This window comes from Hydrogenophaga sp. L99 (assembly GCF_058731905.1).
Map to the genome: position 1 here is coordinate 1,109,534 of NZ_CM178972.1, position 56,391 is coordinate 1,165,924.

Consider the following 56,391-nt stretch of genomic DNA (forward strand, 5'->3'; position numbering starts at 1 on the left):
ACGGCGCCCTGGCGCTGGTGCTGGCGGTGGTGGCCAAGGTGGCGTTGCTGGTGTTGCTGGCGCAGGCCGGCGGTGCCTGGCTGGCGGCGGTGGCGCTGTTTGCTGCGCACGTCACGTCGCGGCTCATGCCGCTGTTCGTCATTCGCACGCTGGCGCATGTGGGGGACACGCCGCAGTCCAAGTCCAAACCGCTGGCTGAGAGCATGGCCGTGGCCGGTTTGCTGGCGGGGTTGCTGTGGTGGGCACTGGCGATGGCGCTGGCTGGGTGGCTGCTGCCGGGCGCACCGTGGGCGTTGGCGGTGGTGGGCGCGCTCATGGGCATGGGATGGATGTGGCGCCTGCTGCACCGCCGCTTGCAGGGCTTCACCGGCGACGGCCTGGGCGCCACGCAGCAGGTGAGCGAAGTGTGCTTTTACCTGGCCATGGCGTTGGCGTTGGCGCTGTGAAGCTCTGGCTGCTGCGCCACGCCCAGGTGGGCCTGACCGCCGGGCTCTGCTACGGCGCCAGTGACGTGCCGGCCCACGAAGCGCTCACCCGCGAAGCCGCGCAAGCCGCTGCTGAACTGCTGCCGCCAAGCCTGCCGGTGTGGGTGTCGGCCCTGGGCCGCGCGCAGGCACTGGCGCACACACTGCGGCGGCTGCGGCCCGACCTGGGCGCGCCCATCACCGACACGCGCCTGAATGAAATGGACTTTGGCCACTGGGAGCTGCAGCCCTGGGACGCCGTGCCCCGCAGCGCTTTTGACGACTGGATGGCCGATTTCGCCCACCACCGTTTTGGTGGCGCCGAGAGCACGCAGCAGGTGATCGACCGCGTGGCCGGCGCCCTGCACGATTTGCGCGCGTCACAGGCCCGCGAGGCGGTGTGGGTCACGCACGCGGGCGTGATCCGGGCGGTGCAGTTTGTGGCGGCCCATGGCGCGGTGCCTACACCCGTGGCGATTGGCAGCGTAGACCAGTGGCCCCGGGACGCGCCTGCGCCCGGTGGCCACCTGTGCCTCGACTGGTGAGCAAGTACCCGCGATGCAGGCACACTGGAGCCCATGAACCCAACAAACCCCGGCGCCCCCCTCAGCCTGGCTCGCATGAAAATGCTGGCGGTGGGCTTGCTCGTGCTGGCGGGTGTGGTGTACGCGGCGGCCACCCTGCTGGAGCCGCGCCACTCCGCCTGGGGTTATGTGGCGGCAGCCGCCGAAGCCGCCATGATCGGTGCGCTGGCCGACTGGTTTGCCGTGGTGGCGCTGTTTCGCCACCCGCTGGGCCTGCCCATACCGCACACCGCCATCATCGTGGCCAACAAGGACCGGCTGGGCGCGCAGTTGGCGCGCTTTCTGGACGAACATTTTCTGGCCGCCGAACACGTGCAGCCCACGCTGGCCCGCTGGGACATGGCGGCTGCGCTGGGCCAGTGGCTGGCCCGGCCTGATGCGGCCCGCCGCGTGGGCCAGTGGCTGCAGCAGGCCACGCCTGCCCTGCTGGGCGCGCTGGACCAGACCCCCGCACGCCAGTGGGTGGCGCAACTGGCGCAGCGCCTGTTGCGCGAGGTGGACCTGGCCACCCTGGGCGGCCAGGCACTGGCCGCGCTCACCGCGCACGGCCACCACCAGCAGTGGCTCAACGGGCTGTTGCAGCAGCTTTCGGGCTGGGCCGGGCAAGAGGCGGTGCAAGAAAAGCTCACCGACGCCATTGCCCGCGAACTCAAGGAACTCAAATACGTGGGGCTGGACCAGATGGCTGCGCGCCTGGCCACCCGCAAACTGGTGGCCGCGCTCACCCGCACCCTGGCCGACGTGGCGGCCGACCCCGACCACGAACTGCGCCACCGTTTTGACGGCTGGATGACCGAGTCCATCAACCGCTTGCAGACCGACCCCGACTGGCAGGCCCGCGTGGCCCTGTGGCGCGACGCCTGGCTTGCCCAACCGCAGTGGAAGACGCCCATTGAAGCCTGGTGGCACGAGCTCATGGGCACGCTGCGGGCCGACGCGGTGAAACCCGAAAGCGCCCTGGGTGAGCGCATCGCCAGCGTGGTGCAAGCCGCCGGCCAACAGCTGCAGGCCGACGCCACGCTGCGCGCCTGGCTCAACACACAGGCCCAACAGGTGCTGCTGAGCCTGCTGGACAGCAGCCGTGAAACCATCGTGGGCTTTGTGGCCCAGCGCGTGCAGGCCTGGGACGCGCACGACATGAGCCGCACCCTGGAAAACAACATTGGCCGCGACCTGCAGTTCATCCGCATCAACGGCACCCTGGTGGGTGCGCTGGTGGGGCTCCTGCTGCACGCGCTCACGCAGGCGGTGCTGGCGCTGCCTGCGGTGCAGGCCTGGATGGGATGACCCGCGCCGTTGTGGTGCTGGACTCGTGTTGATGTGTTCAGGGCGACGCCACCCTGAAATCATCAGCCCTGCGTTTTCGGCTTGTAGTCGCAATACGCGGCCACCGTGCACTGGTGGCACAGCGGCTTGCGCGCCTGGCACACATAGCGGCCGAGCAAGATCAGCCAGTGGTGAGAATCTACCGCGTAGGCGGCGGGCACGCGTTTCAACAGCAGCTGCTCCACCGCCAGTGGCGTCTTGCCCGGCGCCAGGCCGGTGCGGTTGCTGACGCGAAAAATGTGGGTGTCCACCGCCATGGTGGGCTGACCAAACGCCACATTCAGCACCACATTGGCCGTTTTCCGGCCCACGCCGGGCAAGGCTTCCAGCGCTTCACGGGTGCCCGGCACCTCGCCGCCGTGCTGCGCCACCAGGATGCGGCAGGTTTCCATCAGGTGGCGGGCCTTGCTGCGGTACAGGCCAATCGTTTTGATGTAATTCTCAAGACCCTCCAGCCCCAGGGCCAGCATCTTCTGCGGCGTGTTGGCCACCGGGAACAGCTTGCGGGTGGCCTTATTCACGCCCACATCGGTAGCCTGGGCCGACAGCAACACCGCCGCCAGCAGCTCGAAGACGCTGGTGTACTCCAGCTCGGTCTGGGGCGTCGGGTTGCCCGCTTTCAAGGTGGCAAAAAAGGCTTCGATCTGGGCGGGTTTCATGGTGCCCGAGTTTATCTGTGCGCACCCGGCCTTCAGTCGTTGGGGTCGTACACGCCAGCGGCGGGTTGCACCGCTGGCAGCGCTCCGTCGGGCGGCAGGGGAGCGGCGAGCAGGGCTGCCGCGTTGATGATGCCGCTGCCGTATTCGGTGGTGTCCCATTGCGCGGGGCGCACCGCCGTCTGGCGCAGCAGATACTTGAAAACGCGCGGAATCTGCCACAAGCCGCCTGCGGCATAGCGGCTGTGCAGGTTGGGCACGCCGTGGTACGCGAGCCAGAGCGCGGCCACGCCCGAGCACAGCGCCGTGCCATAAGAGGTGCCGTCACCGTCCATTTTGGGCTCGATGCCGGTGGCGGCAGTGCCCGGCGGCAACGGTTGCGCCCTGACGCGGCGTATCACGTCGGACGGTGCACACAGGTCCACATACTGGCCCAGCGCGCTGCCCGACCACGGCCGCATGCCTGGCCCCACGCCGCCCATGGTGATGCAGCGGTTGTAGCGCCCGGGGTAAATGACCTCGCCCCAGACATTGCCCGCCGCGCAGGCCACGATGACACCGCGTTCGTAAGCGTAGTCCAGTGCATTGGACAGGTGCTGGCTGCCAAACAGTGCGCCCAGCGAAATGTTGATGACGCCGCAGCCTCCGTCTACCGCTTGGCGTATGGCCGCGCCCACTTTGTCCTTCACGTGGTCGATGATCACCGAGTCGGTCACGCGGTAAGGCACGATGGCGGCGCCCGGTGCTGCGCCATAAAAGGGCGGCTCCACCCCGTCCACCAGAAAGCCCGCTATGGTGCAGCTGGTGCGGGTGCCATGGCCGGGAAAACCGGGCAGCCATTCGTCGCGCGGGTCGGGGTGGTGGGGTCCGTCCCAGAAGTCGTAGCCGTCGCTCACCTTCACCGTGCTGCTGTGACCGCCGCTCCAGGCCAGCGCGCTGTGTTCGGTGTAGCCGGTGTCGATGTGGCCTACGCGTATGTCAGCCCAGGGCAGGGCGCCCTGAAACTGCGGGTTGCTCGCAAACAGCTCCCAGGCATTCACCACGTTGGCGCCACGCTCGTCCAAATGCCAGTCAAACGGGCCGCGAAACAGCGGCGCAAGCGCGCTAGCGGCGTGCAGCGTGTGCGCCCGGGGCGCCTGGCCAGTTTTTGAGAGTTTGGCAGCGGCTTGCGGGGTGGCTGCCCCCACGCTGCCACGCTGCGTCATGGCAAACAGCAAGTTGCGGCTCAGGCGGGTGACGGACCGAGCGCCCCATTGGCGCAGTTGCTCGTCCCAGGCTGCGTCAGACGCCAGCGCCCCGGCCTGGCGGGCCTGCTGCTCGGCGGCTTGTGGAATCACAAATACCTGGCTGCTGGGGCCGGGGGTCAGGCAGGCCAGCGTGCGCGTGTTGCCGAGTGCGGTTTGCAACTGCCTTAAAAAGCGCTTTTGTGCCCGCTCACCTGCAGGAAGTTGCACGCTGGTGATCCACGCGTCGCCCACTTCCTGGTGGCGATCGTTGGCCGGCGGGGGTTTGGGCATGGCGTCCTCCTGTGCGTGGAAGCTTACGGCGGTGTTGCGCCGGGCAAGCGTATTTCGCCACAGGAGGGGCTGCGTTGACCATCCTCAACAAGGGGGGAAAGGTCCGTTCGGTTGGGCGCTTTTGCGGAGGGAAACACCGGGGCCCCCCGCAGCCACTGCGCTGGCCGGGCTGTCTCCAGCGCCCTTGAACGGGTTGCTTGGCAGGAAACGGATTCCTGCTCAATGCAGGCGCGAGGCGTCTACATAGCGCTGGGCCTGTGGCAAGCGCTCACTGATCCAGATCGGGTCCAGGTTCAAAGCGGTCAATACATCGACAGGGAGACCGTCCACGGCGCTCGGGGTGGGCGCTGCGGCCAGCAACTCGGCCACGTGCAGCACGGCGCCCAGGCGCGAAAACGGCTGGGCAGCCATGGGGTCGGCTGCAGCGTCCAGCGCCCGGACCATGTTGTCGGGAAAATTCCAGCAGCGCGCCAGCTCGGCGCTCACCTGTCCTTCGGTCAAGCCCAGCAGCGCGTTTTGACGCTGCCAACGCTCACCCGGCGCCTGCGGCTGACGCTCGAACTCCGCCACGCACGACGGCGATTTCATGCCCATGATCAGCTCGCCCAGGCGCACCATAAAACCCGTGAGCCAGGCTTGTTCGCTGTCCGACCCCATGCTGCTCGCCAGCCACTGGCTCATACCGCCATAGGTTTGGCTGGCACGCCAAAAGGCCTCCCGGTCAATACCGTGCGCGACCGGAAAGGCGTCGTTGAAGCACGAAGCCAGCGCCAACGCGCGCACCTGGTTCACGCCCACGCGGGCAATCGCTTCGTCCAGCGTGCTCACTTTCTCTCGGTTGCCGTAGTGGGCGCTGTTGGCCAGTCGCAGCAATTGCACGGCCAGGGCGGGGTCGCGGGCAATGGCCTCACGCAATTCGGCCAGGGGCACATCGTCTTCGTTCAGCGATCGGATCAGATCGCTGGCTACCTCGGGCATCGTGGGCAAGGTCAGGTCTTTGAAGAAAGCGGCGGCGGTGGTCATCAAGGGGTTCTCCGAAACTGACTCGTGTTCATCAGGTAAATTTATGCGCATTCGCCACGCAGCCAAGGCCGGAAAACGGCTGGAAACCACAGCCATTTGGTTGGCGTGGTCTGTCGTACCGAACGGCACGAGCCCCACGACCCAGGGGCGCTAACATCAAGCCCACCGCTTTTCACCCCGTTGCAAAACACCGCCATGCCCTTCAATACGCCCTTTGCCGACCGCCTCAACAACGTTGAAACCTCCGCCATCCGCGAACTCTTCAAGCTGCTGGGCAAGCCCGGCATCATCAGTTTTGCGGGAGGCTTTCCTGACAGCGCCATGTTTGACGTGGACGGCATCCGCGAAGCCGTGAACGCCGCGCTGACCGAAGAGGCCGGCGCCGCCCTGCAATACGGCGCCACCGAGGGCTACAACCCGCTGCGCGAGCAGCTGGCCGACTTCATGACCAGCAAGGGCAACACCGGCGTGAAGCCCGAAGACCTGATCGTCACCACCGGCAGCCAGCAAGCGCTGGATTTGCTGGGCAAAACCCTCATTTCCCCCGGCGACAAGGTCATCGTTGAAGGGCCCACCTTTTTGGCCACCATCCAGTGCTTTCGCCTGTATGGCGCCGAGCTCATCACCGCGCCGGTGGACGGCCATGGCGTGAAGACCGACGAGCTGGAGCAGTTGATCGAACAGCACAAGCCCAAATTCGTCTACCTCATCCCCACCTTTGGCAACCCCAGCGGGGCCATGCTCAGCCTGGAGCGCCGCCAGCGTGTGCTGGAAATGGCGGTGAAGCACAACACACTGATCGTGGAAGACGACCCCTACGGCGACCTCTACTTTGGCGAAGCCCCACCGCCCAGCCTATTGGCCTTGAGCGCCAGCGTGCCTGGCAGCCGCGACCTGCTGGTGCACTGCGGCAGCTTGAGCAAGGTGCTCAGCCCTGGCCTGCGCGTGGGCTGGATGGTCGGCCCCGCCGAGCTGCTGGGCAAAGCCACCATGTGCAAACAGTTCAGCGACGCCCACACCAGCACCTTTGCCCAGGCCACGGCGGCGCAGTACCTGAAAGCTGGTCGCATGCCCGCCACGCTGGCCGAGGTGCGCGCCGTGTACGCCGAGCGCGCCAGCACCATGGGCAATGCCCTGCGGCGCGAGCTGGGCGATGCCATTGAATTTGTGCAACCGCAAGGCGGTTTGTTCGTGTGGGCCCGCCTTACCGGCGCGGGCGGCCAAGTGGCCGACGGCGGTGAGCTGGCTAAACGCGCGATTGAAAAAGGCGTGGCCTTCGTGCCCGGCGCGCCGTTCTATGCCAACAACCCCGACCACGCCACCCTGCGCCTGAGCTTTGCGACGGTGGGGGTGGAGAAGATTGAAGAGGGTGTGGGGCGCTTGGCTCAGGCCATCTGACGTGTTGCAGCCTGGCGCCGTGGAGGCGCTGGGCTCCCAGGCGCCCTCAGGCGATGTCGATGGCGTGAAAGCCGAACTGCCCGCGCTGGCGGTCGGCAAAGTAGTGTTCCAGGGTTTCCTTGACGGTGCGAAACGCGATCTCGTCCCAGGGAATCTCGGCTTCGGTGAACAGGCGGGCCTCGATGGTTTCCACGCCGGGGTTGAACTGGTCGCTCAGCAGGCGGGCGCGGTAGTACATGTGCACCTGGCCCACGCGGGCCACGTTCATCAGGGTGAAGATGTCGCCCATCTCAAACTGCGCACCAGCTTCTTCCACCGTTTCACGGGCCGCGCCCTGGGCGGTGGTTTCGTTCAGCTCCATGAAGCCGGCGGGCAAGGTCCATTTGCCAAAGCGGGGCTCGATGTTGCGTTTGCAGAGCAACACGTATTCACCCGAGGCGCCCCACACCGGGACGGTGCCCACCACGTTGAGCGGGTTTTCGTAGTGGATGGTGTGGCAAACGGTGCAAACGGCGCGGGGTTTGGTGTCGCCGTCATCGGGGATGCGGTAGGCGACGGGGGAACCACATTGTCTGCAGTGTTGTATGGGGCTGCGGTGCATGTGCAAAGTGTAGGGGGAAACAAAAAGGGCTCCTTGCGGAGCCCTTGGAGTCACGGTGCGGGTGCGGGGTATTGACCGCACCGGCGCGTGGATTGGGATCAGGCCTTTTTGGCGCCGGTGGTCTTGCCGTGCTTTTCGATCAGCGCCTTGGCGGTGTCCAGCAGCTGCTTGCCGTTGAAGCCGCGCTTGTCCATGTCCTGCATCCATTCCACTTCCACCAGGCGGGCTTTGCGCTTGAATTCCTGCGCTTCGGCGGCCGGGATGGTGTAGATCGAGTTGCCTTGCTTCACGGCCGATTCGCGGCCTGGCACGTCGCCACCCTGCTGGACCTTGCCCAGCCAGGCCGAGGTTTCCATGCCGGAGTTCTTGTCGATGACGGCCTTCAGGTCGGGCGGCAACGAGGCGTACTTGGCCTTGTTCATGGCCATGATGAAGGTGGTGGTGTACAGGGCGCCGCCAGCGGGGTCAAACTCGCTGTGGAACTTGGTCAGCTCGTGCACCTTGACGGACGGCACCACTTCCCAAGGAATCACGCAACCGTCGATCACGCCTTTGGACAGCGCATCCGGAATTTGCGGCAGCGGCATGCCCACGGGCGAGGCGCCCAGGTAAGACAGCATCTTGGTGATCTGGCGGGTGGGGCCGCGCACCTTGGAGCCGCGCAGGTCTTCAGCGGTCTTGATCTGCTTGCTGCGCATGTGGAACATGCCGGGGCCGTGCACCTGCAGGGCAATCGGCTGCACTTCGCGGAACTCGTCTTTGGCCACGGTTTGCACGTATTCCCAGAAGGCTTTGGACGTGGCTTCGGCGTTGTTCATCATGAACGGCAGCTCGAACGCTTCGATGCGCGGGAAGCGGCCTGGTGTGTTGCCGGGCAAGGTCCAGACAATGTCGACCACGCCGTCTTTGGCCTGGTCGTACAGCTGCACCGGTGAGCCACCGAGCTGCATGGCGGGATAGCCTTCGAACTTGATGCGGCCGCCCGAGTCTTTGGTGACCTTGTCCATCCAGGCTTTGTGCATGTTGAGCCACACATTGGACTGTGGCGACATGAAGGTGTGGAACTTGAGCGTGACGCTTTGCTGGGCAAAGCCCACCAGGGCGGGGGCGCCGAGGGCCACGGCGGCACCGGATTGGAGCAGGGTTCTGCGCTGGATCATGGGGATGTTCTCCTGGAGGACGGGCTGGAAAGAATGCTTGGAAAAGACCACGCAAGGGTACGGGTTTTGGACGGTCGTTGGCTACAGGTCAAACCCGCAAAACCTGGGCTGATGAAGTCAATTGAAATTTAACTAGGTGAAATTAATTTCACTAAAAGAAATTATAAAGAACCCGTTCACAGGGTAAACCCGTGGGTTTAGGCCACCTTGATGCTGATGGGTGTCAGGCCATCCACACCGCCGGTCATGGTGTCGCCCTGCACCACAGCGCCAACGCCTTCGGGCGTGCCGGTGTAGATCAGATCGCCAGCCTGCAGTTCCCAGGCTTTGGACAGGTGCTCAATGGTTTCGGCCACGCTCCAGATGAGTTTGGCCACGTTGCTGCGCTGGCGGTCGACTCCGTTCACCTGCACCCAGATGGCCGCGTGGTGGATGTCGCCAGCCTGCGCGGCAGGGGTGATGGGTCCGATGGGTGCCGAGTGGTCGTAGGCCTTGCCGATGCACCAGGGGCGGCCCTGTTTTTTCATGTCGTTTTGCAGGTCGCGGCGGGTCATGTCCAGGCCCACGGCGTAGCCGTAAATGTGGCGCGCGGCGTCTTGGGCGCGGATGTTGCGCCCGCCCTGGCCAATGGCCACCACCAGCTCGATTTCATGGTGCAGGTTGCTGGTGAGGCTGGGGTAGGGAATGGTGGCGGTCTGGCCCGCGTCGGCCACCACGAGGGTGTCGGCCGGCTTGAGAAAAAAGAACGGCGGTTCGCGCCCGGTGAAACCCATTTCTTTGGCGTGTTCTTCGTAGTTGCGGCCCACGCAGTAAATGCGGTGCACCGGGAAGCGCTCGGCGGTGCCGAGCACCGGCACGGACACAACAGCGGGAGGCGTGAAGACGAAGCTCATGGGGTTTCCTTGGCGGTTGTCGGTGAACGATCTTATCGGTGCCGCTGGGGTGTGTTGCGTTCAGTGCTGCGCGGCTGGCAGGCGCACCACCAGGCCGTCCAGTTCGGGGGTGAGCTGGATCTGGCAGCACAGGCGGCTGTCGGGCTCCACCGGGCTGGCGGCAAAGTCGAGCATGTCGGTTTCGTCGGCCACGGGCGGCGGCAGTTGTTTGGCCCACACGGGGTCGACGATGACATGGCAGGTGGCGCAGGTCAGGGTGCCACCGCAGTCGCCTTCAATGCCGCGGATGTTGGCTTCGGTGGCGGCCCTCATGAGGCTTTGGCCGGGCGCAGCCTGGAGGTCTTGCACAGTGTGGTCGGCAGAGATGAAGCGGATGTGGATCATGGTCGGTCGTGGTGAAGGTGTCGGGTTCAGAGGCGGGCAAAGTATTCGCGGCGCTCGAAGTCGGATTTGTCTTTGGCGTCGGCGTGGCGTTCTATTTCGTGTTGCTTGATGCGGCAGAAATAGCGCACGAAGTCTTCGCCCAGTCCGGTGCGCAGCGCCTCGTCTGCCTGCAGCGCGGCCAGCGCCTCGCCCAGCGAGGTGGGTATTTTCTCGCCGGTTTCGGCGTAGGGCGTTTCGCAGGCGGGGGGCGGTTGCAGGCGCTGCGCCAGGCCATCGAGCCCGGCGTGTATTTGCGAGGCCATGTACAGGTAGGGGTTGGCGCCGGGCTCGCCCAGGCGGTTTTCAATGCGGGTGGCGGGGTCGCCCGCGCCACCCACCACGCGCAGCATCGCGCCCCGGTTGTCTTGCCCCCAGATGACCGACTGCGGTGCCAGCGCGTTGGGCCGAAAGCGGGCAAAGCCGTTGATGGTGGGGGTGCAGAGTGCGCTCATACCGCGGGCGTGGGCCAGCAGGCCGGCGAGCCAGTGGCTGGCGGTGTCCGACAGGGTGTGCTGCGCGTCCAGCGGTGTGGTGCTGGGCGCGGGGCTGTTGCGCATGCAGGCGTTGTGGCCTTCTCCCAGGCTCACCAGCGACTGATGCAGGTGCCAGCCGCTGGACATGATGTGTGGAAACGGGGGGCGGCACATGAAGGTGGCGTGGTAGCCGGCGCGGCGCAGCGCCTGGCGCACGCCGTTGCGAAACAGCACCATCTGGTCGGCGGCGGTCAGTGCGTCGGTGGCGTCAAACACCGCTTCCACCTGGCTGGGGCCGAGCTCAATTTCCAGCGATTGCAGGGGCAAGCCCAGCGCCTGCGCGGTGCGCATGACGATACCCAGCGGCTCGTCGGCCATGTCGATCATGGCTTCGGCCTGCAGGTTGTAGCCGGGGTGGATCATTTCCACGCTGGGTGGCAGGCCGGGCCAGCCGGCGAGCTCGGGGTCGAGCTGTGGTGATGCGTCGGTGATGCGGTAGATGTGAAATTCCACCTCCAGCCCGGTCTTGAGCCCGTAGCCGGCCTGGGCCAGCCGCGCCAGCGCTTGCTGCAGCACATGGCGCGTGTCCAGCGCCACCGGCGTGCCGTCGGCAAACCAGGGCTGGCAGCGCAACCAGCCGGTGTGGGCTTGCCAGGGCAGGGGGGTGAAGCTGGTCGGGTCGGGCAGCAGCATCAGGTTGGCGGCGCCGGCAAAGCCCGGCAGGTCGGCCGTGCCGCCGGGCTCAAACACCTTCCAGGCGGTGCGGTCAGCGGTGTCTTTCAGCATCATGGTGCCCACCATGCCCGAGCCATCGCGCAGCGCCTTGATGGCGGCATGGGCCATGAGTGTTTTGCCGCGCAGCATGCCGTGCGCGTCGCACCAGCCCAGGCGCACGCGCTCGATGCCGCTGGCTTCCATGAGCTTGGCGGTTTGCAGGCAGGCGGCTTCGCGGGCGGCGTTATGCACACCGCAGCGGTGGGCAAAGTGGCTCATGCCGCGCCCGCCGTGTCGTTGGCCGGGGCTTCGGCGGGTGCAGCCGGGTTGCGCCACGGGGCCGCTGCGCGTTTGGCTTGCACCGCAGCTTGCCACCAGGCTTGCCAGTCTTGCGCGGGCGCAATGCCGTCCACCGTGTCGGGCCCGCTGATCTGGTCGTGCAACCGGGCATCGGCCACGCCCGGCGGTATGCCGCCTTGCTCCACCGTGTCCAGGGCTTGCAGCAGCATGCGCCGGTTGGCCAGGATCACCTTGTCGGTGGTGCCCAGGTGCTCGCGGGTGCGGTCTTGTATGGCGCCCATGCTTTCGCAGGCCCATTGGTCGTGCACGTTGATGTCGTCTTCGCCCATGCCCAGGTAGGTGCGGTTGTGCTGTTCTTCGGCGTTGAAACCCCAGTGGTTGTGGCGGCCCGACTTGGGCACGTAGTCGGGCAGCGTCACCGTGGCCAGGCGCTGGTTGCGCATGGTGGTTTTGTCCACCGGGCCGTCGAAGCTGGTGAAAAAGGCGTACCAGTAGTTGTGCGTGTCGTCCACCGGCACATGCATTTGTGTGATGGTCATGGTTTCGGACAACGGGATCACAAAGGTCTGCGGAAACACCGCGTTGGTCACGCGCACATGGGTCAGCGCGTCGGTCATCTTGCGCAGCGCGGTCAGGCGCAGACCGTAGGGCATGGCCTCAAACGAAATCTCGGGCTGGCCAAACTCGCGCATTACCCGCGTCATGGGCCAGCGCTCGCCGCCCACCTCGCCCGCGCTGGCGCCGCGAAACTGCTTGCCGTAGCTGTCTTCCATCGAACCGTCGTTGAAAAAGCGGTGCAGGTACGAGGCGTGTGCCGGGTCAATGCCCACTTCCAGCGACTGCAGCCAGTTGCAGTGCCACAGGCCTTTGAAGGCAAAGCTGTGGCTGGCCGGGGCTTCAAAGCAGTCGAGCGCGGGGAAAGGCGGCGGCGTGCTGCCCTCGGGACCGAGCCAGGCAAACAAGGTACCCGCTTTTTCCAGCAGCGGGTAACTGCGCTGGCGGATGCGGCTGCACAGCTTGCTGCCCGCGGGTTCGCCCGGTGTTTCGGTGCACTGGCCGCTCACGTCAAATTTCCAGCCATGAAACGGGCAGCGCAGGCCATCACCCTCATTGCGGCCGTAAGCCAGGTCGGCGCCGCGGTGCGGGCAATCGCGGTCCAGCAGGCCATAGCCGCCCTCGGCATTGCGAAACAGCACCAGGTCTTGCCCCAGCACGCGCACCGCCTTCACCGGGCGCACCGCCATGGCCGGGTCCAGCGCTGGGTCAAACTCGTCGAGCAGGGCCACCGGTTGCCAGTAGTGGCGCAGCAGCGCGCCCCCGGGTGTGCCGGGGCCTACCCGGGTGATGCGTTCGTTGTGTTCGGCTTTCATGGCGTCTCCGGCGGCGGTTGGGTGTGAAATGGCTAAACGGTATACCGTTTTGTTGTTTTAGTGTACAGTTTGTGCCATGAGCCTGCAAGACACCGTATTGATGCAACTGCGCGACCTGATCCTGAGCGGTGAGTTCGCACCCGGGCAGCGCCTGGCCGAGCAGCAACTGGCCGAGCGGCTGGGGGCTTCGCGCACCCCGGTGCGCGGCGCCCTGGTGACGCTGGAGCAGGAGGGACTGGTGGAGGCCAACGACACCGGCAAGTACCTGGTGCGCCAGTTCACCGCGCAAGAGGTGGCCGACGCCATTGCCGTTCGCGGGCATCTGGAAGGCATGGCCGCGCGCCTGGTGGCCGAACACGGCGTGCCGCGCCAGTTGCAGGGCGAGCTGCAGGCCTGCCTGGACGAGGGCGACCGCCTGCTGGCCGAGCACCCGCTGACGATGGAAAGCTACGCCGCTTATGCCCTCATGAACGACCGCTTCCACGCGCTGCTGCTGGAAGCCTGCGGCAACCGCGCCTTGCAGCGCGCTGTGGCGCTGAACGACAAGCTGCCGTTTGCTCCGGCTTCGGCCATGCTGCCCATGCAGGGCACGGTGGCGCTGGACCGCGACTGGATGCTCTACGCCCACCGGCAGCACCACATGCTGTTTGACGCGCTCAAGCGCGGCGAGGGCGCGCGCGCACAGGCGCTGGCGGCCGAACACACCGAGGTGGCGCAAATGAACATGCGCCTGGCGCTGGAGCGGCGGGCCGAGTCCGAGCAGGTGATGCCGGTGATGCGGCTGGTGGTGGGCTGATCTGTTTTTGCCCGGTTCAAGCCGGTGTATCGTGGCGGCATGGAGACACACAAAGACCCCCCAGCCAGCCTCACGCTCAAACGCGTGGCCATCGACACCTACCACGAGAACGTAGCCTATCTGCACCGCGACTGCGCGGTCTACCGCGCTGAAGGTTTTCAGGCCCTGTCCAAGGTGGAAATTCGGGCCAACGGCAAGCGCATTTTGGCGTCGCTCAATGTGGTGGACGACGCCAGCATCGTCGGCTGCAACGAGCTCGGTGTGTCGGAAGACGCGTTTGCCCGGCTCGAAGTGGCCGACGGACACCCCGCTTCGGTGTCGCAGGCCGAGCCGCCGGAGTCCATTCCGGCGCTGTTTCGCAAAATCAACGGCGAGCGCCTCACGCGCGAAGACTTCCACGCCATCGTGCGCGACATCGCCGAGCTGCGCTATTCCAAGATCGAGCTGACCGCCTTTGTGGTGGCCAGCAACCGCAGCGAGCTGGACCGCGAAGAGGTGTACTTTTTGTCCGAAGCCATGGTGGCCAGTGGCCGCCGCCTGGACTGGCGCGAACCGCTGGTGGTGGACAAGCACTGCATTGGCGGCATCCCGGGCAACCGCACATCCATGCTGGTGGTGCCCATCGTGGCGGCTTACGGGCTGGTGTTTCCCAAAACCTCGTCGCGCGCCATCACCTCGCCCGCCGGCACCGCCGACACCATGGAGGTGCTGGCCAATGTGGAGCTGCCGTTTGACCAGCTCACCGAAATTGTGCGCGAGCACAAGGGCTGCCTGGCCTGGGGCGGCACGGCCGACCTGTCGCCCGCCGACGACGTGCTGATCTCGGTGGAGCGCCCGCTGTCCATTGACTCGCCGGGGCAGATGGTGGCGTCCATCCTGTCGAAAAAAATCGCCGCAGGCGCCACGCACCTGGTGCTGGACATTCCCATTGGCCCCACCGCCAAGGTGCGGTCCATGCCCGAAGCGCAGCGCCTGCGCCGGTTGTTTGAATACGTGGCGCAGCGCATGCATTTGTCGCTGGACGTGGTGATCACCGATGGCCGCCAGCCCGTGGGCCGGGGCGTGGGCCCGGTGCTGGAAGCGCGCGACGTGATGCAGGTGCTGGAAAACGACCCGCAAGCGCCCGACGACCTGCGCCAAAAGTCGCTGCGGCTGGCTGGGCGCATCATCGAATGCAGCCCCGACGTGCGCGGTGGCGATGGTTTCAAGATCGCCAGGGACATCCTCGACTCGGGCCGCGCGCTGGCGCACATGCGCGCCATCATCGCCGCGCAGGGCGGGCGGGATTTTGACCACCACCACCCGGCGCTGGGTGCGCTCACGCTCGACGTGTTGGCCGCTGAGTCCGGCGTGGTGACCGGCATCGATAACCTGCAAATTGCCCAAATTGCCCGCCTGGCTGGGGCGCCCAAGGTGAAGGGTGCCGGGGTGGACCTGATGCGCAAACTGGGCGAGCCGGTGGCCGTGCGCGATGTGCTCTACCGCGTGTACGCCAGCTACCCCGCCGACCTGGAATTTGCCCGCCAGGCCAGCGCCCGTTCCCACGGCTTCAGCATCGGCAGCGCCGAGCAGGTGCCCCATGTTTTTGTGGAGTTTTGATGACCGAAACCTTGGCCGACACCGCAGGTTGCCTGCTGTGTTTTGAAGACGAACAAGCCCCCGCCCAAGCCGCCGCCAGCGCCACCGGGCTGGCACTGGCCGTGGTGGTGCGCCACCGCTTTCCCGACGGCGAGGTGCGCCTGCGTCTGCCGGCCAGCCTGCCCGCGCGGGTGGTGGTGTGGCGCGGCCTGCACCAGCCCAACGAAAAGCTGGTCGAACTGCTGCTGGTGGCCCAAACCGCGCGCACCCTGGGTGCCCGGCACCTCACGCTGGTGGCGCCTTACCTGGCGTATATGCGGCAAGACATCGCCTTCAACCCCGGCGAGGCCATCAGCCAGCGGGTGGTGGGCGCTTTTCTGGCCACGCTGTTTGACGCCGTGATCACCGTCGACCCGCACCTGCACCGCGTGGCCACCCTGGAAGAGGCCGTGCCCGTGCCCGACGCGGTGGTGCTCAGCGGCGCGCCGCTGCTGGCCGACCACATTGCCGCCCAGCGTGGCGACGTGGTGCTGGTCGGCCCCGACGAAGAAGCCCTGCAATGGGTGGCGGTGGCCGCCCAGCGCCACGGCTGGGCGTACGCCGTGTGCCGCAAAACCCGCCATGGCGACCGGCAGGTGGACATTGAGCTGCCCGCCTTGCCGGTGGCCGGGCGCGCGGTGGTGCTGATCGACGATGTGGCCAGCTCCGGCCACACCCTGGCGCGCGCCGCTGAGTTGCTGAGCGCAGCCGGCGCTGCGTCGGTGGACGTGGCGGTGACCCACGCGCTGTTTGCCCCCGGCGCCGAGCAGCTGGTGCGCCACGCTGGCGTGGGCGCCATCTGGAGCACCGACTGCATTGCCCACCCCAGCAATGCGGTGAGCATCGTGCCGGCGGTGGCGGCTGCGCTGCGGGCTCTGCCGGGTTTTCCCAAAGTTTGACCACCTTTTCTTTTCCGCGTCGCCACGGCATCGGTATCACGGGCCGTTGATGCGACGCAATGGCCGCGGCCCCTCGCCCACGTAGATTGAAAGCCTGCGGGTTTTCATCAACGGTTGAGGAGATTGCCATGCGAGATGTCGCGGTTTGGGGTGTTGCGTTGCTGGCCAGCGCCGTTTTGACGGGTTGTTACGTGGTGCCCGAGCGCACGCCAGACGGCGGCGTGATCTACCAGCACTACCCGTTGCCTCCGGTGGGCACTGTGGCACCGCCCGCCGCCGTTGGGCGCGTGGCGCCAGCCACCTTGCCGGTGCGCCTGTACCCGTCCAACGACGTGGCCACCCGCACCGGCGTGATCACGGGTTCCGTCACCAACATGATGACCGGCAAAGGCGTGTTCAACGTGTCTTACCAAGGGGAGGTCTTGACCGGCGAGGCCACCCGCGTGTCCAACGAAGAGCGCCGTGGTGTGGCCAGCGCGTTCAGCCCGCAAGGTCTGTTCATGTCGTGCGAATACCAGATGAACACCCCGTACCAAGGCGCGGGCACCTGCACCTTTTCCAACGGCGCGGCCTACCAGATGCACATCGGCGGCAACCAGTAGCGGTTTGCGCCGGCATTGCACGCGGGCGCTGGGGTGTCTTTTGCATGGGTGACTGCGCAAGTGCCGTTGATGTTCAATACTCACGGCCTTCCTGTTCTTCCCGTACAACGCATGTCTGACAACGCCCTGTTTTCCCCGTTCACCGCCGGCAGCCTGCAGCTGGCCAACCGCATCGTCATGGCGCCGCTCACGCGCAACCGCGCCCCGGGCGCTGTGCCCACGCCGCTCATGGCCACTTACTACAGCCAGCGCGCCACGGCAGGCTTGCTCATCACCGAGGCCACACCCGTCAGCCACCAGGGCCAGGGTTATGCCGATGTGCCGGGGCTGTATGCCCCCGAGCAGGTGGCCGGCTGGCGGCAGGTGACCGACGCGGTGCACGCCGCAGGCGGCAAGATCGTGACGCAGCTCTGGCATGTGGGCCGGGTGTCGCACACCAGTTTGCAGCCCCTCCAGGGCGCGCCCGTGGCGCCCTCGGCCATTCGCGCGAACACCAAAACCGTGCTCATCGTGGACGGTGTGCCCACCTTTGTGGACACCTCAGAGCCGCGCGCGCTGGCGCTGGACGAGCTGCCCGGCATCGTGGACGACTACCGCCGCGCTGCGCTGGCCGCCATCGAAGCCGGGTTTGACGGCGTCGAAATACACGCCGCCAACGGCTATTTGCTGGACCAGTTTTTGAAGACCGGCAGCAACCAGCGCACCGACGCCTATGGCGGCAGCGTTGAAAACCGAGCACGCCTGTTGCTGGAAGTGGTGCAGGCCGTGGCGGGTGCCATTGGCGGTGGCCGCACCGGCATCCGCCTGTCGCCGGTGACACCCGCCAACGACGTGGTGGATGCCGATCCGCAGCCGCTGTTTGACCATGTGGTGCGCCAGTTGGCTCCTTTGGGCCTGGCGTATTTGCACCTGATTGAAGGCGCCACGGGCGGCCCGCGTGAGTTGGCAGACCGCCCCTTTGACTACGCGGCCTTGCGCGCAACCTACCGCAGCGCGGGCGGGCAGGGCGCCTGGATGGTGAACAACGGCTACGACCTGGCCCTGGCCCAGCAAGCCCTGGCCGACGGCGCCGACCTGGTGGCCTTTGGCAAACCCTTCATTGCCAACCCGGACCTGGTGGCCCGCTTGCGTCAGGGTGGCCCGTTCAACACGCCCGACCGCGCCACCTTTTACGGCGGCGGTGCAGCCGGCTACACCGACTACCCGGCGCTGACCGCTTGAGCGCCTGAGCGCTTGAGCGCCTAAGCAGGCAACCCTTGCAGCGGCGGGCTTCACGGCCCGCCGCTTTTTTTTCGTGTCTGCGCTTGTGCATTTAGCGCTTTCGCTTGAGCCCACTCAAGCCCGATCCCACCGCACCCGGCCAACATGCCCGTTCAAGGTGGCGCAGGTGCCAGCCCGCAGGCTGGTGTGGTGCGCTTCCCAGCTGGAGGGTGCGATGCCGTGGAACCGTGGCGGGCTTGGTGGGGTTGATGGGCTGACCGGCTTCGGGCCCGTTGCGCTCCCGGAGCGGGCGCGCAATGGCGCTGCAGGCGGCGCGTTGTGGTCCGCTTATTGGGCCGCCTGGCTGCTCGCGGTGGGTCTGCTGGTGGTGGGCTGGGGTGCGCGTGCTGCCCCAGCGACTGGCCCTGCGGCACCGGTGGTGGTGCTCACCGTGCACGATGCCATTGGCCCTGCCAGCGCCGACTATGTGTTGCGCGGCCTGCAGCGCGTACACCGGCAAGGCGCCCCGCTGGTGGTGCTGGAGCTGGACACGCCGGGCGGTCTGGACACGGCCATGCGCCAGCTCGTGCAGGCGATTTTGGCCTCGCCCGTGCCGGTGGCCACGTATGTCAGCCCGTCGGGCGCGCGCGCGGCCAGCGCAGGCACTTACCTGCTGTATGCCAGTCACATTGCGGCCATGGCACCGGCCACCACGCTGGGCGCCGCCACGCCGGTGGCCATGGGCTTGCCCGGGCTGCCGCAGCCACCCCAAGGTGCACCCAGCTCTGCGCCCAGCGGTGAGCCCACCACGCCGCCCGCAGCCCCGGTGAACGCCATGGCGGCCAAGCAGGTGAACGACGCAGCGGCCTTCATTCGCGGGCTGGCCGAGCGCCACGGCCGCAATGCGGTGTGGGCAGAGCGTGCGGTGCGCGAGGCCGTGAGCCTCACAGCAGCCGAGGCTTTGAGCGAGCGGGTGGTGGACGTGGTGGCCCGCGACGTGCCCGACCTGCTGGCGCAAATTGATGGCCGCACGGTGCGCACCGCCCAGGGTGAACTGCGCCTGGGCACGCACGGCCTGGCGTTTGAGGTGCAACCGCCCGACGGGCGCCACCGCTTGCTCAGCGTCATCGCCAACCCGAGTTTTGCGCTGATCTTGCTGATGGTGGGGGTGTACGGCCTGATGTTCGAATTTTCGTCCCCCGGCTTTGGCGTGCCCGGCACCGTGGGCGCCATTTGTTTGCTGCTGGCGCTGTTTGCGTTGCAACTGCTGCCGGTGAATTACGCCGCGCTGGCGCTGATTGTGTTGGGCTTTGCGCTGCTGGCCGCCGAGTTGCTCACCCCAGCTTTTGGTGTGCTGGGCGTGGGCGGTGTGGTGGCTTTTGTGGCTGGCGGCCTGCTGCTGTTTGACCGCGATGTGCCCGGCATGGGGGTGCCCTTGCCGCTCATTTTTGGTGTGGCGCTCAGTGCGGCGGCTGCCGTGCTGCTGGGCGGTGGCATGGCGCTGCGTGCGCGGCGTGCGCCGGTGGTGAGCGGTGCCGAGGACTTGGTGGGCGCCCAGGGCGAGGTGCTGGAGGTGGCGCATGGGCAGGCCTGGGCAAGGGTGCATGGGGAGCGCTGGCAGGTGCGGTCTGACGCGCGCCTGCACACCGGCCAGCGGGTGCGTGTGCTGGCGCTCAAGGGTCTGGTGCTGGACGTGCAACCTGTGGGGCGCAAGGGCGATGCCGATCAACAAACGATGAAGGAGACCTTGTGATGTTCTTTGATCTCAATCTCGGCCTGGGCGTGTTTTTGCTGCCGCTGGCCATCGCGCTGCTGGCCTCGTCGTTTCGCGTGCTGCGCGAATACCAGCGCGGCGTGGTGTTTCAGCTGGGCCGGTTCTGGAAGGTCAAGGGGCCGGGGCTGGTGATCGTCATTCCCGGGCTGCAGCAAATGGTGCGGGTGGACCTGCGGGTGGTGACCATGGACGTGGAGCCGCAAGACGTGATTTCGCGCGACAACGTGTCGGTCAAGGTCAACGCGGTGGTGTTCTTTCGCGTGATGGACCCGGCCAAGGCCATCATTCAGGTGGAGGACTACCTGCAGGCCACTAGCCAGCTGGCCCAGACCACCTTGCGGGTGGTGCTGGGCAAGCACGAGCTGGACGAAATGCTGTCCGAGCGCGAGCGGCTCAACCTGGACGTGCAGCAGATTCTGGACGCCCAGACCGATGCCTGGGGCATCAAGGTGACCAACGTGGAGATCAAGCACATCGACTTGAATGAGTCGATGGTGCGCGCTATTGCCCGCCAGGCCGAGGCCGAGCGTGAACGGCGCGCCAAAGTGATCCACGCCGAGGGCGAAAAACAGGCGGCGGTGTCGTTGTTGGAAGCGGCCCAGATGCTGGCCCGCCAGCCCGAGGCCATGCAGCTGCGCTACCTGCAGACCATGACGCAGGTGGCCGGCGACCGCGCTTCGACCATCGTGTTTCCGCTGCCCATGGACCTGCTGGGGCGGCTGCTGGACAAGGGCGCAGCTACCGCGCAGGCGCCAGGCGCTGCGCCCGCAGAACGCGAATGAGCGCATCAGGCCACTCACCGGCTCTATCCATCTGAACATCCGACACGGCCCCAGACCATGGAATACACCCGCATTCAAAAAGCCGCGCCAAGCCACCCGCCACCCCACATGCTGGACTATGACGCCACGGTGGCGCAGTTCAGCTGGGTGCAAGCGGCTGCCCTGCTGGGCGGGCTGCCCGATGGGGCCGGGCTGAACATGGCCTACGAAGCGGTGGACCGGCATGTGATGCACGGTCGAGGCCACAAAACAGCCATTCGCTGGCTGGGAAAAAACGGCGAGCGCCTGTCGCTGAACTACACCGAGCTGGCCCGCGCCAGCAACCAGTTTGCCAACGCGCTGGAAGGCCTGGGTGTGAAACCCGGCGAGCGGGTGTTTGTGCTCATGGGCCGCTTGCCTGAGCTGTATGTGGCGGTGCTGGGTGCGCTCAAGGCACGCTGCGTGGTCTCGCCGCTGTTTTCGGCTTTTGGCCCGGAGCCCATTGCCACCCGCGCTCACATGGGCGACGCGCGGGTGCTGGTGACCACGCCCGAGCTGTACCAGCGCAAGGTGCGCGACCTGCGCGAGCGCCTGCCCGGCCTGCGGCATGTGGTGGTGGTGGGAGCGGTGCCGGCCGATGAGCCGGGTGTGCACCCCTGGGGCGCGCTGGTGGCGTCGGCCTCCACCCGCTACACCATCGCGCCCACCGACCCCGAGTCCACCGCCTTGCTGCATTTCACCAGCGGCACCACCGGGCGGCCCAAGGGGGTGGAACACGCTCACGCGGCGGTGCTGGCGCACGCGGTCACAGGGCGCTATGCGCTGGACCTGCACGACGACGATGTGTTCTGGTGCACCGCCGACCCGGGCTGGGTCACGGGAACGAGCTACGGCATTTTGGCGCCGCTGGTGTGTGGCGTGACCAACGTGGTGGTGGAAGCCGAGTTCGACGCCCAGACCTGGTACGGCGTGTTGCAGAGTGAGCGCGTCACCGTCTGGTACACCGCGCCCACGGCCATCCGCATGATGATGAAGCTGGGTGCCGAGGCCTTGAAGGGGTTTGACCTGTCGGCGCTGCGCTTCATGGCCAGCGTGGGCGAGCCACTCAACCCCGAGGCCGTGGTCTGGGGTCAGGAGGCGTTTGGCCTCCCGTTTCACGACAACTGGTGGCAGACCGAAACCGGCGGCATCATGGTGTCGAACTACGCGGCCATGGACATCAAGCCCGGCTCCATGGGCAAGCCCTTGCCCGGCATCACCGCCGCGGTGGTACGCCGTCTGGAGGGCGGTCACTTGGAGCCCATTGAAGAACCCGATGTGGACGGCGAGCTGGTGCTCAAGACGCCCTGGCCGTCCATGATGCGCGGCTACCTGCACGAGGACGAGCGCTACCGCAAGTGCTTCGTCGATGGCTGGTACCTGACCGGTGACCTGGCGCACCGCGACGCCGACGGTTATTACTGGTTTGTGGGCCGGGCTGACGACGTGATCAAGTCGTCCGGGCACCTGATCGGGCCGTTCGAGGTGGAAAGCGCGCTGATGGAGCACCCGGCGGTGGCCGAAGCCGGCGTCATTGGCCTGCCCGACCCGATGGCCGGCGAGGTGGTGAAGGCCTTTGTGGCGCTCAAGCCGGGCTATGAAGCCGGTGAGCCCCTGCGCCGCGAGCTGCTGGGCCATGCGCGCAAGCGCCTGGGCGCTGCGGTGGCACCCAAGCAGATCGACTTTCGCGACAACCTGCCCAAAACCCGCAGCGGCAAGATCATGCGCCGCCTGCTCAAGGCGCGTGAGCTGGGCTTGCCCGAGGGCGATTTGTCTACGCTGGAAAGCGATGAAAAATGAGAGTCCCCACGCTCCGCCGCTCCGCGGGTCGCTGCCCCCCTGGGGGGCTGGTCCTGCCTGGGGTCGGCCCGGCGGCAAGCCCGCTGATGACTGAGGCCACGCCATGACCGACAAGCTCCACCTTGACCGTGCGCACCTGCACCACCTGCTCCGCGCGATGCTGCGCATCCGCCGCTTTGAGGCCAAGTGCGTCGAGCTATATCAGGCGCAAAAAATTCGCGGCTTCCTGCACCTGTACGACGGCGAAGAGTCGATCGCGGTCGGCGTGATGGACGCGCTGGAGCCACGCGACGCGGTGCTGGCCACCTACCGCGAACACGGCCATGCGTTGGCGCGCGGTGTGCCCATGGCGCCGCTCTTGGCCGAGATGCTGGGCAAGGTGGAAGGCTGTTGCCGCGGACGTGGTGGCTCCATGCACCTGTTCAGCCGCGAGCACCGTTTTTACGGCGGCAATGCCATTGTGGGCGGCGGTCTGCCGCTGGCCGTGGGCATCGCCATGGCCGACAAACGGCTGCGCCCCGGCGCGGTGACGGCCTGTTTTTTTGGTGAAGGCGCGGTGGCCGAAGGAGCCTTTCACGAGAGCATGAACCTGGCGGCCATCTGGAAACTGCCGGTGCTGTTCGTCTGCGAAAACAACCGCTACGCCATGGGCGTGCCGCTGGCCGATTCGGAGTCGCAAACCGAGATCTACCGCAAAGCCGACGCCTACCGCATGGCCGCAGCCCAGGTGGATGCGATGGACCCGGTGCAGATGGCCGCGGCCGCGCGCCGTGCCGTTGAGCATGTGCGCACCGGCCTGGGCCCGTATTTTCTGGAATGCCGCACCTACCGCTTCCGCGCGCACTCGATGTTCGACACCCAGGCCTACCGCACCCGCGAGGAGGTGGACGACTGGAAACAACGCGACCCCATCACCCGCCTGCGCGACTGGATGACCGACAACCACCTGCTCAGCGCCGACGCGTCTGGGGCGATGGATGCCGAGGTCCAGGCCGAGATTCACGCTGCGGTGGCCTTTGCCGAGGCCGGTACGCTGGAGCCGGTGGACCAGCTGGAGCGCTTCGTGCTCATGGATTCGGTGGTGCAGGAGACGACACCATGAGCAGCCCACCGATCCGCATGACCTACCGCGAAGCTTGTAAGCAGGCGGTTCGCGACGCGTTGCTGGCCGACCCGCGCTGCTTTGTGATGGGTGAGGACGTGGGCAAATACGGCGGCTGTTACGCCGTGACCAAGGGCTTGCTGGAGGAATTCGGCCCCGAACGCATCGTGGACACACCGCTGGCCGAAGTGGGCTTTGTGGGCGCCGGCGTGGGCGCTGCGCTGGCCGGGCTGCGGCCCATCGTCGAGATCATGACCTGCAATTTCAGCCTGCTGGCACTGGACCAGATCATGAACAACGCCGCCACCCTTGCGCACATGTCGGGCGGGCAGTTTGCGGTGCCGCTGGTGATCCGCATGGCCACGGGTGCCGGGCGGCAGCTGGCGGCGCAGCATTCGCACAGCCTGGAGGGCTGGTACGCCCACATCCCCGGGCTCAAGGTGCTGGTACCCGCCACGGTGCAAGACGCACGCCACATGCTGGCCGCCGCGCTGGCCGACCCCAACCCGGTGCTGATCTTTGAACACATCGTGCTCTACAACGCCGAGGGCGAACTGGACCCGGCCGTCACGTCAGTGGACATTGAACATGCGTGCGTGCGACGCGCGGGCAAGGATGTGAGCCTGGTGACCTATGGCAACAGCCTGCCCAAATGCCTGGCGGCGGCGGCCAGCCTGGCAACCAAAGGCATCGATGCCGAGGTGATCGACCTGCGGTTGCTGCGCCCGCTGGATAGGGCCACCGTTCTCGAATCCGTCGGCCGCACGCACCGCTGCGTGGTCGTGGACGAGGGCTGGAAGAGCGGTTCCATTTCGGCCGAAATTGCCGCCCGGATCGCTGAAGACGCGCTCTACGAACTGGACGCGCCGGTGCGCCGCGTGTGCGCCCGCGAGGTGCCGGTGCCTTACGCCGAACACATGGAAGCCGCCAGCCTGCCGCAGGTGGCCGACATCGTCGCCGCGGCGCGCAGCCTGGTGAAAGTGGGGTAGGGCACGTGGCCGACTTTCTGATGCCCGCACTGGGTGCCGACATGGAAACCGGCACCGTGGTGCAGTGGCTGGTGCCCCCCGGTGCGCGCGTGAAGCCGGGCGATGTGGTGGCGGTGGTCGAGACGCACAAGGGCGCTATTGATGTGGAGTGTTTCCTGGACGGGGTGATCGGCGACCTGGCGCCGCTGGGCGTGAGCCTGCCGGTGGGTGCGGTGCTGGCGCGGGTGGCGGTGGCCGGTGAAGCCGGTGCGGCTGCGGTCGCACCGGTCGCGCCAACTGAAATGGTAGCGCCGGTGTCACCACCGGCCGTTGCAGCTCCGGCGCTCACCATGCAGGCCGGGCCCTTGGCCGCGCCACGGCGCGCGCTGGTCAGCCCCGCCGCGCGCCGCCGTGCGCAGGCGCTGGGCCTGCAGCCGGACGCTTTGCGCGGCACCGGTACCGATGGTGCGGTCACGCTGGCTGATGTGGAACGTGCTGCGTCCGCGCCGCAGCCCGCGGCCCCGCCGCGGCTGAAGCCCAGTGGCTTCGACGCTGCCCAGATGCGACAGGCGATCGCGGCGGCGATGGGCCGGTCCAAGCGCGAGATTCCGCACTACTACCTGGCCGAAACCCTGGACTTCGCCGAGGCGCAGACCTGGCTCGACGGCTGGAACCGCGACCGCCTGCCGCAGGACCGGCTGCTCAGCGCGGTGCTGCTGCTCAAGGCCACGGCGCTGGCTTTGCGCGAGGTGCCCCAGCTCAACGGTTTCTTTGAGAACGGGCAGTTTCGGCCCGGCGAGGGCATCCACGTGGGCTGGGCGATCGCGCTGCGCGGTGGTGGTCTGGTGGCGCCGGCCATTCACCACGCGGATCGAAAAACCCTGCCTGAGCTCATGGTTGCGCTGCGCGATCTGGTGCAGCGCGCGCGGGCCGGCGGGCTGCGCAGCTCTGAGCTCACCGACCCGACCATCACCATCTCCAGCCTGGGTGACCGAGGTGCCGAAAGCGTGTGGGGTGTCATTTACCCGCCGCAGGTGGCCATCGTCGGTTTCGGGCGCGTGCTGTCCAAACCCTGGGTGGTGGGCGGGCAAGTGCAGCCCCGCCTGCTGGTCAGCGCCAGCCTGGCGGCCGACCACCGCGCAAGCGACGGCCACCTGGGCGGTCAGTTGTTGATCGCGATCCACCGGGCCTTGCAATCTCCACAAAGCCTTTGACCTCCGGAAGAACGATCCATGCACGCCTCCGACATCCCAGCACTGGCGGCCAACGTGTTGGCCGGTATCGCCCCCGAAGCGGATTTGTCCAGCGTAGGTGAGCACGAAGACTTGCGGGAAGCGCTGGACCTGGACTCCATGGATTTCCTGAATTTCATCATCGGCCTGAGCCAGGGCAGTGGGGTCAACATTCCCGAGAGCGACTATCCGAAGCTGTTCACCCTGGCCGGCATACAGGGTTACCTGAGCGGGCCAGGCACCTCAGCCTGAAAAAGGACCCGCTCAGGTTCTACACTGGCGCCCGGGTGCACGCCGTGCACGTTGATGGACCCCGTCATGCCCCTGTTCCTCCAGAGCGCCCTCAAACCTGGCGTGCGCAAGCGCGAAGTGTTTGGCTGGGCCATGTACGACTTCGCCAACTCGGGTTACACCACCGTGGTGTTGACGGCGGTGTTCAGCGCCTACTTTGTCGGCGGCATCGCGGGTGGTGAGGCGTGGGCCACGCTGGCCTGGACCAGCGCGCTGGCCGTGTCCAGTTTGATCGTGATGCTCACCATGCCCGCCCTGGGCGCCTACGCCGACCTGCGTGCCGCCAAGAAGCGGCTGCTGATGCTGAGCACGCTGGGCTGCGTGGTGGGCACCGCCGCGCTGGCCGGGGCAGGGCCGGGTGACGTGGCCTGGGCGCTGGTGGCCATTGTTTTGTCCAACGTGTTTTACAGCTACGGCGAATCGCTGATCGCGGCGTTCTTGCCCGAGCTGGCCCGCGAAGACCGCATGGGCAGGGTGTCGGGCTGGGGCTGGAGCTTCGGTTACTTCGGTGGCATGCTCACCTTGGGCCTGAGCCTCGGGTATGTGCTGTGGGCGCAGGGGCAGGGCCTGCCGGCTTCGCACTTCGTACCGGTGACCATGCTGATCACCGCTGGCGTTTTCGGGCTCTCAGCGCTGGTCACTTTTGCCTTGCTCAAAGAACATGCGCTTCCCCAAGCCATGCCAACGCAAGATGCAGGACTGCGTGCTTCTTTGGCGCGGCTCAAGCGCACCTGGCGTGAGGCGCGCTCCTTTCAGGACTTCAGCGCGCTGCTGGCCTGTGCAGTGGCTTATCAGGCGGGTATTTCTGTGGTGATTGCGCTGGCAGCCGTCTATGCGCAGCAGGTTCTGGGTTTCCAGCAGACCGAGACCATGATGCTGATCTTCCTGGTCAACATCGCGGCGGCCGTTGGTGCCTTTGCCTGGGGCTATGTGCAAGACACCATCGGCCACCGGCCGGCCCTGGCCGTCACCCTGCTTGGCTGGGTCGTGATGGTCGCGCTGGCGGCCATGGCCACTGGCCCGGGGCTGTTCTGGGTGGCCGCTGTGATCGCCGGCTTGTGCATGGGCAGCAGCCAGTCAGCGGGCCGCGCGTTGGCAGGTGTGCTGGCGCCCGAACGGCGCCGCGCCGAGTTCTTTGGCCTGTGGACCTTTGCGGTGCGCTTGTCGGCCATCCTCGGCCCCATGACCTACGGCCTGGTCACCTGGCTGACCGATGGCAACCACCGCCTGGCGATTGCCTCCACCGGTCTGTTTTTTGTGGCCGGTCTGGCGCTGCTCACCCTGGTCAATGTGCAGCGCGGTCTGGCGGCAGCGGTGGCGGCCAACGGCAAGGGCTCATCGCAGCCCGGCTGACGCACCCCGGCCCGTTTTTTCAGACTTCGGTTGTCGCCAGCCTGCGGGCGATCGCGCGGCGGGCACGGTCGCGCAACTGCACCGCTGCGGCAAAGGGCTCCAATTCCGGCGCCGCAGCCAGCGGGCTGCCGATGTGCACCGACAGGGCGGCTGGGCGTGGCCACCAGCGCCCCGCGCCGAGCAGTTGCCGGGTGCCGCCCAACGTCACCGGAATCACCGGCACCCTGGCGTGCGCCGCCGCCAGAAAGCCGCCGAGTCGGAACGGCATAAGCCCAGGTGCGGCCACAAAGGTGCCCTCGGGGAACACCATCAGCGCATGGCCAGCCTGCACCACGTCGGCCATGCGCTGCGCGTCGGCCACGCTGCGACGCGGGTCGAAACGCTCGACGAAGGCCGCACCGAGGCGCCGGAGGAAACGCCCAGCCACCCGCTGCTCTTCAAGCTCCCGCTTGGCCACAAAAGCCACCGGCCGGTCCAGGGCGGCCACCAGCAACAGGCCGTCCAGGTAGCTCGCGTGGTTGCTCACCAGCACGAAGCGGGCATCGGCGGGCAGGTGTTCCAGCCCCTGCACGGTGGGTTTCGCGCCGGCTAGGCGCAGCAGCAGGCGTGCCGCCCGGTGGCAGAAACGCCAGGCCGATGCCCGGCTTGGCAGCAGCACAGTGACCAGCCAGGCAGCGGGCACCATCAGCCAAAACAGCAGTTGGGCGCGAACACCAAACCAAACGTCCCAGAGACGCCGCAAACCATGGCGCAACCGAAGCGCCAGCGCACCACGGGCCAGCCGCAGCCACTGCGCCCGAACGCTGCTGCCCGCCGCGTTCAGCCCGCCTCGTTCCACCAGCGAGCGGCAAGCCGAACGCCGCACCTTGCCGCTGGAGGTCTTGAGCACGGTGTGCGGCGGGACCAGCAGTATGTCGTCGGCTGGTTCCCCGATGGCTTCGACCACCGCGCGCGAAACCGCTTCGCGCAAGGCGGCCTTGTCCCGCGCCTCTCGCGGGCTCACCTCGGCCAGCACCACGAGACGCTCGGTGCCGCTGCTGGCATCGCGCTGGCCGAACACCGCGACACAGCCCTTGCGCACACCTTGGACTTCGCCCACCGCGGCCTCGATTTCTTGTGGGTACAGGTTGCGGCCACCCCGGATCACGATGTCCTTGACCCGGCCGGTCACGAAGACATCGCCTTCGGCCTGGTAAGCCCGGTCACCGGTGTCCAGCCATTCGCCCAGGTCGTCGGTGAACAGGCGCGCCGTGAGCGCTGGCGCGTGCCAGTAGCCAGCGGTGGCCGAAGGCCCGCAAAACTCCAGCCGGCCCTCGACCCGCTCGGGCACCACCTGACCCGCGTCGTCAACGATGCGGATGCTGTGCCCGGGCAGCACCCGCCCGCAGGCCACGAAACGCAGCGCCGAGGCGTGTTGGCTCGGCACCGCGCGTCGCTCCGACTCAAAGGTGTCGCGGTCGATGGCGTCGATGCGCGGGCCCCGGTCCAGCGGCGGAAACAGCAGGCCCACCGAGGCTTCGGCCAGCCCGTACACCGGTGTCATGGCCGTGGGGCGCAGCCCGCAGGCCGCAAAACGCTGAGCAAAGCGCTCGACCGTGTCCGGGCTCACCGCCTCGGCCCCGTTGAAGGCCAGCCGCCAGCGGCTCAGGTCGAGCCCAGCCAGTGCGGCATCGTCGATCCGGTTCAGGCACAGCTCGTAGGCGAAGTTGGGGCCGGCCGACAGCGTGCCGCCGTGGTTTGAGATGGCTTCCAGCCAGCGCCTGGGGCGACCCAAAAAAGCCAGTGGCGACATCACCACCAAGCGGAAGCCCACGGTGAAACTCCCGAGCCAGGCGCCGATCAGGCCCATGTCGTGGTACAGCGGCAGCCAGCTGACAAACACATCCTGGGGCGTGGCTTCGATCGCCGTGGCCATGGCGCGGATGTTGGCCAGCAGGTTGGCGTGAGTGAGTGCCACGCCCTTGGGTTGCCCGGTGCTGCCCGACGTGTACTGGATGAAGGCGACGTCGTCCGCCCGGACCGCCACCGCGGCCGGCGCTTGCCCCTGGCCTGCAGCGATCAGGTCCTCGGGTGTGTGCACCGCCCGCAGGCCCGGCACCCGGGCCTGGAGCAGGCGCGCCACCTGCATCGCTTCGGGCACGCTCACCAGCAAAACAGCCCGCGCGTTGGCGAGGATGCCGGTGTGGCGGCTCACATGGACTTCGAGCTGCGACGGTCGTGCCGGCGGGTAGATCGGCACCGGAATACCGCCCGCACGCAAGATGCCCAGGTAGGTGAAAAAGTAGGCCGGCGAAGTCGGCAGCATGATGGCCACCGCCTGGCCCGGCTCCAGCCCGGCCCGCTGCAAACCGGCCGCCAGTGCGGCCGATGTGTCGTGCAACTGCCGGTATCTGATGGGGGTTTCGGTCTGGTCGGCCAGGTAAACAATTTGCACCTGGTCCGGATGGTCCGCTAGATGGGCGTCCATCACCTCCAGCAGCGTTTGGGCCTGGTCCCACGAGGGCGCTGCGGGGCTTGCTGCGACGGTGCTGGGCGAAGCGGCGGGTGTGCTCACGTTCATGACTGCCGGCCTGCCCGAAGCGACCGGATTCACGCGCCCGTCCTGCCAGGCCTGCCACAGATCCCCCACGGTTTCTGCTTTCTCCAGCGTGTCTTCTGGCAGCGCTACGCCGGTGGCCGACTCGATGCGCAGCAGCAACTCCATGCGGCCCAGGCTGTCAAAGCCCAGATCCCGGTCGAGCGAACTGCTGTCCCGGATGGTGATCTGCAATGGAGCCGCGTCGGCGTGCAGATCCTGCAGGGTTCGGCGCACCAGATCGTGCAGCTGCGCTACGCTCCAAGGGAGCGCGTCGGGCGCGGTGTCGGGTTCTTCCATGTTGCGCTGCTCCTTGGAATACGGGCCGCCCTTGGGGCCCTGGGGCGCATCCGGTCAAGGGACCTGCCTCGCAATTCATTGTCGTGCAGACAGGCTCAGCCCGGTATACGCTATGCGCCATGAAGCTTTACAACTACTTCCGCTCTTCGGCCTCGTTTCGTGTGCGCATTGCGCTGGCGCTCAAGGGTCTGCCTTATGACTACGTGCCGGTGCACCTTGCCAAGGGTGAGCACAAGCAGGTCGGGTATGCCGACATTGCGGCCGACCAGCTGGTGCCCGTGCTGGAGCTGGACGACGGCACGCGGCTGTCGCAATCCATGGCGATCATCGAGTTTCTGGACGAGACCCACCCCACGCCCGCCCTGGTGCCGCCCGATGCGCTGGGCCGCGCGCGGGTGCGTGCGCTGGCGCAGTCCATTGCCTGCGAGATTCACCCGGTCAACAACCTGCGGGTGTTGAAGTACCTGAGCAAAGAACTGAAGGTGGACGAGGACGCCAAAAACACCTGGTACCGCCATTGGGTGCGCACCGGGCTGGAATCGTTTGAGCGCCAACTGGCGCAAGGGCCCGTCAGCACCTATTGCTACGGCGACACGCCCACCCTGGCCGACTGCTGCCTGGTGCCACAAATTTTCAACGGTCAGCGCTTCAACACCAACTTCGATGGCCTGCCGCGCACCATGGCCGCCTTCGACGCCTGCATGGCGTTGCCGGCCTTCCAGCAGGCGCAGCCTTCGGCCTGTCCGGACGCAGAAGCCTGATGGCGGTGCCTTTGGACGGGATCATTCCCGACTGGCCTGCACCGCCTTCGGTGCGTGCCTTGTTCACCAGCCGCTCGGGCGGGGTGTCGGTGGCGCCGTTTGACAGCTTCAACTTGGGCGACCACGTGCGCGACGAACCCGCAGCCGTGGCCCACAACCGGGCGCAACTGGCTCAGGCCGTAGGCCAGCGCCCGGTGTTTTTGCAGCAGGTTCACGGCACGGCCGTGGCGGTGCTGGATGCGAACACGCCCAACGGCACCGTGGCCGACGCCTGCCTGAATACCGTGCCCGGTGTGGTTTGCACCATCATGGTGGCCGACTGTTTGCCGGTGTTGTTTGCCCACGCCTCGGGCGCGGTGGTGGCGGCGGCCCACGCAGGCTGGCGGGGTCTGGCAGGGGCTGGCGCACCGGTGGCAGGGCAGGGTGTGCTGGAAACCACCATGGCGGCTTTGGTGGCGGCGGTTCAGGCCACCGACCCCGCAGTCACGCCCGCGAGCGTGGCTCAGCACACGTTGGCTTGGTTGGGCCCTTGCATTGGACCTGAAGCGTTTGAAGTCGGCCCCGAGGTGCGCGAAGCGTTCGTGGCTCAGCAGCCAGCGGCGCACCGAGCTTTCGTGCCCGTCGGCGGTGGCAAGTTCCTGGCCAACCTGCCGGCACTGGCGCGCGGTCGCCTGGCAGCGATGGGCGTCACCCAGGTGGCGGGCAATGACGGCACCGCTGACTGGTGCACGGCCACGCAGACGTTACGGTTCTTTTCGCACCGCCGCGACGCTGCCCGGCTCGGCAGCACCGGGCGCATGGCTGCCTGCGTCTGGTTGGTGTGAAGGCGGCGGCTCAGCAGTTTGCGCGCTCAGGGCCGCACCAGCAGCCATGCTGGCCTGGTGTTCTGCGGCTTCGCGTGCCTTGTTGGCTTTGCGTCTTTGCGGCGTGCGCATCAGGTAAACCACCAGTATCACAGGCAGCAAACCGTAGAGAAAAAAGGTCACAATGGCTCCTAGCACGGAGCCTGTGCTGTTGGATGCCTCGGCCACCGACATCATGAGCACCACGTAAATCCAACCAATCACCACCAGATACACAGCGTTCCTTGAATACCCGGACAGGTTGTCAGCTTGCTGGAAGCCGTTAAACGGACACTAGGGAAAACCCGGAATTCCTCCCTAGAGGGAATGATAATAAGCCTCAGGCAAAACCACAGGAGACAAGCATGACATCTGGCAAATCACCCGATCAGCCCTGGCACGAAGCGGCGCAGGAATTTCAAAAGAACCTCATTGCGCAATGGACGCAGGCCGCACAGGCGTTTCCGGGTGCTGCGCAGCCGGGCGCACAGGGCGGCGCTGATCCGTTTGCAGCTTTCAAGGCCTTTATGCCGCAAAGCGGTGCAGCCAACCCCTTTGCCATGGCCATGCCCAACCTGGGCGCGGGTATGCCCGGCGCAGGCATGCCCAGCATGGCGAGCATGGGTGATTTGTTTACCAAGGCCGCTGGCCACAAGGTGAGTTTTGATCCCGCCAAGATGCTGGAAATTCAAAACACGTACCTCAAGGACGTGGCGGGCCTGTGGAACCAGGGGCTGGACGTCAAGCCCGTGAGCGACCGCCGGTTTTCTGCGGATGCCTGGGCCAGCAACCCGGTTGCCGCATTTTCCGCCGCCGCCTATTTGCTCAACGCCCGCACGCTGATGGCCATGGCCGACGCGGTGGAAGGCGACGCCAAGACCAAGACCCGCGTGCGCTTTGCGGTGCAGCAGTGGATCGACGCCAGCGCGCCCAGCAACTTCCTGGCCTTCAATGCCGACGCGCAAAAGAAAGCCATCGAAACCAAGGGCGAAAGCATCGCCAAGGGCGTGGCCAACCTGCTGCATGATATGAAGCAGGGCCATGTGTCCATGACCGACGAAAGCGTGTTTGAGGTGGGCAAAAACGTGGCCACCACCGAAGGCGCCGTGGTGTTCGAAAACGAGCTGTTCCAGCTGATCGAATACAAGCCGCTCACCGCCAAGGTGTACGAGCGTCCGTTCTTGCTGGTGCCGCCCTGCATCAACAAGTTCTACATCCTGGACTTGCAGCCTGCGAACTCGCTGATTCGCTACTGCGTGGAGCAGGGCCACCGCACGTTTGTGGTGAGCTGGCGCAACCCCGACGAGTCAATGGCTGGCAAGACCTGGGACGACTACATCGAAGACGCGGTGATCAAAGCCATCGGCGTCACGCAAGACATCACCGGCGCTGAAACCATCAATGCCCTGGGGTTCTGCGTGGGCGGCACCATGCTCAGCAACGCGCTGGCCGTGCTGGCTGCGCGCGGTGAAGAGCCGGTGAATTGCGCCACCTTCCTCACCACGCTGATCGACTTCACCGACACCGGCATTCTTGATGTGTTCATCGACGAAAACTTCGTCAAGATGCGCGAGATGCAGTTTGCCCAGGGCGGTTTGATGCCCGGGCGCGACCTGGCCACCACCTTCAGCTTTTTGCGCCCCAACGACCTGGTGTGGAACTACGTGGTGGGCAACTACCTGAAGGGCGAGTCGCCACCGCCGTTTGACCTGTTGTACTGGAACTCCGACGCAACCAACCTGCCCGGCCCGTACTATGCTTGGTACCTGCGCCAGACCTACCTGGAAAACAACCTCGTCAAGCCGGGCAAGACCGAGGTGTGTGGCGAAAAGATCGACTTCCGTCAAGTCAAAATCCCGGTTTATATCTACGGCTCGCGCGAAGACCATATCGTGCCGATCGGTGGCGCCTATGCCAGCACCCAGGTGTTCCCGGGCAAGAAGCGCTTTGTCATGGGTGCGTCCGGCCACATTGCTGGCGTGATCAACCCACCCGCGGCCGGCAAGCGCAGCCACTGGGTGAGCAACGCCACCAAGTTCCCGGCCGACGTGAACGAATGGATTGGCGGCGCGACCGAGCACAAAGGCAGCTGGTGGACCGACTGGGCCGCCTGGCTCAAGCCACAGGCGGGCAAGCAAATTGCCGCGCCCAAGAGCTACGGCAAAGGCAAGACCTACGCCGCCATCGAGCCGGCCCCTGGCCGCTACGTCAAGGCAAAAGCTTGACGTGACGCCGGTCTGGCTGAGCCTGTCTAGGCCCTGGCCAAGATCCGTTCGAGCCCTTTGACAGGCTCAGGGCGAACGGAAAAATTTGCAAACCAACGAGGAAAAAATATGGAAGACATCGTCATCGTTTCAGCAGCCCGCACCGCCGTGGGCAAATTCGGCGGCTCGCTCGCCAAGGTGCCCGCTACCGAGCTGGGCTCCATCGTCATCAAAGCCCTGCTGGAGCGCAGCGGCCTGCCGGTTGACGCCATCGGTGAAGTCATCATGGGCCAGGTTCTGGCCGCAGGCGTGGGCCAGAACCCGGCCCGCCAGGCCATGATGAAGGCCGGTGTGGCCAAAGAAACGCCGGCGTTGACGATCAATGCCGTTTGCGGTTCCGGCCTGAAGGCCGTGATGCTGGCTGCCCAGGCCGTGGCCTGGGGCGACAGCGAAATCGTGATCGCCGGTGGTCAGGAAAACATGAGCGCCAGCCCGCACGTCTTGAACGGCAGCCGCGACGGCCAGCGCATGGGCGACTGGAAAATGGTCGACACCATGATCGTGGACGGCCTGTGGGACGTGTACAACCAGTACCACATGGGCATCACCGCTGAAAACGTGGCCAAGGCCCACGGCATCACCCGCGAAATGCAGGACGCACTGGCCGCTGGCAGCCAGGCGAAAGCCGCAGCCGCGCAGGCCGCCGGCAAGTTCAAGGACGAAATCGTGGGCGTGAGCATTCCGCAGCGCAAGGGCGACCCGGTGCTGTTCAACAACGACGAGTTCATCAACTCCAAGACCACCGCCGAAGTGCTGGCGGGTCTGCGCCCCGCGTTTGACAAGGCCGGCTCGGTCACGGCGGGCAACGCCTCGGGCATCAACGACGGCGCTGCTGCTGTGATGGTGATGACCGCCAAGAAGGCCGCCGCTCTGGGCCTCACGCCATTGGCGCGCATTGCCGCCTTTGGCACCAGCGGCCTCGACCCCGCCACCATGGGCATGGGCCCGGTACCGGCCTCTCAAAAGGCCTTGGCCCGCGCGGGCTGGAAGGCGTCAGACGTGGACCTGTTCGAACTCAATGAAGCCTTTGCTGCGCAGGCTTGCGCCGTGAACCAGGCGCTGGACATCGACCCGGCCAAGGTCAACGTGAACGGTGGCGCCATTGCCATCGGCCACCCCATCGGTGCGTCCGGTTGCCGCATTTTGGTGACCTTGTTGCACGAGATGCAGCGCACCAACGCCAAGAAGGGTCTGGCGGCTCTGTGCATTGGCGGCGGCATGGGCGTTTCGCTGGCGCTGGAACGCTGAATTTGAATCTCCCCCGCGCCGCCTGCGGCGTCACCCCCTCAAGGGGGCGCCAGCAGCGGCCCGGCAAAGCCGCTTCCGCGCTGGCCTGAGCTGGCGCATCCCTGGCCAACATCGTTTTTTTTCCGCCATTTCGGCACCACCTAGAGGAGCAAACAACATGAATCAAAAAGTAGCGTACGTCACCGGCGGCATGGGCGGCATCGGAACCGCTATTTGCCAGCGCCTTCACGCCGAAGGCTTCAAAGTCATCGCTGGCTGTGGCCCAACGCGCGACCACCAGAAATGGATCGACGAGCAGAAAGCCCAGGGCTACACGTTCTACGCATCGGTCGGCAACGTGGGTGACTGGGATTCCACCGTGGAAGCCTTCACCAAGACCAAGGCCGAGCACGGCAGCATCGACGTGCTGGTGAACAACGCTGGTATCACCAAGGATCGCATGTTCCTCAAAATGTCTCGCGACGACTGGGACGCCGTGATGAACACGAACCTGGACTCCATGTTCAACGTGACCAAGCAGGTAGTGGCCGACATGGTGGAAAAGGGCTGGGGCCGCATCATCAACATCTCGTCGGTAAACGGTGAAAAAGGCCAGGCCGGTCAGACCAACTACTCGGCAGCCAAGGCCGGCATGCACGGTTTCTCGATGGCTCTGGCGCAAGAGCTGGCCACCAAAGGCGTGACGGTCAACACCGTGAGCCCGGGCTATATTGGCACCGACATGGTCAATGCCATTCGCCCCGATGTGCTGGAAAAGATCGTCGCCACGGTGCCGGTGAAGCGCCTGGGCAAGCCCAGCGAAATCGCCTCCATCATCGCCTGGCTGGCGTCGGACGAAGGTGGCTACGCCACCGGCGCTGACTTCTCGGTCAACGGCGGTTTGCACATGGGTTGAGGGCTCTCCCCGCGCCGGGCTTCGCCCGTCACCCCCCAGGGGGCGGCACTGGCGGACCGGCGGAGCCGGATCCGCTGTGCCCTGGGTGAACACCCCTCCAGCACCCACCCCGCTTCGGCGGGGTTTTTTGTGGCTGCTGGGATAATCGCATGATGTCTTCAAACGTTTCCCCCTGGCGTCTGTCGGTTGCCCCCATGATGGGGTGGACCGATCGACATTGCCGCTACTTTCACCGTCTGCTCACGCGCCACACGCTGCTCTACACCGAGATGGTGACCACCGGTGCGCTGATTCATGGCAATGCGGCGCAGCATCTGAACTTCAACACCGAAGAGCACCCGGTGGCGCTGCAGCTCGGTGGCAGCGATCCGGCCGATCTGGCCATCTGCGCCAAGCTGGGTCAGGACCGAGGCTATGACGAGATCAATTTGAACTGCGGCTGCCCGAGTGAGCGCGTTTTGCGGGGTGCCTTTGGGGCCTGCCTCATGGGCGAAGCGGCGCTGGTGCGCGACTGCGTCAAAGCCATGATGGATGTGGTGGACATTCCGGTCACGGTCAAACACCGCATCGGCATTGACAGGGTGGAAAGCTACGATTTTGTGCGCGACTTCGTGGGCACCGTGGCCGAAGGCGGCTGCCAGGTGTTTCTGGTGCATGCGCGCAACGCCTGGCTGCAAGGCCTGTCGCCCAAAGAGAACCGCGAGATTCCACCGCTGCGCTACGAGCTGGCCCACCGCCTCAAGCTGGACTTTCCGCACCTCACCATTGCGGTGAACGGCGGCATCACCACCAACGAACAAATCGCCGAGCAGCTGGCTCACGTGGACGGCGTGATGATCGGGCGCGAGGCGTATCACAACCCCTGGTTGATGGTGGATTGGGACGATCGTTTTTACGGAGACGACACGCGCACCACGCCGACCCGCGAAGCGGTGGAGCTGGCGATGGTGGACTACATGGAACGGACTGCGCAGGAAGACGGCGCGCCCTGGTATTCGATTGCCAGCCACATGCTGGGCCTGCGCCACGGCTTGCACGGTGCGCGCAAATGGCGCCAGGTGTGGAGCGATCACCACCTCAAACCGTTGCCAGCGCGCGAGGTCTGGGCCATGGCCCAGGCACACGTCAGGACCGCTGGCGAAGAACTTCAACCCGAACCCCTGGTTTCAACCCTTTGAAAGAACCCACCATGAACCGTTTTCTACTCAGCTGCGCCGCCTTGGCGGTCAGCCTCAGCGCTGTGCCCGCTGCGGCTCAAAATGCCGTACTGGACGCGGCCGCCAAAGAGGCCGGCGCGCTGGTCACGAAGTCTGGTCTGGTCTACCGTGTGCTCAAAGAAGGCGGCGGCGCCAGCCCCGGGGCGACCGACACGGTCAAGGTGCACTACAAAGGCACGTTCCCGGACGGCAAAGAGTTTGACAGCTCCTATTCGCGCGGCACGCCGATTGAATTTCCCTTGAACCGCGTGATTCCCTGCTGGACCGAGGGCGTGCAGCGCATGAAGCTTGGCGGCAAAGCCAAGCTCACCTGCCCCAGCCAGATCGCTTACGGTGAGCGCGGTGCCGGCGGTGTGATTCCGCCCAATGCCACCTTGGTGTTTGAGGTTGAACTGTTGGGTATCAACGGCAAGTGAAGCCTCTGCGGCGCCGTGCCTGGGCCGCCAAAAAGACTGGCGCTGCGTCGTGGCCGCTCAGGTTGCGGCTTCCAGCCCGTTGCGAAAATGCGCGTGCATGCGCTGCTGCGTGAGCGCTGCGTCTCGCGCCAGCAACGCGGCCATCACGGCGCGGTGTTCGGCCAGTGAATCGTCTATTCGACCGCTCTTGAGCAACGAGTTGTGCCGGTTGAGCTTCATCACTTTGCGCAGGTCTGCCACCATCTGCTCGCGCCAGCGGTTGTTGGCGATTTCCAGCAACCGCATGTGAAAGCGCTCGTTGATGGCAAAGAAGCGATCGCGCTCGGCGGTGGCCGCTTCCAGTTCGGTGTGCAAGTTTTGCAACTCGGCGTGCTCCGCGTCGGTGCCGCGCTGGGCCACGACGGCAGCGGCGTCGGACTCCAGCAGCGCCAGCAGGTGGTACACATCGGCCAAGTCTTTGTCGGACACTTCCGTCACGTAAGCTCCGCGCCGCACTTTCATGGTCACCAGACCTTCAGCGGCCAGCACCTTGAGGGCTTCGCGCAGCGGTGTGCGGCTGATGCCGTATTCCTCGGCAATCTTCAGTTCGTCGATCCAGCTGCCAGGCTCCAGCTCGCGGCTGAAGATGCGTTGGCGCAGCAGCTCGGCGACTTCTTCGTACAGGGCGCGCGGCGCCAGTGACAGGGCAGACATGGGTGGTGTGACAGGGCTTTGTATAAGTGGCTGATTGTAAGTCAGCAGGAATATTTTGCATCAATAATTATGAATGATATAAAATGTTGCCTGCCGCGGTCGCAGCCGCTGTCATTTCTGTACCGAACAACCCACCGCCCGCCATGAGCCAGAACACGCCCGAATTCAACCCCGCCAACCTGGAAGCCTGGACGAAGGCGGCCCAGAAATCCGCTCCCGGCGGTGACGTGAACGCCCTGAATTGGTTGACGCCCGATGGCATCAGCGTGAAGCCGCTGTACACGGCCGAAGACACGGCCAACCTGCCGTACACCAACACTCTGCCCGGTTTTGAGCCTTTCATTCGTGGCCCGCAGGCCACCATGTACGCGGTGCGCCCTTGGACGATTCGGCAATACGCCGGTTTCTCCACCGCCGAAGAATCCAACGCGTTCTACCGCAAGGCGCTGGCCGCGGGCGGGCAAGGCGTGTCGGTGGCTTTCGACCTGGCCACGCACCGGGGTTACGACAGCGACCACCCGCGGGTGACGGGTGATGTGGGCAAGGCGGGCGTGGCCATCGACTCTGTAGAAGACATGAAGGTCTTGTTTGACCAGATTCCGCTCGACAAGGTGTCTGTCTCGATGACCATGAACGGCGCCGTGCTGCCGGTGCTGGCCGGCTACGTGGTGGCGGCCGAAGAGCAGGGCGTTTCTCAAGACAAATTGAGCGGAACGATTCAGAACGACATTCTGAAAGAGTTCATGGTGCGCAACACCTACATCTACCCGCCCGAGCCGAGCATGAAGATCATCGGCGACATCATCGAGTACACGGCGCAGCACATGCCCAAGTTCAACTCGATCAGCATCAGCGGTTACCACATGCAGGAAGCCGGCGCCAACCAGGCGCTGGAACTGGCCTTCACCCTGGCCGATGGCAAGGAATATGTGAAGACGGCGATGGCCAAGGGCATGGACGTGGACGGCTTTGCCGGGCGCCTCTCGTTCTTCTGGGCGATCGGCATGAACTTCTACCTGGAGATCGCCAAGATGCGCGCGGCCCGGCTGCTGTGGTGCCGCATCATGAAAGGCTTCGACGCCAAGAACCCGAAGAGCCTGATGCTGCGCACGCACTGCCAGACCTCGGGCTGGTCGCTCACCGAGCAAGACCCGTACAACAACGTGGTGCGCACCACCATCGAAGCCATGGCGGCCGTGTTCGGCGGCACGCAAAGCCTGCACACCAACGCCTTCGACGAAGCCATTGCGCTGCCCACCGACACCAGTTCGCGCATCGCCCGTAACACGCAGCTGGTGATCCAGGAAGAGACCCACATCACCAGCGTGGTCGACCCCTGGGCCGGCAGCTACATGATGGAGAGCCTGACGCAAGAAATGGCCGACAAAGCCTGGGCCATCATCGAAGAAGTGGAAGCCATGGGCGGCATGACCAAAGCCGTGGACAGCGGCTGGGCCAAGCTCAAGATCGAAGCCGCTGCGGCCGAGAAGCAGGCCCGCATCGACAGCGGCAAGGACGTGATCGTCGGCGTCAACAAATACAAGCTCAAGACCGAAGACGCGATTGAGGCGCGCGACATCGACAACGTGGCGGTGCGCGACGGCCAGATCGCCCGCTTGCAGGCCATCAAGGCCAGCCGCGATACCGCCCAGGTCGAAGCGGCGCTCAATGCGCTGACCACAGCAGCCGAATCCGGCCAGGGCAATTTGCTGGATCTCACCATCCAGGCCATGCGCCTGCGCGCCACGGTGGGCGAGGTGAGCGATGCGCTGGAAAAAGTTTTTGGGCGCCACCGCGCCGACACGCAAAAGGTGACCGGTGTGTACGCTGCCGCTTACGACTCTGCCGAAGGCTGGGACGCCCTGAAGGGCGAGATCAACGATTTCGCCACCGCACAAGGCCGCCGCCCGCGCGTGATGATCAGCAAGCTCGGCCAAGATGGTCACGACCGCGGGGCCAAGGTGGTGGCCACGGCCTTTGCCGACCTGGGTTTCGACGTCGACATGGGCCCGCTGTTTCAAACACCCGAAGAGTGCGCCCGCCAGGCGATTGAGAACGACGTGCACGCTGTGGGTGTTTCCACCTTGGCCGCCGGCCACAAAACCTTGGTGCCGGCCATCATTGCCGAGCTGAAGAAGCAGGGCGCCGACGACATCATCGTGTTCGTGGGCGGCGTCATTCCGCGCCAAGACTACGAGATGCTGTACGAAGCGGGTGTCAAGGGCATCTACGGCCCGGGTACCCCCATTCCGGCCAGTGCCAAAGATGTGCTGGAGCAGATCAAGAAGGCTCTGGGGCAGGCTTGAATTTTTTAGGCGAGTCCCACCATTCCGTTCGGGCTGAGCCTGTCGAAGCCTTCACACACTCCACCTCGTGAAACCTTTTTTCGTCTACCTGCTGCGTTGCGGTGATGGCTCGCTTTACGCGGGGCACACCGACTCGCTCGAAGCACGGTTGCACCAACACGAATCCGCAGACACCGGTTACACCGCCACGCGCCATCCGTTGCAGATGGTCTGGCACGGCGAGTTTGAAACGCGTGAGGGGGCGCTGGCGTTTGAGTTGCAGATCAAGGGCTGGTCGCGTGCCAAGAAAGAGGCACTGATCGGGGGGGGCTGGGAGCGTATCAAGGAACTGGCTCATTCAAATGGCCAGACCGCAAAAGGGCTTCGACAAGCTCAGCCCGAACGGGTGGGCGTTGAGCGCGAAAAAAATACCGTTCGCCCCGAGTTTGTCGAAGGGACCACCCAAGTGCCAGGGCTTCGACAGGCTCAGCCCGAACGGTCGGGGGGCGTGACCGAAAAAAACACCGTTCGCCCTGAGCTTGTCGAAGGGCTCACGCAAAACATCCTCGCGGGTCAGCCCATGGTCCAGCGCCGCGCCATGGCCAAGGCCATCACGCTGCTTGAATCGACCCGCACCGACCACCGTGCGCAGGGTGATGAGCTGTTGACCGCGTTGCTACCGCACACCGGAAAGTCTTTTCGGCTCGGCATCAGCGGTGTGCCTGGGGTCGGTAAAAGCACCTTCATCGAGGCGCTGGGGCTGTACCTCATTGGCCTCGGCCACCGCGTGGCGGTGCTGACCATCGACCCTTCTTCCACCGTGTCGGGCGGCTCTATCCTGGGCGACAAGACCCGCATGGAACACCTGAGCGTGCATGAGCACGCCTACATCCGCCCCAGCCCGAGCAGCGGCACGCTGGGTGGCGTGGCCGAGAAAACACGCGAGGCCATGCTGGTCTGCGAAGCCGCTGGCTACGACATCGTGATGGTGGAAACCGTGGGCGTGGGCCAGAGTGAGACGGCGGTGTCGAACATGACCGACATGTTTGTGCTGTTGCAGTTGCCCAACGCCGGTGACGACCTGCAGGCGATCAAAAAAGGCGTGATGGAGTTGGCCGACCTGGTGGTGATCAACAAGGCCGATATCGACCCCGACGCTGCCACGCGCGCCCGCGCGCAGATCACGTCGTCGCTGCGTCTGCTCGGGTTGCATGGCCGCTCAGAACATGCACATCACGACGACACCATCTGGCACCCACAGGTGATTGAAATCAGCGCCCTGCACAACCGAGGCGTGGATGGTTTTTGGCGCGAGGTGAGCCGCTTTCAGACCCTTCAAACGGCCAATGGCCGGCTCACTGCGCGCCGCCAGAGCCAGGCCGGCGCCTGGATGTGGGAGCGCATTGACGCGGGTCTGAAACAACGCTTTCGCGAGCACCCGCAGATCCGCGCACGGCTGGAGGAAACCACCCGGCGCGTGTTGGCAGGCCAATTACCAGCCTCCACCGCAGCGCGCCAGCTGCTTGAATTGTTTGACTGAATCCGAACCGATTTTTCTGGAGAACCCCCATGCAAGAAATCCTTGAACAACTTGAGAAAAAGCGCGCAGCCGCCCGCCTGGGTGGCGGGCAAAAGCGCATCGACGCGCAGCACGCCAAAGGCAAACTCACGGCGCGTGAGCGACTGGAAGTGCTGTTGGACGAAGGCAGCTTTGAAGAGTGGGACATGTTTGTTGAGCACCGCTGCACCGACTTCGGCATGCAGGACAACAAGATTCCGAGCGATGGCGTGGTGACCGGCTACGGCATGATCAATGGCCGCCTGGTGTTCGTGTTCAGCCAGGACTTCACGGTGTTTGGCGGTGCGTTGTCCGAAGCGCATGCCGAAAAGATTTGCAAGATCATGGACCAGGCTATGAAGGTCGGCGCACCGGTGATTGGCCTGAACGATTCGGGCGGCGCCCGCATCCAGGAAGGCGTTGCATCGCTGGGCGGTTACGCCGAGGTGTTCCAGCGCAACGTGATGGCCAGCGGCGTGGTGCCGCAGATCAGCATGATCATGGGTCCGTCCGCCGGTGGTGCGGTGTACTCGCCCGCCATGACCGACTTCATCTTCATGGTGAAGGATTCGAGCTACATGTTCGTCACCGGCCCCGAGGTGGTGAAGACCGTGACGCACGAGGAAGTGACCGCCGAAGAGCTGGGTGGGGCCGTGACGCACACCACCAAGAGCGGCGTCGCCGATCTGGCGTTTGAGAACGATGTGGAAGCGCTGCTGATGTTGCGCCGCCTCTACAACTACCTGCCGCTGTCCAACCGCGAAAAAGCCCCGGTGCGCCCCAGTGGCGATCCGATTGACCGCGCCGAGATGAGCCTGGACACCCTGGTGCCCGAAAACCCGAACAAGCCCTACGACATGAAGGAGCTGATCGTCAAGACGGTGGACGACGGCGACTTTTTCGAGCTGCAGCCCGAGTACGCCAAGAACATCCTGATTGGCTTTGCCCGCATGGACGGCCAGACGGTGGGCATCGTGGCCAACCAGCCCCTGGTGCTGGCCGGTTGCCTGGACATCAAGTCGAGCATCAAGGCGGCGCGCTTCGTGCGTTTCTGCGATGCCTTCAACATCCCGGTGATCACCTTTGTGGACGTGCCCGGCTTCATGCCCGGTACCTCGCAAGAGTTTGGCGGCATCATCAAACACGGCGCCAAGTTGCTCTACGCGTATGCTGAATGCACCGTGCCGAAAATCACCGTGATCACCCGCAAAGCCTACGGCGGCGCGTACGACGTGATGGCCTCCAAGCACCTGCGCGGCGACGTGAACTTGGCCTGGCCCAACGCCGAGATTGCGGTCATGGGCGCCAAAGGCGCGGTGGAAATCATCTTCCGCGAAGACAAGGGCGACCCCGAAAAGCTGGCCGCCAAGGAAGCCGAATACAAGGCGCGTTTCGCCAACCCCTTTGTGGCCGCGAACCGGGGCTATATCGACGACGTGATCATGCCGCACAACACCCGCAAGCGCATTTGCCGCAGCCTGGTGATGTTGAAGGACAAGAAGATTGAGAACCCGTGGCGCAAGCACGGGAACATTCCACTCTGATCACGAAAGAGAAGCAGAACATGTTTACCAAAATTCTGATCGCCAACCGTGGCGAAATCGCCTGCCGCGTTATCGCCACCGCCAAGAAGATGGGCATTGCCACCGTGGCGGTGTATTCCGAGGCCGACAAGGAAGCCCGCCATGTGGCACTGGCCGACGAAGCTGTGCTGATTGGCCCCGCTGCGTCGCGCGAGTCCTACCTTGTGGCCGACAAGATCATTGCCGCGGCCAAGGCCACGGGCGCGCAAGCCATCCACCCGGGCTACGGTTTTCTGAGCGAAAACGAAGCCTTTGCCAAGCGCTGTGAAGACGAGGGCATTGCCTTCATCGGTCCGCGCCATTTCTCCATCGCAGCCATGGGCGACAAGATCGCGTCCAAGAAGCTGGCGCTGGAAGCCAAGGTGAACACCATCCCTGGCTGGAACGACGCCATTGAAACGGCAGAGCGCGCAGTCGAGATTGCCAAAGACATCGGCTACCCCGTGATGATCAAGGCCTCGGCCGGCGGCGGTGGCAAGGGCCTGCGTGTGGCCTTCAACGACAAGGAAGCATTCGAGGGCTTCACCAGCTGCCGCAATGAAGCGCGCAACAGCTTTGGCGACGACCGCGTGTTCATCGAAAAATACGTGCTGGAGCCGCGCCACATCGAGATCCAGGTGCTGGGCGATTCGCACGGCAACGTGATCTACCTGAACGAGCGCGAGTGCTCCATTCAGCGCCGCCACCAGAAGGTGATTGAAGAGGCGCCGTCACCGTTCATCTCCGACGCCACGCGCAAGGCGATGGGCGAGCAGGCCGTGGCCCTGGCCAAGGCCGTGAAATACCAGAGCGCGGGCACAGTGGAATTTGTGGTGGGCAAAGACCAGGACTTCTATTTCCTGGAAATGAACACCCGCCTGCAGGTGGAGCACCCGGTGACCGAGTGCATCACCGGGCTGGACCTGGTGGAGCTGATGATTCGCGTGGCCGCCGGTGAAAAGCTGCCGCTCACGCAAGACCAGGTGCAGCGCAACGGCTGGGCAATCGAATGCCGCATCAACGCGGAAGATCCGTTTCGCAACTTCCTGCCCAGCACCGGGCGCCTGGTGCGTTTTGCGCCGCCTGCGCAGACCATGTTCCAGTCCAACACCGATGCGCTTTACGGCGTGCGCGTGGACACCGGCGTGGTCGATGGCGGTGAGATTCCGATGTTTTACGACTCGATGATCGCCAAGCTGATCGTGCACGGCAAAGACCGAAACGAGGCGATTGCCAAGATGCGCGAAGCGCTCAACGGCTTCGTCATTCGGGGCATCAGCAGCAACATCCCGTTCCAGGCCGCGCTGCTGGCCCACCCCAAATTTGTGTCGGGTGATTTCAACACGGGCTTTATTGCCGAGCAGTACAGCCAGGGCTTCCGGGCCGAAGATGTGCCGCATGACGACGCCGACTTTCTGGTGGCGCTGGCTGCCTTCGTGCGCCGCAAGTCGCGCGAGCGTGCAGCGGGCCTCACCGGCCAGCTGCCAGGTTATGGGGTCAAGGTCGGTCACGATTTCAGTGTGATCACCATGGGCACCAGCGGTGAAAACCGCTACACGGCCGTGCACGTGGACGAGGTGCTGGGCCAGGTGGGTTCTGCGGTGGTGACGGTGGAGGGCAAGCGCTTTGCCATCAGCAGCGGTTCGCGGCTGAACGACATTTGCATCACCGGCGAGTGCAACGGCCAGCCGTTCACCGCGCAGGTGGAGCGCGGTACGCTGCGCAACCCGCTGGCCCTGGTGGTGCAGCACAACGGCACGCGCATTGAGACCGTGGTGGTGTCGCGCCGCATGGCCGAACTGCACAAGCTGATGCCCTTCAAGGCCGCGCCCGATATGAGCAAGTACGTGCTCTCGCCCATGCCCGGCTTGCTGGTCGATGTGGCGGTGCAGGTGGGCCAAAAGGTGCAGGCTGGCGAGCGCGTGGCCGTGATTGAAGCCATGAAGATGGAGAACGTGTTGTTCGCTGCCGCCGATGGCGTCGTGTCCAAGGTGCTGGCGTCCAAGGGCGAAAGCCTGGTGGTCGATCAGCCGATCGTGGAGTTTGAAAAATGAAAGGTACACCACGTCCGTTCAAGGTGCTGGGCATCCAACAAATTGCCATCGGTGGCCCCGACAAACTGCGCCTGCAAACGCTGTGGGTGGACATGCTGGGGCTGGAAAAAATCGGCACCTTTCAGAGCGAGCGCGAGAACGTCGATGAGGATATCTGCGCCATCGGCAGCGGCCCGTTCAAGGTCGAGGTTGATCTGATGCAGCCCATCGACCCGGATAAAAAGCCCGCGGTTCATACCACGCCACTCAACCACATTGGCCTGTGGATCGACAACCTGCCGGTGGCCGTTGAGTGGCTCACGGCGCAGGGCGTGCGGTTTGCCCCGGGCGGCATTCGCAAGGGCGCAGCGGGCTTTGACATCACGTTTTTGCACCCCAAGGCCAATGAAGAGTTTCCGGTTGCAGGCGAAGGCGTGCTGATCGAACTGGTGCAGGCCCCGCCCGAGGTGGTGAGCGCCTTTGCTCAGTTGGCGGCCCAGCCGACCTGACGGACTGTCACCCTCAAAAAAGCCCTGCTGGCGTTCACGCCGCAGGGCTTTTTACATGGCTGGTACGGTCGACCTACTCACAAATCATGTACGTTTTGGTGAGCATTTCCAACACCTCAAATTCGCCGGTAAAGCCCGGCGGTAGGTAGATGCCTTCACCCGGGCCAGCTTCCTCGAAGCCACCTTGAGCGTCGTGCACCCGGCACCGCCCCTGCAGCACGGTGAACAGCTCGCGCTCGGTGTCGCCCATGGCAATGCGCCAGCGCCCGGGTTCACAGCGCCACACCCCACAAAACACCTGGCCGGCGGGCAGCGCGGTGTCCACCCTGTTCCATGTTTCGCGCATCGGATTGCCCAGAACCCGTCGCTCGGGTTTGGGGTGGTCTGTTACCGGGCGGCCGGCTGGCTCGGCAGTCAGTTTGATGAGGCGTGTCAAAGCGGTGTGCATGGCCGAATTGTCGCAAATCGGTGGCGTGGCTCCTGTGCGGAGCAAGCATGGCGGTGGACCGAAGAAGGCAACAAGGCCGAAATAGTGGCTTTGTTCAACGCAACGTTGGGTGCGGCAGTCCGTACGCTAGAGGCACAAGGGGTCTTCGCACACACCGCACTCGAAGACCTGTTTCAACGCAACAGGAGCGCACCATGGATACCTCACCCCAACCGTCAGCCACGCCGTTGTCAGCCGACCCGCATGCGCTTTTGGCACAGGGTGACGAGCGCTGGGCGCAGCGCTCGCCCAACTGGCGCGAACGCGAGCTGGCCATGCCATGGCCGCAGGATCTGCTGGAGACGTTCACCCTGCGCATGTCCAGCCATGGCATGTGTGTGAGCCGTGCGCTGATGATGTGCGACCGCCGCTATGCGCTACAGCAGCTGGTGCATGCACACAGCCTGGCCGACGACACCCTGCGGCTGATGGCGGTCCAGCTGTTCAGGCGCTACGAAGCCCGGCAGTCGGGTATTCCGTTTTTGCACTGAACGAGCTTGGGTCTCGTGCGGTTCCAAGGCCGTTCAGGGAACCATTTCTACCGGCTGGGGCAAAGGTCTTAAAGCTTGCCGTTCTGGTACCGATACCACGTCTTATTGGCCAATCAACAGGAACTGGGTGCGCATGTTTTTTTTCAAAGCCTTTTACCCTGGCATCTGGCTGATGCGACGCCTGCGACTACCGACCAAGCTGGGTTTGCTGGCAGCCGTCCTGTTGGTTCCGCTGGTCATCACGTCCCTGTTGTTGGTGCAGCGACTGGGCGCAGACATTCGATTCACGCAGAGCGAGACCGACGGCTCGCGTGCCATTGGCGCGTTGACCCAGGTGGTCAAAATTGTGCAAACCCACCGCGGCCAAACCCATATGTTGCTCTCGGGGGTTGCGTCTGCCCGCGCACCGCTGGCTCAGGCCCGTGCCGAGCTGGGCCAAGCGGTAGCGGCCACTGCGGCTGCGCTGGCGCAACGCCCCGACTTCTCACTCGGCGAAGACTGGACCGCTTTGCAGACACGGCTGGAAGGCCTGGCGGCCACTGAGAGAGTCACAGCAACCGAGTCGTTTGCCCTGCATACCGCGCTGGTGGGCGACCTGCGGCGCTTTGTGTACACCGTGGGCGAGCGCTCCAACCTGTTGTTTGATCCTGAGCCTGCCACCTACTTTCTGATGGACATGGTGGTTGCTCACACGATTGGCTGGGGTGAGTCGTTGGGACGCATTCGGGGCATGGGCGCTGGTCAGCTGGGCTTGCCTGAGCCGCAGGCCGATGCCGTCGGTAACCTGCGCCTGCAATTCGATAACCTCCAGGCCGACACCGAAGACCTGCGGTTTGCCATGGGCTTTGCGGCTCGCTACGGACAAGGTGACTTGAAAGGCGAACCCGCTCTGGCTGGCACGGCGTCGTTTTTGTCGCTGGCGCGTCGCAGCTTTGACACACCGGGCGCTGTGCAGGCAGATGCGTTTTTCGCGGCCGGCACACAGGCGATTGGTTTGGTCAACAGCTATCAGGCCGATGTCTTGTCGCGTCTGGACAGCCTGCTCAACCAGCGCATTGAGCACCTGCAGTTTCTGCGCAAGGTCGCGGTGGGTGCCACGGTGCTGGGTATGGCTCTGCTGGTTTATCTGATGCTGGCTTTCTATCTCAGTTTCGTCAGCGATTTCCGCAACGTGATTCAGGTGATGGGCCAAACCGCAGCGGGCAATTTGCGGGCGCATGTGCGTGTGCGCGGCAGCGACGAACTGGCCGAGCTGGGTACCTTGCTGGAACGCATGATCGGCAGCCTCTCCGGCATGGTGGCCGAAGTGCGCAGCAACTCGGCGTTGGTGGCGCACGCCGGCCGCAGCCTGGCCGTGGGCAACCGCGACCTGGCCGACCGCACCGAGCAGCAGGCCGCCAACCTGGAGCAAACCGCCGCCAGCGTGCAGGAGCTCTCGGGCACAGTGCACCAGAACGCCGAAACCGCCAGCGACTCAGACGCCCAGGCGTCCAAGGTGCGCGATGTGGCCGAGTCGGGTGCGGCTTCCATGGCGCGTGCCGTCACCTCGGTGGAAGTGATTCAGAAGAGCGCCCAGCAGATGAACGAAATCATCGGCGTGATCGACAGCCTGGCTTTTCAGACCAACATCCTCGCGCTCAACGCCGCGGTGGAGGCTGCGCGTGCCGGTGAACAGGGCCGGGGCTTTGCCGTGGTGGCCAACGAGGTGCGCACGCTGGCCCAGCGGTCCGCAGCGTCATCCAAAGAAATTCGCCAGCTCATCGAGGCGTCTTCGTCGCAGGTGGAAACCAGTGTTCGGCAAATTCGGGCCGTGGGCGGCAACATCACCGAAATCGTCAATGGCGTGCGTGGTGTGGCGGCCAATATGTCGCTCATTTCAGCAGCCAGCGCCGAGCAAAGCACCGGTTTGATCGAGATATCTTCCGCGGTGGGGCAGCTTGACGAGATCACGCAGCGCAATGCGCAGATGGTGGAGCGTGCGGTGCAGCAGTCCAACCAGCTGGAGGAGCGAGCCGCCCATTTGTCGCGCGCTGTGTCGTCGTTCATGTTGCAGCAGGGCACCGCGGAAGAGGCCATGGCATTGGTTGAACTGGCGTTGGAGCACCGCAGCCGCGCGTCGCGCGACGCGTTTGTGCGCGACTTGAGCGACCCCGGTAAGGCGTTTCACGACCGCGACATGTATGTGTTTGCGCTTGATCGTAACGGCGTGTACCGTGCCTTTGGTGGCAAACCCGACAAGGTGGGCAACCGGGTGCAGGACATTGCCGGCGTGGACGGCGAGGCACTGCTGCAGGCCATCGTCACCCAGGCAGAAGTGGCCCCGGGCTGGGTGGAGTACGACATTGTCAACCCGGTCAATGGGAGCATCCAGACCAAAATGTCTTACGTGACCCAGGTGGATGACCTTTACGTGGGTTGTGGTGTCTACAAGTCGTCGGTGCTGGCCGCCGCGGCCTGACGGGGCCTTTGCACCTAACCCGTTGAAGCGTCGCGCTTGGCGCGTGCACGGGCCAGCGCAGCTTCAATCACCGACCTTTTTTTGTCCAGGGTGGCCGGGTCGGTGTGTTGCGAGTGGGCGGCCAGATCGGCCAGCTTCATTTCGGCCTTGGCTTCGAGCCGCTCACCGTGCTCAACGGCTTCGCGGGCGGTGCGCTGCTGGTGTTGCTGGTAGCGGCCGCGAGCCAGGTCGGCTTGCGTGTCGGTCCAGGCTTGCCAGCCCGTGCGCTCACCGCTGACCACCTCCAGGGAAATACAGTCCACCGGGCACACGGGCAAGCACAACTCGCACCCGGTGCAATACGGCTCAATGACCGTGTGCATCAGCTTGTTGCTGCCCACAATGGCGTCGGTGGGGCAGGCTTTGATGCACAGCGTGCAACCAATGCACCAGTCCTCATCGATCACGGCCACGGTGAGTGGCCCTTCAATGCCGTGGGCTGTGTTCAAAGGGATGATCGGCAGGCCGGTGATTGCAGCGAGGCGCTCAATGCCTTCGGCGCCGCCCGGTGGGCACTGGTTGATGCCAGCCTCTGCGCTGGCAATGGCCTGGGCATAGCTGGCGCAGTCGGGGTAGCCGCACCGTGTGCACTGCGTTTGCGGCAAAGCGGCGTCGATGCGCCGTGCGAGGTCGTTCATGCCGGGGAATATACCCGTGGGTGGGCGACTCCCCGGCGGCCCGCGTGAATCAGGCGCTGGGAGCCTGGTCGGGCTTGCTGACCACCACGGCGGGCGCAGCGGGTGCAACCGCCTTGGCCGCCACGGCGACGGTCGCAGGGGCTGCGGCGTTGACCACCGCAGGGGTGGGGGTTGCAGGCTTGGCCACAGCCACCACCGCTGGCGCCACCGACGGCTTGACCACGGCTTTGGCCGCTGTTTTGGCCACGGCCTTGCTCACCGGTTTCGCGGCGGGTTGGGTGGCTTGTTTGGCCACGGCCACGGGCTTGGTGGCTACCACGGTGGTTTTCACCGCTTTTGCGGAAGGTGCCTTGGCAGCCGGCTTGGGTGCGACAGCGGCTTTCGCAGCCGCTGGCTGTGCTGGCTTGGCCTTGGCGGGTGCTGCTTTCACCGGTGCCACGGCAGCAGGTGCCTTGGCTTTTGGCTTGGCAATGCCTTTGGGGGCTGGCGCCGAGCCGGGCTGGTGGGCAATGATGAACGCCTTCACCAGCGGGTACACCATGTCGCGCCAGCGGCGGCCGCTGAAGATGCCGTAATGACCAGCGCCTGCGGCTTCGTAGTGCATTTTTTGCTTGGGCGCGATGCCGGTGCACAGGTCGTGCGCCGCAGCGGTTTGCCCCGAGCCCGAAATATCGTCCAGCTCACCTTCGATGGTCAGCAGGCCGGTCTGGGTGATGTCTTGCGGCTTCACGCGCTCGGCCTTGCCTTTGGGGTTTTTCACATCCCAGGTGCCGTTGACCAGTTTGAAGTCCTGGAACACCGTGTCGATGGTTTCCAGGTAGTAGTCGGCGTCCATGTCGAGCACGGCGTTGTACTCATCGTAAAACTTGCGGTGGCTCTCGGTGCTGGAGTCGTCACCTTTGATCAGGTTCTTGAAGTAATCGTAATGGCTGTCGGCATGGCGGTTCGGGTTCATGGCGATGAACCCGGTGTGCTGCAGGAAACCAGGGTACACGCGGCGGCCGGCGCCTGGGAAGCTCTCTGGCACGCGGTAGATCACGTTGTTTTCAAACCAGCTGTGGCTGCGTTGCACGGCCAAGTCGTTCACGGCGGTGGGCGACTTGCGCGCGTCAATGGGGCCACCCATCATGGTCATGGACAGCGGCGTGGTTTCGCCACGGCTGGCCATGAGCGACACAGCGGCCAGCACCGGAACGGTTGGCTGGCACACGCTCATCACGTGGCAATTGCCGTATTTCTTTTGCAGGTAACGAATAAATTCCTGCACGTAGTTCACGTAGTCATCAAGGTGGAATTCACCTTCTGACAGCGGCACCAAGCGGGCGTTTTTCCAGTCGGTGATGTAGACCTTGTGGTCTTTGAGCATGGTGCGCACGGTGTCGCGCAGCAGGGTGGCGTAGTGGCCTGAGAGCGGTGCCACGATCAGCACGACCGGCTGGGTCTTGAGTGTGTCCAGGGTGGCCGAATCGTCTGAAAAGCGCTTGAACCGGCGCAGTTCGCAGAATGGCTTGTCCATTTCAATGCGCTCGTGAATCGCGACGTCCACGCCTTCCACGTCCACCGTGTGAATGCCGAACACGGGCTTTTCGTAGTCTTTGCCCAGTCGGTGCATCAGGTCGTAGGCGGCCGACACGCGCTGCGCCAAGGGAAACTGACCCAGAGGCAGTCCTGGGTTGCTGAACAGCTTGGCAGCAACCTCGGCCAGGTCAGAGAACGGCTCCATGATGGAGCGCTGGGTTTCGTAAATCTGGTAGAGCATGGGTCTTCAAAAACAGTTATGTTGCAGTGCAATATAACAGGATGACACGTTTTGTGTTGCGGTGAAAACACCTAATTTCCCAGCCCGGCTGTCACCTTTGTGAAAGAATTCACCCGGTGTTTCTTGCGCCGCCAAGTCTTCAATTCGCTGTATTTTTCCCGGTGCCGCCAAACCGCACACCCGTCCTGGGTTGATTCGCCACCGTATTTTTGCCGTTACTGCCCCCATGTCAATGAGCGCTTCCCCTCTGCCCGGTGCCACGGCACCCACCGTTTTGTCGTCCAGCCACGTGAGCAGCTTGCAGGCGCTGCCTGCCACAGACCGTTTGCCGGTGCTGTTTCTCGGTCACGGCAGCCCCATGAATGCGATTGAAGACAACGCTTACCGGCGCAGCTGGCAGGCGCTGGGCCAGGAGCTGCTGGCGCGGGTTGAGCGGCCCCGTCTGATCCTGTGCATTTCAGCCCACTGGCTCACGCGGGGCTGGCAGCTCACGGCCATGAGCGATCCACGCACCATCCACGATTTTGGTGGCTTTCCCCAGGCGCTGTTTGACCAGCAGTACCCCGCACCCGGCGCGCCTGCGCTGGCCCGGGCCATCAGCGAGCAGGTGCACCAGCCGGGCACGGCGCTGCCGCTGGGGCTGGACGAAGCCGATTGGGGGCTGGACCACGGCAGTTGGTCGGTGCTCAAACCCATGTTCCCAGAGGCCAATATTCCGGTGGTGCAGCTCAGCATGGACTACAGCCGACCGCCGGCCGAGCACTTTGCGCTTGGCCAGCAGCTGCGTGCGCTGCGCGAGCGTGGCGTGCTGATCGTGGGCAGCGGCAACATCGTGCACAACCTGCGCACCATGCGGCGCGAGGCGGCCGACGACCAAGCCTATGACTGGACCATCGAGTTTGATGCCGTGACGGCCGGGCACATGGAGCAAGGGCGCCTGGGCGCTTTGAGCGATTTTCAGCAGCTGGGCGATCTGGCCCAAATGGCCCATCCGACCTGGGAACACTACCTGCCGCTCCTGTATGCGGCCGGTGCGGTGGCGCCCGATGAAGCCCCCCGTTTTTTCAACGACCGGTTTCAGGCCGCCTCAATTTCCATGCGCTCGGTGGTCTGGGGCTGAGCCGCCTCAACGCCTTATTCGGACGTGTTCGAGGTGCCGCTGTCAGGGGCCGCCGCGGCAGCGGCAGCAGCGCGCAGTTTGTCTTTTTTGCTGGGCCGTTTGCCCTTGATGCCGCCGTTGTCCGGTCCCACCGGGTTGCGTGGCACGGCCACTGCCACGGGTTCAAACCCGGCAATCTGTTCGCGTGGTAGGCACAGACCCTGGCGTTTTTCAATCAGGTTCCAGTGCGCTTCGGTGTCGGCGCTCACAAAGCTCACGGCCAGGCCGCTTTCGCCCGCGCGGCCCGTGCGGCCAATGCGGTGCACATAGTCCACCGCTGAGCGGGGCAGGTCAAAGTTCACCATCACGGGCAGTTGCGCAATGTCGATGCCGCGGGCGGCCAGATCGGTGGTCACCACCACGTCCCAGCGCTTTTGCTTGAATTCGTCCAGCGCCTGCTTGCGCGCGCCCTGGCTCAAGCCGCCGTGAAACGAGGTGGCATACAAATCGCCGTGGTGCAGCTTGCTGGCCAGCCGCTCGGCCGCGTATTGCGTGGCCACAAACACCAGCACCCGTTCCCAGCCGTTGTCTTTGATGAGCTTGCGCAGCAGCTGGGTGCGCCGGTCGGCGTCCACCTGAATCACACGCTGCAGCACCACGGCGTCGGCCACGGGCGCAGAAGGAATGTCGATGCGCTCGGGCGTTTGCAGCAGGCCGCTGGCCAGTGTCTGCACCTCGGGCGGGAACGTGGCGGAGAAAAACAGCGTGTGCCGCTGCGCGGGCAGCAGCGCCAGCACACGCGCCAGCTCGTCGGCAAAGCCCAGGTCAAGCAGGCGATCGGCTTCGTCCAGCACCAGCATGTCCACGGCCGAGAGCCGCAGCGCGTTGTGGTCCACCAGGTCCAGCAGGCGCCCGGGCGTGGCCACCACCACGTCGGCACCGCCGCGCAACGCCATCATTTGCGGGTTGATGGACACGCCACCAAACAGCACCGCCACCTTGGGCCGCTCGGTCAGGTGCTGGGCCAAGCTGCGCAGCACCTCGCCCACCTGGGCCGCCAGCTCGCGCGTGGGCACCAGCACCAGAGCGCGTACGCGCCGGGGTGTGTGCAGCGGTGCACCTTGCAGGCGCTGCAGCAACGGCAGCACGTAGGCCGCGGTTTTGCCCGACCCGGTCTGGGCTGTGGCCAGCACGTCTTTGCCTTGCAGCACGGCCGGAATGGCCGCTTGCTGGATGGGTGTGGGGGCTGTGAAACCGAGTTCGGCAGCGGCTTGGGCGAGGGCGGGAACGAGCCCGAGAGCGGTAAATGGCATGGTCTTTGCAGTTTAACGGGGCTGGCCGAAGCCGAGCAGCGGCGCCAGGCGCTACGATCAGCGCCGATGAAAAACAAGCTTTCAATGGGCGGCCTGGTGTATTCGACCGACGCGGGCCGCATGTGCCCCACCTGCCGCCAGCCCGTGGCCCATTGCGTGTGCGGCCAGCGCAGCGCGGCGCCGGCGGGCGACGGCGTGGTGCGCGTGTCGCGCGAAACCAAAGGGCGCGGGGGCAAGGCGGTCACGCTGGTGAAAGGCGTGGCGCTGGACGCCGCCGGGCTCACCGCCCTGGGCAAGCAACTGAAAGCGACCTGCGGCACCGGTGGCACGGTGAAAGACGGCGTGATTGAAATTCAGGGTGACCACGTGGAGCGGATCATGGCGGCGCTGAAAGCCCAGGGCCATGTGGTGAAGCGCGCGGGGGGTTGAGGCGCAACCGTCCGTCAGAACCAGCCCGCCCACCACAGCCGCAGCCGCATGCCCAGCTCGGTGGTGTAGCCCACGGTGGCGCCGCGCAGGTGGCCCTGGCCGTCCACCACCACAAACGCCGGCACCGACTTGAAGCCCAGCGCACGGGCCATCTCGCCGCGCGGGTCCACCGCGGTGGGCCAGGGCAGCTGGCGTTGCGCCAGCACGCGCGCCACAGCATCGGCCTGGCCCGACTGCATGGCCACGGTGAGCACCTGCCCATGGGGCACCAGGCGGGTGATGCTGTGCTCTTCGGTGCGGCAGATGGGGCACCATTCGGCCCACACATGCAAGGCCACCGGCTGGCCTGGGTGCAGCGCGCGCCAGGCGCTCAAGGTGGTTTGGGTGCGGCTGCCGTCGGGCGCGATCAGAGTGAACGCCAACTCGGGCGCCGGGCCCGCCGGCACGCCACGCGTTTGCCACGCCTGCACGCCCAGAAATACCGCCAGCACCAGGGCCAGGGTGCCCAGGTGGCTGCGCCATTCGCGGCGCAGGTTGTTGGCCAGGCGCTTCAACATCTGGCGCGGGCTGGGTTGCTGCAAGTGCGGGTCACTGCAGCACGTCCAGCAAGCGGTCCAGCCCGCCTTCGTTGATGGCGACCATGGCCTGGGCGCGCACGGCGGGTTTGGCGTGGTACGCCACCGACAGGCCCGCCTCGCCCATCATGGGCAGGTCGTTGGCGCCGTCGCCCATGGCAATGGTTTGCCGGGGGCTGATGCCCAGCAGTGCGCAGGTTTCCAGCAGCATCTTGCGCTTTTCCTCGCCGTCACAAATGTCACCCCAGGGCTGGTCCACCATGCGGCCGGTGAGCTGGCCACAGTTGGGGCCGCTCTCAATCTCCAGCTCGTTGGAGCGTGTGTAGTCGATGCCCAGGCGGTCGCGCACGCGGTCGGTGAAATAGGTGAAGCCGCCCGACACCAGCAGCACCTTCAGGCCAGCGGCCTTGCAGGCTTTCACCAGCGCCTCGGCGCCCGGGTTGAGCTGCAGGCGCTGCGTCAGCACCTGTTCCATGTCGGCCACGGTCACGCCGCGCAGCAGCGCCACGCGCTGGCGCAGGCTGTCTTTGTAGTCGGTGATTTCACCGCGCATGGCGGCTTCGGTGATGGCCGCCACCTCAGGCTTGCGGCCCGCCGCATCGGCAATTT

50 protein-coding genes and 1 pseudogene (2 of these 51 only partly in view) are annotated in these 56,391 nt (G+C 65.3%); 34 read left to right on the forward strand and 17 right to left on the reverse strand.

Translation table 11 applies throughout. The annotated features are described in order from the left end of the window. The 3 genes in view from AC4QBL_RS05305 to AC4QBL_RS05315 are tightly spaced (at most 33 nt apart) and all read left to right on the forward strand, a layout consistent with a single transcriptional unit that may run on beyond the window. A protein-coding gene (locus AC4QBL_RS05305) for an adenosylcobinamide-GDP ribazoletransferase (RefSeq protein ID WP_304840711.1) crosses the window boundary here: on the forward strand, positions 1-446 show its 3' portion. 361 nt of this gene lie to the left of the window's left edge; only the last 446 of its 807 coding nucleotides appear in the window; the start codon falls outside the window, past its left edge; the stop codon is at positions 444-446. Next, the gene (locus AC4QBL_RS05310; protein ID WP_304840713.1) at positions 443-1,009 is read left to right on the forward strand and encodes a histidine phosphatase family protein; all 567 of its coding nucleotides are present in this window, start codon (positions 443-445) and stop codon (positions 1,007-1,009) included. The genes AC4QBL_RS05305 and AC4QBL_RS05310 overlap by 4 nt, the downstream gene beginning before the upstream one ends. A gap of 33 nt (positions 1,010-1,042) precedes the next feature. Next, entirely contained in the window at positions 1,043-2,335 is a 1,293-nt protein-coding gene (locus AC4QBL_RS05315; protein ID WP_304840715.1) for a DUF445 domain-containing protein, read from the forward strand. 62 nt (positions 2,336-2,397) lie between these two features. Here AC4QBL_RS05315 and nth read toward each other — a convergent pair whose 3' ends face one another. The 3 genes from nth to AC4QBL_RS05330 all read right to left on the reverse strand — a co-directional run bounded on the left by nth (position 2,398) and on the right by AC4QBL_RS05330 (position 5,570). Further along, on the reverse strand, positions 2,398-3,033 hold the full coding sequence (gene nth / locus AC4QBL_RS05320; RefSeq protein ID WP_472906465.1) for an endonuclease III: 636 nt from the start codon (positions 3,031-3,033) through the stop codon (positions 2,398-2,400). 32 nt (positions 3,034-3,065) lie between these two features. Continuing rightward, positions 3,066-4,547, reverse strand: a complete 1,482-nt coding sequence (locus AC4QBL_RS05325; RefSeq protein ID WP_472906464.1) for a S8 family peptidase — start codon at positions 4,545-4,547, stop codon at positions 3,066-3,068. 219 nt (positions 4,548-4,766) lie between these two features. Then, complete coding sequence (locus tag AC4QBL_RS05330) at positions 4,767-5,570, reverse strand: HDOD domain-containing protein (protein WP_472899003.1); 804 nt, start codon at positions 5,568-5,570, stop codon at positions 4,767-4,769. 195 nt (positions 5,571-5,765) lie between these two features. On the opposite strand from AC4QBL_RS05330, the gene AC4QBL_RS05335 reads away from it, so the two are divergent. Next, complete coding sequence (locus AC4QBL_RS05335) at positions 5,766-6,968, forward strand: aminotransferase-like domain-containing protein (protein WP_472906463.1); 1,203 nt, start codon at positions 5,766-5,768, stop codon at positions 6,966-6,968. A gap of 46 nt (positions 6,969-7,014) precedes the next feature. Here the strand turns inward: AC4QBL_RS05335 and AC4QBL_RS05340 are convergent, their stop codons facing one another. The 6 genes from AC4QBL_RS05340 to AC4QBL_RS05365 all read right to left on the reverse strand — a co-directional run bounded on the left by AC4QBL_RS05340 (position 7,015) and on the right by AC4QBL_RS05365 (position 12,902). Further along, entirely contained in the window at positions 7,015-7,569 is a 555-nt protein-coding gene (locus AC4QBL_RS05340; protein ID WP_472906462.1) for an NUDIX hydrolase, read from the reverse strand. Positions 7,570-7,667: 98 nt separating this feature from the next. Beyond that, positions 7,668-8,729 (reverse strand): TRAP transporter substrate-binding protein, encoded by a 1,062-nt coding sequence (locus AC4QBL_RS05345; protein ID WP_472899006.1) that lies wholly within the window; start codon positions 8,727-8,729, stop codon positions 7,668-7,670. 197 nt (positions 8,730-8,926) lie between these two features. Next, positions 8,927-9,622 (reverse strand): fumarylacetoacetate hydrolase family protein, encoded by a 696-nt coding sequence (locus tag AC4QBL_RS05350; protein ID WP_472906461.1) that lies wholly within the window; start codon positions 9,620-9,622, stop codon positions 8,927-8,929. A gap of 60 nt (positions 9,623-9,682) precedes the next feature. Beyond that, positions 9,683-10,006 (reverse strand): 2Fe-2S iron-sulfur cluster-binding protein, encoded by a 324-nt coding sequence (locus tag AC4QBL_RS05355; protein WP_472906460.1) that lies wholly within the window; start codon positions 10,004-10,006, stop codon positions 9,683-9,685. A gap of 26 nt (positions 10,007-10,032) precedes the next feature. Continuing rightward, entirely contained in the window at positions 10,033-11,511 is a 1,479-nt protein-coding gene (locus AC4QBL_RS05360) for a glutamine synthetase family protein (RefSeq protein ID WP_472906459.1), read from the reverse strand. Next, positions 11,508-12,902 (reverse strand): Rieske 2Fe-2S domain-containing protein, encoded by a 1,395-nt coding sequence (locus AC4QBL_RS05365; RefSeq protein WP_472906458.1) that lies wholly within the window; start codon positions 12,900-12,902, stop codon positions 11,508-11,510. The genes AC4QBL_RS05360 and AC4QBL_RS05365 overlap by 4 nt, the downstream gene beginning before the upstream one ends. Positions 12,903-12,978: 76 nt before the next feature. Here AC4QBL_RS05365 and AC4QBL_RS05370 point away from each other — a divergent pair, with 76 nt between their 5' ends. The 13 genes from AC4QBL_RS05370 (at position 12,979) to AC4QBL_RS05430 (ending at position 27,336) form a co-directional block, all read left to right on the forward strand. Next, complete coding sequence (locus AC4QBL_RS05370) at positions 12,979-13,698, forward strand: GntR family transcriptional regulator (protein ID WP_472906457.1); 720 nt, start codon at positions 12,979-12,981, stop codon at positions 13,696-13,698. Positions 13,699-13,737: 39 nt separating this feature from the next. Further along, positions 13,738-15,297 carry a thymidine phosphorylase family protein gene (locus tag AC4QBL_RS05375; RefSeq protein WP_472906456.1) on the forward strand — a complete coding sequence of 520 codons (1,560 nt, stop codon included), beginning with the start codon at positions 13,738-13,740 and terminating at the stop codon, positions 15,295-15,297. After that, positions 15,297-16,214, forward strand: coding sequence for a ribose-phosphate diphosphokinase (locus AC4QBL_RS05380; protein ID WP_472906455.1), 918 nt, complete (start codon positions 15,297-15,299; stop codon positions 16,212-16,214). Before AC4QBL_RS05375 ends, AC4QBL_RS05380 begins: the two co-directional genes overlap by 1 nt. Before the next feature lie 128 nt (positions 16,215-16,342). Continuing rightward, positions 16,343-16,816, forward strand: a complete 474-nt coding sequence (locus AC4QBL_RS05385) for a hypothetical protein (protein WP_472906454.1) — start codon at positions 16,343-16,345, stop codon at positions 16,814-16,816. Positions 16,817-16,927: 111 nt separating this feature from the next. Continuing rightward, positions 16,928-18,037: an alkene reductase gene (locus AC4QBL_RS05390; protein WP_472906453.1), complete on the forward strand. Its 1,110-nt coding sequence runs from the start codon at positions 16,928-16,930 to the stop codon at positions 18,035-18,037. Between the two features lie 214 nt (positions 18,038-18,251). Further along, entirely contained in the window at positions 18,252-19,769 is a 1,518-nt protein-coding gene (locus tag AC4QBL_RS05395) for an NfeD family protein (protein ID WP_492131635.1), read from the forward strand. Continuing rightward, the gene (locus AC4QBL_RS05400; protein WP_472899017.1) at positions 19,769-20,572 is read left to right on the forward strand and encodes a slipin family protein; all 804 of its coding nucleotides are present in this window, start codon (positions 19,769-19,771) and stop codon (positions 20,570-20,572) included. Before AC4QBL_RS05395 ends, AC4QBL_RS05400 begins: the two co-directional genes overlap by 1 nt. Positions 20,573-20,629: 57 nt before the next feature. After that, positions 20,630-22,390, forward strand: a complete 1,761-nt coding sequence (acsA, locus tag AC4QBL_RS05405; RefSeq protein ID WP_472906451.1) for an acetate--CoA ligase — start codon at positions 20,630-20,632, stop codon at positions 22,388-22,390. Between the two features lie 103 nt (positions 22,391-22,493). Further along, positions 22,494-23,492 carry a pyruvate dehydrogenase (acetyl-transferring) E1 component subunit alpha gene (pdhA, locus tag AC4QBL_RS05410; protein WP_472906450.1) on the forward strand — a complete coding sequence of 333 codons (999 nt, stop codon included), beginning with the start codon at positions 22,494-22,496 and terminating at the stop codon, positions 23,490-23,492. Continuing rightward, positions 23,489-24,481: an alpha-ketoacid dehydrogenase subunit beta gene (locus AC4QBL_RS05415; RefSeq protein ID WP_472906449.1), complete on the forward strand. Its 993-nt coding sequence runs from the start codon at positions 23,489-23,491 to the stop codon at positions 24,479-24,481. The genes pdhA and AC4QBL_RS05415 overlap by 4 nt, the downstream gene beginning before the upstream one ends. A gap of 5 nt (positions 24,482-24,486) precedes the next feature. Continuing rightward, positions 24,487-25,674, forward strand: a complete 1,188-nt coding sequence (locus AC4QBL_RS05420) for a dihydrolipoamide acetyltransferase family protein (protein ID WP_472906448.1) — start codon at positions 24,487-24,489, stop codon at positions 25,672-25,674. A gap of 18 nt (positions 25,675-25,692) precedes the next feature. Further along, entirely contained in the window at positions 25,693-25,944 is a 252-nt protein-coding gene (locus AC4QBL_RS05425; protein ID WP_472899022.1) for an acyl carrier protein, read from the forward strand. 66 nt (positions 25,945-26,010) lie between these two features. Then, entirely contained in the window at positions 26,011-27,336 is a 1,326-nt protein-coding gene (locus AC4QBL_RS05430) for an MFS transporter (RefSeq protein ID WP_472906447.1), read from the forward strand. 19 nt (positions 27,337-27,355) lie between these two features. On the opposite strand, the gene AC4QBL_RS05435 is transcribed toward AC4QBL_RS05430, so the two are convergent. Continuing rightward, positions 27,356-30,211: an AMP-binding protein gene (locus tag AC4QBL_RS05435; protein WP_472906446.1), complete on the reverse strand. Its 2,856-nt coding sequence runs from the start codon at positions 30,209-30,211 to the stop codon at positions 27,356-27,358. 119 nt (positions 30,212-30,330) lie between these two features. Here AC4QBL_RS05435 and maiA point away from each other — a divergent pair, with 119 nt between their 5' ends. The 7 genes from maiA (at position 30,331) to AC4QBL_RS05470 (ending at position 37,854) form a co-directional block, all read left to right on the forward strand. After that, positions 30,331-30,972, forward strand: coding sequence for a maleylacetoacetate isomerase (gene maiA / locus AC4QBL_RS05440; RefSeq protein ID WP_472906445.1), 642 nt, complete (start codon positions 30,331-30,333; stop codon positions 30,970-30,972). Further along, the gene (gene pgeF, locus AC4QBL_RS05445; protein ID WP_472906444.1) at positions 30,972-31,796 is read left to right on the forward strand and encodes a peptidoglycan editing factor PgeF; all 825 of its coding nucleotides are present in this window, start codon (positions 30,972-30,974) and stop codon (positions 31,794-31,796) included. Before maiA ends, pgeF begins: the two co-directional genes overlap by 1 nt. Before the next feature lie 383 nt (positions 31,797-32,179). Continuing rightward, a complete protein-coding gene (phaC, locus tag AC4QBL_RS05450; protein WP_472899027.1) occupies positions 32,180-34,039 on the forward strand; it encodes a class I poly(R)-hydroxyalkanoic acid synthase in 1,860 nt (619 codons plus the stop codon). A 108-nt stretch (positions 34,040-34,147) separates the two neighbouring features. Then, positions 34,148-35,326 (forward strand): acetyl-CoA C-acetyltransferase, encoded by a 1,179-nt coding sequence (locus tag AC4QBL_RS05455; protein WP_472899028.1) that lies wholly within the window; start codon positions 34,148-34,150, stop codon positions 35,324-35,326. Between the two features lie 157 nt (positions 35,327-35,483). Further along, a complete protein-coding gene (phbB, locus tag AC4QBL_RS05460; RefSeq protein WP_472899029.1) occupies positions 35,484-36,221 on the forward strand; it encodes an acetoacetyl-CoA reductase in 738 nt (245 codons plus the stop codon). A gap of 194 nt (positions 36,222-36,415) precedes the next feature. After that, positions 36,416-37,399 (forward strand): tRNA dihydrouridine(20/20a) synthase DusA, encoded by a 984-nt coding sequence (gene dusA, locus AC4QBL_RS05465; RefSeq protein WP_492131636.1) that lies wholly within the window; start codon positions 36,416-36,418, stop codon positions 37,397-37,399. A gap of 11 nt (positions 37,400-37,410) precedes the next feature. After that, positions 37,411-37,854: an FKBP-type peptidyl-prolyl cis-trans isomerase gene (locus AC4QBL_RS05470; protein WP_472906442.1), complete on the forward strand. Its 444-nt coding sequence runs from the start codon at positions 37,411-37,413 to the stop codon at positions 37,852-37,854. A gap of 57 nt (positions 37,855-37,911) precedes the next feature. Here the strand turns inward: AC4QBL_RS05470 and AC4QBL_RS05475 are convergent, their stop codons facing one another. Continuing rightward, on the reverse strand, positions 37,912-38,547 hold the full coding sequence (locus AC4QBL_RS05475) for a GntR family transcriptional regulator (RefSeq protein WP_472906441.1): 636 nt from the start codon (positions 38,545-38,547) through the stop codon (positions 37,912-37,914). A 143-nt stretch (positions 38,548-38,690) separates the two neighbouring features. Between AC4QBL_RS05475 and scpA the strand changes: the two genes are divergently transcribed. From scpA to AC4QBL_RS05505, 6 genes and pseudogenes are all read left to right on the forward strand, one after another. Then, positions 38,691-40,853: a methylmalonyl-CoA mutase gene (scpA, locus tag AC4QBL_RS05480; RefSeq protein WP_472899043.1), complete on the forward strand. Its 2,163-nt coding sequence runs from the start codon at positions 38,691-38,693 to the stop codon at positions 40,851-40,853. A 67-nt stretch (positions 40,854-40,920) separates the two neighbouring features. After that, a pseudogene (locus AC4QBL_RS05485) lies at positions 40,921-41,082 on the forward strand (GIY-YIG nuclease family protein); the annotation flags it as partial. Positions 41,083-41,412: 330 nt separating this feature from the next. Then, the gene (gene meaB, locus AC4QBL_RS05490) at positions 41,413-42,372 is read left to right on the forward strand and encodes a methylmalonyl Co-A mutase-associated GTPase MeaB (RefSeq protein WP_492131653.1); all 960 of its coding nucleotides are present in this window, start codon (positions 41,413-41,415) and stop codon (positions 42,370-42,372) included. A gap of 29 nt (positions 42,373-42,401) precedes the next feature. Then, complete coding sequence (locus tag AC4QBL_RS05495; RefSeq protein ID WP_472899044.1) at positions 42,402-43,934, forward strand: acyl-CoA carboxylase subunit beta; 1,533 nt, start codon at positions 42,402-42,404, stop codon at positions 43,932-43,934. Between the two features lie 20 nt (positions 43,935-43,954). Further along, the gene (locus tag AC4QBL_RS05500) at positions 43,955-46,006 is read left to right on the forward strand and encodes an acetyl-CoA carboxylase biotin carboxylase subunit (protein ID WP_472899045.1); all 2,052 of its coding nucleotides are present in this window, start codon (positions 43,955-43,957) and stop codon (positions 46,004-46,006) included. After that, entirely contained in the window at positions 46,003-46,494 is a 492-nt protein-coding gene (locus AC4QBL_RS05505) for a VOC family protein (RefSeq protein ID WP_472899046.1), read from the forward strand. The genes AC4QBL_RS05500 and AC4QBL_RS05505 overlap by 4 nt, the downstream gene beginning before the upstream one ends. Before the next feature lie 73 nt (positions 46,495-46,567). On the opposite strand, the gene AC4QBL_RS05510 is transcribed toward AC4QBL_RS05505, so the two are convergent. Then, a complete protein-coding gene (locus tag AC4QBL_RS05510; RefSeq protein ID WP_472899047.1) occupies positions 46,568-46,942 on the reverse strand; it encodes a cupin domain-containing protein in 375 nt (124 codons plus the stop codon). Between the two features lie 194 nt (positions 46,943-47,136). Here AC4QBL_RS05510 and AC4QBL_RS05515 point away from each other — a divergent pair, with 194 nt between their 5' ends. Together AC4QBL_RS05515 and AC4QBL_RS05520 are read left to right on the forward strand one after the other, a co-directional pair. Further along, a complete protein-coding gene (locus AC4QBL_RS05515) occupies positions 47,137-47,472 on the forward strand; it encodes a hypothetical protein (RefSeq protein ID WP_472899048.1) in 336 nt (111 codons plus the stop codon). A gap of 133 nt (positions 47,473-47,605) precedes the next feature. Beyond that, positions 47,606-49,930: a methyl-accepting chemotaxis protein gene (locus tag AC4QBL_RS05520; protein WP_472899049.1), complete on the forward strand. Its 2,325-nt coding sequence runs from the start codon at positions 47,606-47,608 to the stop codon at positions 49,928-49,930. A gap of 14 nt (positions 49,931-49,944) precedes the next feature. Here AC4QBL_RS05520 and rsxB read toward each other — a convergent pair whose 3' ends face one another. Both rsxB and AC4QBL_RS05530 read right to left on the reverse strand, forming a co-directional pair. Beyond that, entirely contained in the window at positions 49,945-50,607 is a 663-nt protein-coding gene (gene rsxB / locus AC4QBL_RS05525; RefSeq protein WP_472899050.1) for an electron transport complex subunit RsxB, read from the reverse strand. Positions 50,608-50,656: 49 nt separating this feature from the next. Then, positions 50,657-52,366, reverse strand: coding sequence for a polyhydroxyalkanoate depolymerase (locus AC4QBL_RS05530; protein ID WP_472899051.1), 1,710 nt, complete (start codon positions 52,364-52,366; stop codon positions 50,657-50,659). A gap of 232 nt (positions 52,367-52,598) precedes the next feature. On the opposite strand from AC4QBL_RS05530, the gene ygiD reads away from it, so the two are divergent. Beyond that, the gene (ygiD, locus tag AC4QBL_RS05535) at positions 52,599-53,486 is read left to right on the forward strand and encodes a 4,5-DOPA-extradiol-dioxygenase (RefSeq protein WP_472906440.1); all 888 of its coding nucleotides are present in this window, start codon (positions 52,599-52,601) and stop codon (positions 53,484-53,486) included. A 14-nt stretch (positions 53,487-53,500) separates the two neighbouring features. Here ygiD and AC4QBL_RS05540 read toward each other — a convergent pair whose 3' ends face one another. After that, positions 53,501-54,778: a DEAD/DEAH box helicase gene (locus AC4QBL_RS05540; protein ID WP_472906439.1), complete on the reverse strand. Its 1,278-nt coding sequence runs from the start codon at positions 54,776-54,778 to the stop codon at positions 53,501-53,503. Between the two features lie 66 nt (positions 54,779-54,844). On the opposite strand from AC4QBL_RS05540, the gene AC4QBL_RS05545 reads away from it, so the two are divergent. Next, entirely contained in the window at positions 54,845-55,207 is a 363-nt protein-coding gene (locus AC4QBL_RS05545; RefSeq protein WP_472906438.1) for a translation initiation factor Sui1, read from the forward strand. 14 nt (positions 55,208-55,221) lie between these two features. Here the strand turns inward: AC4QBL_RS05545 and AC4QBL_RS05550 are convergent, their stop codons facing one another. Together AC4QBL_RS05550 and serB are read right to left on the reverse strand one after the other, a co-directional pair. Then, positions 55,222-55,788: a redoxin domain-containing protein gene (locus tag AC4QBL_RS05550; protein WP_472906437.1), complete on the reverse strand. Its 567-nt coding sequence runs from the start codon at positions 55,786-55,788 to the stop codon at positions 55,222-55,224. A gap of 7 nt (positions 55,789-55,795) precedes the next feature. Then, positions 55,796-56,391 carry the 3' portion of a phosphoserine phosphatase SerB gene (serB, locus tag AC4QBL_RS05555; RefSeq protein ID WP_472906436.1) on the reverse strand. It continues 130 nt past the right edge of the window, so the window shows 596 of its 726 coding nt (coding positions 131-726); its start codon lies beyond the right edge, outside the window; it ends in the stop codon at positions 55,796-55,798.

Excerpts from the sequence above, each read along its gene's own strand:
- AC4QBL_RS05315 (WP_304840715.1), top strand. The coding sequence starts at position 1,043 with ATGAACCCAACAAACCCCGGCGCCCCCCTCAGCCTGGCTCGCATGAAA.
- nth (WP_472906465.1), bottom strand. The coding sequence starts at position 3,033 with ATGAAACCCGCCCAGATCGAAGCCTTTTTTGCCACCTTGAAAGCGGGC.
- AC4QBL_RS05325 (WP_472906464.1), bottom strand. The coding sequence starts at position 4,547 with ATGCCCAAACCCCCGCCGGCCAACGATCGCCACCAGGAAGTGGGCGAC.
- AC4QBL_RS05330 (WP_472899003.1), bottom strand. The coding sequence starts at position 5,570 with ATGACCACCGCCGCCGCTTTCTTCAAAGACCTGACCTTGCCCACGATG.
- AC4QBL_RS05335 (WP_472906463.1), top strand. The coding sequence starts at position 5,766 with ATGCCCTTCAATACGCCCTTTGCCGACCGCCTCAACAACGTTGAAACC.
- AC4QBL_RS05340 (WP_472906462.1), bottom strand. The coding sequence starts at position 7,569 with ATGCACCGCAGCCCCATACAACACTGCAGACAATGTGGTTCCCCCGTC.
- AC4QBL_RS05345 (WP_472899006.1), bottom strand. The coding sequence starts at position 8,729 with ATGATCCAGCGCAGAACCCTGCTCCAATCCGGTGCCGCCGTGGCCCTC.
- AC4QBL_RS05350 (WP_472906461.1), bottom strand. The coding sequence starts at position 9,622 with ATGAGCTTCGTCTTCACGCCTCCCGCTGTTGTGTCCGTGCCGGTGCTC.
- AC4QBL_RS05355 (WP_472906460.1), bottom strand. The coding sequence starts at position 10,006 with ATGATCCACATCCGCTTCATCTCTGCCGACCACACTGTGCAAGACCTC.
- AC4QBL_RS05360 (WP_472906459.1), bottom strand. The coding sequence starts at position 11,511 with ATGAGCCACTTTGCCCACCGCTGCGGTGTGCATAACGCCGCCCGCGAA.
- AC4QBL_RS05365 (WP_472906458.1), bottom strand. The coding sequence starts at position 12,902 with ATGAAAGCCGAACACAACGAACGCATCACCCGGGTAGGCCCCGGCACA.
- AC4QBL_RS05370 (WP_472906457.1), top strand. The coding sequence starts at position 12,979 with ATGAGCCTGCAAGACACCGTATTGATGCAACTGCGCGACCTGATCCTG.
- AC4QBL_RS05375 (WP_472906456.1), top strand. The coding sequence starts at position 13,738 with ATGGAGACACACAAAGACCCCCCAGCCAGCCTCACGCTCAAACGCGTG.
- AC4QBL_RS05380 (WP_472906455.1), top strand. The coding sequence starts at position 15,297 with ATGACCGAAACCTTGGCCGACACCGCAGGTTGCCTGCTGTGTTTTGAA.
- AC4QBL_RS05385 (WP_472906454.1), top strand. The coding sequence starts at position 16,343 with ATGCGAGATGTCGCGGTTTGGGGTGTTGCGTTGCTGGCCAGCGCCGTT.
- AC4QBL_RS05390 (WP_472906453.1), top strand. The coding sequence starts at position 16,928 with ATGTCTGACAACGCCCTGTTTTCCCCGTTCACCGCCGGCAGCCTGCAG.
- AC4QBL_RS05395 (WP_492131635.1), top strand. The coding sequence starts at position 18,252 with ATGCCGTGGAACCGTGGCGGGCTTGGTGGGGTTGATGGGCTGACCGGC.
- AC4QBL_RS05400 (WP_472899017.1), top strand. The coding sequence starts at position 19,769 with ATGTTCTTTGATCTCAATCTCGGCCTGGGCGTGTTTTTGCTGCCGCTG.
- acsA (WP_472906451.1), top strand. The coding sequence starts at position 20,630 with ATGGAATACACCCGCATTCAAAAAGCCGCGCCAAGCCACCCGCCACCC.
- pdhA (WP_472906450.1), top strand. The coding sequence starts at position 22,494 with ATGACCGACAAGCTCCACCTTGACCGTGCGCACCTGCACCACCTGCTC.
- AC4QBL_RS05415 (WP_472906449.1), top strand. The coding sequence starts at position 23,489 with ATGAGCAGCCCACCGATCCGCATGACCTACCGCGAAGCTTGTAAGCAG.
- AC4QBL_RS05425 (WP_472899022.1), top strand. The coding sequence starts at position 25,693 with ATGCACGCCTCCGACATCCCAGCACTGGCGGCCAACGTGTTGGCCGGT.
- AC4QBL_RS05430 (WP_472906447.1), top strand. The coding sequence starts at position 26,011 with ATGCCCCTGTTCCTCCAGAGCGCCCTCAAACCTGGCGTGCGCAAGCGC.
- AC4QBL_RS05435 (WP_472906446.1), bottom strand. The coding sequence starts at position 30,211 with ATGGAAGAACCCGACACCGCGCCCGACGCGCTCCCTTGGAGCGTAGCG.
- maiA (WP_472906445.1), top strand. The coding sequence starts at position 30,331 with ATGAAGCTTTACAACTACTTCCGCTCTTCGGCCTCGTTTCGTGTGCGC.
- pgeF (WP_472906444.1), top strand. The coding sequence starts at position 30,972 with ATGGCGGTGCCTTTGGACGGGATCATTCCCGACTGGCCTGCACCGCCT.
- phaC (WP_472899027.1), top strand. The coding sequence starts at position 32,180 with ATGACATCTGGCAAATCACCCGATCAGCCCTGGCACGAAGCGGCGCAG.
- AC4QBL_RS05455 (WP_472899028.1), top strand. The coding sequence starts at position 34,148 with ATGGAAGACATCGTCATCGTTTCAGCAGCCCGCACCGCCGTGGGCAAA.
- phbB (WP_472899029.1), top strand. The coding sequence starts at position 35,484 with ATGAATCAAAAAGTAGCGTACGTCACCGGCGGCATGGGCGGCATCGGA.
- dusA (WP_492131636.1), top strand. The coding sequence starts at position 36,416 with ATGATGGGGTGGACCGATCGACATTGCCGCTACTTTCACCGTCTGCTC.
- AC4QBL_RS05470 (WP_472906442.1), top strand. The coding sequence starts at position 37,411 with ATGAACCGTTTTCTACTCAGCTGCGCCGCCTTGGCGGTCAGCCTCAGC.
- AC4QBL_RS05475 (WP_472906441.1), bottom strand. The coding sequence starts at position 38,547 with ATGTCTGCCCTGTCACTGGCGCCGCGCGCCCTGTACGAAGAAGTCGCC.
- scpA (WP_472899043.1), top strand. The coding sequence starts at position 38,691 with ATGAGCCAGAACACGCCCGAATTCAACCCCGCCAACCTGGAAGCCTGG.
- meaB (WP_492131653.1), top strand. The coding sequence starts at position 41,413 with ATGGTCCAGCGCCGCGCCATGGCCAAGGCCATCACGCTGCTTGAATCG.
- AC4QBL_RS05495 (WP_472899044.1), top strand. The coding sequence starts at position 42,402 with ATGCAAGAAATCCTTGAACAACTTGAGAAAAAGCGCGCAGCCGCCCGC.
- AC4QBL_RS05500 (WP_472899045.1), top strand. The coding sequence starts at position 43,955 with ATGTTTACCAAAATTCTGATCGCCAACCGTGGCGAAATCGCCTGCCGC.
- AC4QBL_RS05505 (WP_472899046.1), top strand. The coding sequence starts at position 46,003 with ATGAAAGGTACACCACGTCCGTTCAAGGTGCTGGGCATCCAACAAATT.
- AC4QBL_RS05510 (WP_472899047.1), bottom strand. The coding sequence starts at position 46,942 with ATGCACACCGCTTTGACACGCCTCATCAAACTGACTGCCGAGCCAGCC.
- AC4QBL_RS05515 (WP_472899048.1), top strand. The coding sequence starts at position 47,137 with ATGGATACCTCACCCCAACCGTCAGCCACGCCGTTGTCAGCCGACCCG.
- AC4QBL_RS05520 (WP_472899049.1), top strand. The coding sequence starts at position 47,606 with ATGTTTTTTTTCAAAGCCTTTTACCCTGGCATCTGGCTGATGCGACGC.
- rsxB (WP_472899050.1), bottom strand. The coding sequence starts at position 50,607 with ATGAACGACCTCGCACGGCGCATCGACGCCGCTTTGCCGCAAACGCAG.
- AC4QBL_RS05530 (WP_472899051.1), bottom strand. The coding sequence starts at position 52,366 with ATGCTCTACCAGATTTACGAAACCCAGCGCTCCATCATGGAGCCGTTC.
- ygiD (WP_472906440.1), top strand. The coding sequence starts at position 52,599 with ATGAGCGCTTCCCCTCTGCCCGGTGCCACGGCACCCACCGTTTTGTCG.
- AC4QBL_RS05540 (WP_472906439.1), bottom strand. The coding sequence starts at position 54,778 with ATGCCATTTACCGCTCTCGGGCTCGTTCCCGCCCTCGCCCAAGCCGCT.
- AC4QBL_RS05545 (WP_472906438.1), top strand. The coding sequence starts at position 54,845 with ATGAAAAACAAGCTTTCAATGGGCGGCCTGGTGTATTCGACCGACGCG.